Annotated in this window: 53 protein-coding genes (2 of these 53 only partly in view); 31 read left to right on the forward strand and 22 right to left on the reverse strand. The window is 55.6% G+C overall.

The features are described from left to right. From sfsA to panD, 8 genes are all read left to right on the forward strand, one after another. Positions 1-543: the 3' portion of a DNA/RNA nuclease SfsA gene (gene sfsA, locus IBT54_RS13245; RefSeq protein WP_095706178.1), read on the forward strand. The gene continues 162 nt to the left of window position 1, outside the view; only the last 543 of its 705 coding nucleotides appear in the window; its start codon lies beyond the left edge, outside the window; its stop codon occupies positions 541-543. Between the two features lie 247 nt (positions 544-790). Continuing rightward, positions 791-1246, forward strand: a complete 456-nt coding sequence (dksA, locus tag IBT54_RS13250) for an RNA polymerase-binding protein DksA (RefSeq protein WP_008925615.1) — start codon at positions 791-793, stop codon at positions 1244-1246. A gap of 73 nt (positions 1247-1319) precedes the next feature. Further along, positions 1320-2198: a tRNA glutamyl-Q(34) synthetase GluQRS gene (gene gluQRS / locus IBT54_RS13255; RefSeq protein ID WP_201252278.1), complete on the forward strand. Its 879-nt coding sequence runs from the start codon at positions 1320-1322 to the stop codon at positions 2196-2198. Positions 2199-2284: 86 nt separating this feature from the next. Further along, the gene (gene pcnB / locus IBT54_RS13260; protein WP_218832235.1) at positions 2285-3703 is read left to right on the forward strand and encodes a polynucleotide adenylyltransferase PcnB; all 1419 of its coding nucleotides are present in this window, start codon (positions 2285-2287) and stop codon (positions 3701-3703) included. Continuing rightward, positions 3700-4185 carry a 2-amino-4-hydroxy-6-hydroxymethyldihydropteridine diphosphokinase gene (gene folK, locus IBT54_RS13265; protein ID WP_013356818.1) on the forward strand — a complete coding sequence of 162 codons (486 nt, stop codon included), beginning with the start codon at positions 3700-3702 and terminating at the stop codon, positions 4183-4185. The genes pcnB and folK overlap by 4 nt, the downstream gene beginning before the upstream one ends. Positions 4186-4268: 83 nt before the next feature. Then, on the forward strand, positions 4269-5063 hold the full coding sequence (gene panB, locus IBT54_RS13270; RefSeq protein ID WP_201252279.1) for a 3-methyl-2-oxobutanoate hydroxymethyltransferase: 795 nt from the start codon (positions 4269-4271) through the stop codon (positions 5061-5063). Positions 5064-5078: 15 nt separating this feature from the next. Further along, positions 5079-5933: a pantoate--beta-alanine ligase gene (gene panC, locus IBT54_RS13275; protein ID WP_013356816.1), complete on the forward strand. Its 855-nt coding sequence runs from the start codon at positions 5079-5081 to the stop codon at positions 5931-5933. Positions 5934-5980: 47 nt separating this feature from the next. Then, positions 5981-6361, forward strand: a complete 381-nt coding sequence (gene panD / locus IBT54_RS13280; RefSeq protein ID WP_013356815.1) for an aspartate 1-decarboxylase — start codon at positions 5981-5983, stop codon at positions 6359-6361. 69 nt (positions 6362-6430) lie between these two features. Here panD and IBT54_RS13285 read toward each other — a convergent pair whose 3' ends face one another. The 3 genes from IBT54_RS13285 to IBT54_RS13295 all read right to left on the reverse strand — a co-directional run bounded on the left by IBT54_RS13285 (position 6431) and on the right by IBT54_RS13295 (position 9565). Next, on the reverse strand, positions 6431-7444 hold the full coding sequence (locus IBT54_RS13285; protein WP_013356814.1) for an acyltransferase family protein: 1014 nt from the start codon (positions 7442-7444) through the stop codon (positions 6431-6433). A gap of 424 nt (positions 7445-7868) precedes the next feature. Continuing rightward, entirely contained in the window at positions 7869-8639 is a 771-nt protein-coding gene (locus tag IBT54_RS13290; protein WP_013356813.1) for an ABC transporter permease, read from the reverse strand. Beyond that, positions 8636-9565, reverse strand: a complete 930-nt coding sequence (locus tag IBT54_RS13295; RefSeq protein WP_033781901.1) for an ABC transporter ATP-binding protein — start codon at positions 9563-9565, stop codon at positions 8636-8638. Before IBT54_RS13295 ends, IBT54_RS13290 begins: the two co-directional genes overlap by 4 nt. Positions 9566-9673: 108 nt before the next feature. On the opposite strand from IBT54_RS13295, the gene can reads away from it, so the two are divergent. Next, positions 9674-10330, forward strand: coding sequence for a carbonate dehydratase (gene can, locus IBT54_RS13300; protein WP_033784496.1), 657 nt, complete (start codon positions 9674-9676; stop codon positions 10328-10330). Between the two features lie 81 nt (positions 10331-10411). On the opposite strand, the gene hpt is transcribed toward can, so the two are convergent. Beyond that, complete coding sequence (gene hpt, locus IBT54_RS13305) at positions 10412-10948, reverse strand: hypoxanthine phosphoribosyltransferase (protein ID WP_013356810.1); 537 nt, start codon at positions 10946-10948, stop codon at positions 10412-10414. A 235-nt stretch (positions 10949-11183) separates the two neighbouring features. Here hpt and IBT54_RS13310 point away from each other — a divergent pair, with 235 nt between their 5' ends. Beyond that, on the forward strand, positions 11184-12467 hold the full coding sequence (locus tag IBT54_RS13310; RefSeq protein ID WP_201252280.1) for a cystathionine gamma-synthase family protein: 1284 nt from the start codon (positions 11184-11186) through the stop codon (positions 12465-12467). On the opposite strand, the gene cueO is transcribed toward IBT54_RS13310, so the two are convergent. Continuing rightward, positions 12468-14063, reverse strand: a complete 1596-nt coding sequence (gene cueO / locus IBT54_RS13315) for a multicopper oxidase CueO (protein WP_095706182.1) — start codon at positions 14061-14063, stop codon at positions 12468-12470. It abuts the gene before it with no gap. Between the two features lie 181 nt (positions 14064-14244). On the opposite strand from cueO, the gene IBT54_RS13320 reads away from it, so the two are divergent. The 4 genes from IBT54_RS13320 (at position 14245) to IBT54_RS13335 (ending at position 17862) form a co-directional block, all read left to right on the forward strand. Beyond that, a complete protein-coding gene (locus IBT54_RS13320) occupies positions 14245-14592 on the forward strand; it encodes a YacC family pilotin-like protein (protein WP_003854673.1) in 348 nt (115 codons plus the stop codon). A gap of 102 nt (positions 14593-14694) precedes the next feature. Continuing rightward, the gene (speE, locus tag IBT54_RS13325) at positions 14695-15558 is read left to right on the forward strand and encodes a polyamine aminopropyltransferase (RefSeq protein ID WP_201252281.1); all 864 of its coding nucleotides are present in this window, start codon (positions 14695-14697) and stop codon (positions 15556-15558) included. A gap of 28 nt (positions 15559-15586) precedes the next feature. Beyond that, positions 15587-16396 carry an adenosylmethionine decarboxylase gene (speD, locus tag IBT54_RS13330; RefSeq protein WP_003854677.1) on the forward strand — a complete coding sequence of 270 codons (810 nt, stop codon included), beginning with the start codon at positions 15587-15589 and terminating at the stop codon, positions 16394-16396. 173 nt (positions 16397-16569) lie between these two features. Then, positions 16570-17862: a glycoside hydrolase family 28 protein gene (locus IBT54_RS13335; protein ID WP_201252282.1), complete on the forward strand. Its 1293-nt coding sequence runs from the start codon at positions 16570-16572 to the stop codon at positions 17860-17862. A gap of 80 nt (positions 17863-17942) precedes the next feature. Here IBT54_RS13335 and IBT54_RS13340 read toward each other — a convergent pair whose 3' ends face one another. From IBT54_RS13340 to IBT54_RS13350, 3 genes are read right to left on the reverse strand one after another with little or no spacing between them, the layout of a single operon-like run. Beyond that, positions 17943-18707 (reverse strand): DeoR/GlpR family DNA-binding transcription regulator, encoded by a 765-nt coding sequence (locus tag IBT54_RS13340; protein WP_003854682.1) that lies wholly within the window; start codon positions 18705-18707, stop codon positions 17943-17945. A 6-nt stretch (positions 18708-18713) separates the two neighbouring features. Further along, on the reverse strand, positions 18714-19694 hold the full coding sequence (locus tag IBT54_RS13345; protein ID WP_003854687.1) for a D-threonate 4-phosphate dehydrogenase: 981 nt from the start codon (positions 19692-19694) through the stop codon (positions 18714-18716). Further along, on the reverse strand, positions 19687-20955 hold the full coding sequence (locus IBT54_RS13350) for a four-carbon acid sugar kinase family protein (protein ID WP_008925601.1): 1269 nt from the start codon (positions 20953-20955) through the stop codon (positions 19687-19689). The genes IBT54_RS13345 and IBT54_RS13350 overlap by 8 nt, the downstream gene beginning before the upstream one ends. Before the next feature lie 187 nt (positions 20956-21142). On the opposite strand from IBT54_RS13350, the gene IBT54_RS13355 reads away from it, so the two are divergent. From IBT54_RS13355 to IBT54_RS13375, 5 genes are all read left to right on the forward strand, one after another. Beyond that, a complete protein-coding gene (locus IBT54_RS13355) occupies positions 21143-22291 on the forward strand; it encodes an iron-containing alcohol dehydrogenase (RefSeq protein WP_201252283.1) in 1149 nt (382 codons plus the stop codon). An 11-nt stretch (positions 22292-22302) separates the two neighbouring features. Continuing rightward, on the forward strand, positions 22303-23187 hold the full coding sequence (locus tag IBT54_RS13360; RefSeq protein ID WP_201252284.1) for a dihydrodipicolinate synthase family protein: 885 nt from the start codon (positions 22303-22305) through the stop codon (positions 23185-23187). A gap of 79 nt (positions 23188-23266) precedes the next feature. Continuing rightward, positions 23267-24682 carry a sodium:solute symporter family protein gene (locus tag IBT54_RS13365; RefSeq protein ID WP_013356800.1) on the forward strand — a complete coding sequence of 472 codons (1416 nt, stop codon included), beginning with the start codon at positions 23267-23269 and terminating at the stop codon, positions 24680-24682. A 1-nt stretch (position 24683) separates the two neighbouring features. Next, a complete protein-coding gene (locus IBT54_RS13370) occupies positions 24684-25880 on the forward strand; it encodes an exo-alpha-sialidase (protein ID WP_201252285.1) in 1197 nt (398 codons plus the stop codon). 8 nt (positions 25881-25888) lie between these two features. Continuing rightward, entirely contained in the window at positions 25889-26560 is a 672-nt protein-coding gene (locus IBT54_RS13375; protein WP_201252316.1) for an SDR family NAD(P)-dependent oxidoreductase, read from the forward strand. 48 nt (positions 26561-26608) lie between these two features. Here the strand turns inward: IBT54_RS13375 and yacL are convergent, their stop codons facing one another. The 4 genes from yacL to IBT54_RS13395 form a co-directional block, all read right to left on the reverse strand. Then, positions 26609-26986, reverse strand: a complete 378-nt coding sequence (gene yacL, locus IBT54_RS13380) for a protein YacL (RefSeq protein ID WP_013356797.1) — start codon at positions 26984-26986, stop codon at positions 26609-26611. Between the two features lie 189 nt (positions 26987-27175). Then, the gene (gene acnB, locus IBT54_RS13385; protein WP_095706188.1) at positions 27176-29773 is read right to left on the reverse strand and encodes a bifunctional aconitate hydratase 2/2-methylisocitrate dehydratase; all 2598 of its coding nucleotides are present in this window, start codon (positions 29771-29773) and stop codon (positions 27176-27178) included. A 425-nt stretch (positions 29774-30198) separates the two neighbouring features. Beyond that, positions 30199-31056 carry an MBL fold metallo-hydrolase gene (locus IBT54_RS13390; RefSeq protein WP_095706189.1) on the reverse strand — a complete coding sequence of 286 codons (858 nt, stop codon included), beginning with the start codon at positions 31054-31056 and terminating at the stop codon, positions 30199-30201. Positions 31057-31142: 86 nt separating this feature from the next. After that, a complete protein-coding gene (locus IBT54_RS13395) occupies positions 31143-31652 on the reverse strand; it encodes a phenolic acid decarboxylase (protein ID WP_010253965.1) in 510 nt (169 codons plus the stop codon). Positions 31653-31757: 105 nt separating this feature from the next. Between IBT54_RS13395 and IBT54_RS13400 the strand changes: the two genes are divergently transcribed. Next, positions 31758-32657 (forward strand): LysR family transcriptional regulator, encoded by a 900-nt coding sequence (locus IBT54_RS13400; protein ID WP_201252286.1) that lies wholly within the window; start codon positions 31758-31760, stop codon positions 32655-32657. A gap of 142 nt (positions 32658-32799) precedes the next feature. Then, a complete protein-coding gene (locus IBT54_RS13405) occupies positions 32800-33435 on the forward strand; it encodes a hypothetical protein (protein WP_201252287.1) in 636 nt (211 codons plus the stop codon). Positions 33436-33698: 263 nt separating this feature from the next. On the opposite strand, the gene lpdA is transcribed toward IBT54_RS13405, so the two are convergent. From lpdA to pdhR, 4 genes are all read right to left on the reverse strand, one after another. Next, the gene (lpdA, locus tag IBT54_RS13410) at positions 33699-35123 is read right to left on the reverse strand and encodes a dihydrolipoyl dehydrogenase (RefSeq protein ID WP_010253950.1); all 1425 of its coding nucleotides are present in this window, start codon (positions 35121-35123) and stop codon (positions 33699-33701) included. Between the two features lie 160 nt (positions 35124-35283). Next, a complete protein-coding gene (gene aceF / locus IBT54_RS13415; protein WP_201252288.1) occupies positions 35284-37188 on the reverse strand; it encodes a pyruvate dehydrogenase complex dihydrolipoyllysine-residue acetyltransferase in 1905 nt (634 codons plus the stop codon). Positions 37189-37202: 14 nt separating this feature from the next. Next, positions 37203-39875 carry a pyruvate dehydrogenase (acetyl-transferring), homodimeric type gene (gene aceE / locus IBT54_RS13420; RefSeq protein ID WP_201252289.1) on the reverse strand — a complete coding sequence of 891 codons (2673 nt, stop codon included), beginning with the start codon at positions 39873-39875 and terminating at the stop codon, positions 37203-37205. Positions 39876-39976: 101 nt separating this feature from the next. Next, a complete protein-coding gene (pdhR, locus tag IBT54_RS13425) occupies positions 39977-40741 on the reverse strand; it encodes a pyruvate dehydrogenase complex transcriptional repressor PdhR (RefSeq protein WP_033781878.1) in 765 nt (254 codons plus the stop codon). 516 nt (positions 40742-41257) lie between these two features. On the opposite strand from pdhR, the gene aroP reads away from it, so the two are divergent. The 3 genes from aroP (at position 41258) to IBT54_RS13440 (ending at position 45180) form a co-directional block, all read left to right on the forward strand. Further along, on the forward strand, positions 41258-42613 hold the full coding sequence (aroP, locus tag IBT54_RS13430; protein ID WP_013356787.1) for an aromatic amino acid transporter AroP: 1356 nt from the start codon (positions 41258-41260) through the stop codon (positions 42611-42613). 198 nt (positions 42614-42811) lie between these two features. Then, complete coding sequence (locus tag IBT54_RS13435) at positions 42812-44224, forward strand: glycoside-pentoside-hexuronide (GPH):cation symporter (protein WP_033781877.1); 1413 nt, start codon at positions 42812-42814, stop codon at positions 44222-44224. After that, complete coding sequence (locus IBT54_RS13440) at positions 44221-45180, forward strand: family 43 glycosylhydrolase (RefSeq protein ID WP_201252290.1); 960 nt, start codon at positions 44221-44223, stop codon at positions 45178-45180. The genes IBT54_RS13435 and IBT54_RS13440 overlap by 4 nt, the downstream gene beginning before the upstream one ends. Here IBT54_RS13440 and ampE read toward each other — a convergent pair. Together ampE and ampD are read right to left on the reverse strand one after the other, a co-directional pair. Continuing rightward, positions 45162-46016, reverse strand: coding sequence for a beta-lactamase regulator AmpE (ampE, locus tag IBT54_RS13445; protein WP_061061612.1), 855 nt, complete (start codon positions 46014-46016; stop codon positions 45162-45164). The two genes, IBT54_RS13440 and ampE, sit on opposite strands and share 19 nt — an antisense overlap. Positions 46017-46032: 16 nt before the next feature. Then, on the reverse strand, positions 46033-46584 hold the full coding sequence (gene ampD / locus IBT54_RS13450; RefSeq protein ID WP_013356783.1) for a 1,6-anhydro-N-acetylmuramyl-L-alanine amidase AmpD: 552 nt from the start codon (positions 46582-46584) through the stop codon (positions 46033-46035). 197 nt (positions 46585-46781) lie between these two features. On the opposite strand from ampD, the gene nadC reads away from it, so the two are divergent. From nadC to hofC, 4 genes are all read left to right on the forward strand, one after another. Continuing rightward, on the forward strand, positions 46782-47678 hold the full coding sequence (nadC, locus tag IBT54_RS13455; protein WP_033781873.1) for a carboxylating nicotinate-nucleotide diphosphorylase: 897 nt from the start codon (positions 46782-46784) through the stop codon (positions 47676-47678). 175 nt (positions 47679-47853) lie between these two features. Next, positions 47854-48309 carry a prepilin peptidase-dependent pilin gene (gene ppdD / locus IBT54_RS13460; protein WP_201252291.1) on the forward strand — a complete coding sequence of 152 codons (456 nt, stop codon included), beginning with the start codon at positions 47854-47856 and terminating at the stop codon, positions 48307-48309. After that, a complete protein-coding gene (gene gspE, locus IBT54_RS13465; RefSeq protein WP_013356780.1) occupies positions 48296-49681 on the forward strand; it encodes a type II secretion system protein GspE in 1386 nt (461 codons plus the stop codon). Before ppdD ends, gspE begins: the two co-directional genes overlap by 14 nt. After that, entirely contained in the window at positions 49674-50873 is a 1200-nt protein-coding gene (gene hofC / locus IBT54_RS13470) for a protein transport protein HofC (RefSeq protein ID WP_201252292.1), read from the forward strand. Before gspE ends, hofC begins: the two co-directional genes overlap by 8 nt. 26 nt (positions 50874-50899) lie before the next feature. Here hofC and IBT54_RS13475 read toward each other — a convergent pair whose 3' ends face one another. Beyond that, positions 50900-51940, reverse strand: coding sequence for a GMP reductase (locus IBT54_RS13475; protein WP_201252293.1), 1041 nt, complete (start codon positions 51938-51940; stop codon positions 50900-50902). Positions 51941-52174: 234 nt separating this feature from the next. Between IBT54_RS13475 and coaE the strand changes: the two genes are divergently transcribed. From coaE to yacG, 3 genes are read left to right on the forward strand one after another with little or no spacing between them, the layout of a single operon-like run. After that, complete coding sequence (gene coaE / locus IBT54_RS13480; protein ID WP_201252294.1) at positions 52175-52783, forward strand: dephospho-CoA kinase; 609 nt, start codon at positions 52175-52177, stop codon at positions 52781-52783. 4 nt (positions 52784-52787) lie between these two features. Beyond that, complete coding sequence (zapD, locus tag IBT54_RS13485; protein ID WP_201252295.1) at positions 52788-53531, forward strand: cell division protein ZapD; 744 nt, start codon at positions 52788-52790, stop codon at positions 53529-53531. An 8-nt stretch (positions 53532-53539) separates the two neighbouring features. After that, positions 53540-53740, forward strand: a complete 201-nt coding sequence (gene yacG / locus IBT54_RS13490) for a DNA gyrase inhibitor YacG (RefSeq protein ID WP_013356775.1) — start codon at positions 53540-53542, stop codon at positions 53738-53740. A gap of 27 nt (positions 53741-53767) precedes the next feature. On the opposite strand, the gene mutT is transcribed toward yacG, so the two are convergent. From mutT to secM, 3 genes are all read right to left on the reverse strand, one after another. Further along, complete coding sequence (gene mutT, locus IBT54_RS13495) at positions 53768-54163, reverse strand: 8-oxo-dGTP diphosphatase MutT (protein WP_095706198.1); 396 nt, start codon at positions 54161-54163, stop codon at positions 53768-53770. A gap of 154 nt (positions 54164-54317) precedes the next feature. Continuing rightward, complete coding sequence (secA, locus tag IBT54_RS13500) at positions 54318-57023, reverse strand: preprotein translocase subunit SecA (RefSeq protein WP_033731564.1); 2706 nt, start codon at positions 57021-57023, stop codon at positions 54318-54320. Between the two features lie 74 nt (positions 57024-57097). Beyond that, positions 57098-57211 carry the 3' portion of a secA translation cis-regulator SecM gene (secM, locus tag IBT54_RS13505; protein ID WP_370585076.1) on the reverse strand. 393 nt of this gene lie beyond the right edge of the window, so the window shows 114 of its 507 coding nt (coding positions 394-507); its start codon lies off the right edge, out of view — the gene reads right to left on this strand; the stop codon is at positions 57098-57100.

Below are 57211 nucleotides of genomic sequence, written 5' to 3' on the forward strand. Positions count from 1 at the left end.
ACGTCCGACAGCCTGACGCGTAAATACCCTCACAGCTGGGAGCTGACCGAAACGCAACAGGGCCACTGGATTTGCGTGAATACCCTGCGCGCGAACCAGCTGGTGGCTGAAGCGCTGGACCATCATCAGCTGCCATCGCTGGCCGGTTATTCGCATCGACAGGCGGAAGTGAAATATGGCAGTGAAAAAAGCAGAATTGATTTCCTGCTCAAAGCAGAGGCACGGCGCAACTGCTATATTGAGGTGAAATCCGTAACCCTTTTACATGAAGGTAAAGGCTATTTTCCGGATGCGGTGACGATTCGAGGACAGAAACACCTGCGCGAGCTGGCGACAGTGGCGGCAGAGGGTCATCGGGCCGTTTTATTGTTTGCCGTTTTGCACTCGGGGATTGAGGACGTTTCCCCGGCACGCCACATTGATGCGGCGTATGCAGAACAACTGGCTCAGGCGCAACGGGAAGGTGTAGAGGTTTTAGCGTATCAGGCAGACTTATCGGCAGAGGGAATGTTTCTTAAATCGCCAATCAATGTAACCTTGTAATATCTTTTGCAATTTTATGTGGTAAGAATGTTTTGAGCTAAGGGCTGATTACGCTGTTCCTCACAGGCTTGTCAAGGTGTGTTCATGAAGAATTGCCAACCCTGACTGCTTCTGTTATTTATAGCGGCCTGTTTTTTTCCCCAATGGGGGATCGATGTACCCCGCAGACGTCAGATGCAGGCCGGCAGTAACGCCCCTGCGGGACGTAAGTCAGAGGGTATAGTGCGTGTTATCCAGGAGAAGCAACATGCAAGAAGGTCAAAACCGTAAAACATCGTCCCTGAGTATTCTCGCTATCGCTGGCGTTGAGCCTTATCAGGTTAAGCCTGGCGAAGAGTATATGAACGACGCGCAGCTGACCCATTTTCGCAAGATTCTGGAAGCCTGGCGTAATCAATTGCGGGACGAAGTCGATCGTACCGTATCGCACATGCAGGATGAAGCCGCTAACTTCCCGGACCCGGTTGACCGTGCCGCGCAGGAAGAGGAATTCAGCCTGGAACTGCGTAACCGCGATCGCGAACGTAAACTGATTAAAAAGATCGAGAAGACGCTGAAGAAAGTCGAAGACGACGACTTCGGTTATTGCGATTCCTGTGGCGTTGAGATTGGTATCCGCCGTCTCGAAGCACGTCCTACTGCCGATCTCTGCATCGACTGTAAGACGTTAGCAGAAATTCGTGAGAAACAAATGGCCGGCTAATGTCGCGTCCAGCCTGTTACCACGCAGTGGAAAAACCGTTGTGTTGTCCGCTGCGTGGTCACTTCTGAACCCTATGTCACCTTCCTGCATTGGTCGCTTCGCCCCTTCTCCCTCTGGTGAACTTCATTTTGGCTCGCTGATTGCTGCCCTGGGCAGTTACCTGAGCGCGCGCGCGCGCAAAGGCATCTGGCGGGTGAGAATGGAAGATATCGATCCGCCACGGGAAGTGCCGGGTGCCGCCAGCCGCATTCTGCATCAGCTGGAACACTACGGTTTGACGTGGGATGGCGAGGTGCTGTGGCAGTCGCAACGTCATGAGGCCTACCGTGACGCACTGGCCTGGCTGCAGCAGCATCGTCAGAGCTATTTCTGCACCTGTCCCCGACGTCGCATTCAGGAGATTGGCGGTTTCTATGATGGTTACTGCCGTGAACGGCAACGCGGACCAGAGAATGCCGCGCTGCGTTTACGCCAGCATGCGCCGGTCTTTGCCTTTGACGATCGATTACGCGGGCGCGTAGAGGCGGACAGACGTCTGGCGCAGGAAGATTTTATTATTCACCGTCGCGATGGCCTGTTTGCCTACAACCTGGCGGTGGTCGTCGATGACCATTTTCAGGGCATTACCGAAGTGGTGCGCGGCGCAGATTTGATTGAGCCGACGGTACGGCAGATTGCGCTTTATCAGCAGTTTGGCTGGCCGGTGCCGGCCTGGCTGCACCTGCCGCTGGCGCTTAATCACGATGGCAATAAGTTATCGAAGCAGAATCATGCGCCTTCGCTGCCCGATGGCGATGCCAGACCCCTGCTGGTAGCGGCATTACGCTTCCTCGGACAGCCTGTTTCAGGCGGCTGGCAGGACTTAACGCAGGACAAACTGCTGTCTGACGCGGTGTCACAGTGGAATATCGCTTTGATGCCGCAACAGAACGCCCTGAAACCGGATGCATAGACAACAGCATTCTCAAACGGTTCTCAACAGGCTATGATTAGCCGCTGATTTTACCTACACCCTAATTGCCACTGTCGAGGTGTCCCATTTTTACCCGAGTAGCTAATTTTTGCCGGAAAGTCCTGAAGCGTGATGAAGAGGAAGCCCCAGCAGAGGTTGAACCAGAGCGTCTGATGACCATCATCCCTCGTGAAAGCCATACCATCTCACGTAAAGACATCAGCGAAAATGCCCTCAAAGTGCTCTATCGCCTGAACAAAGCCGGTTATGAAGCCTATCTGGTAGGCGGTGGCGTGCGCGATTTGCTACTGGGGCAAAAACCCAAAGATTTCGACGTGACCACTAACGCCACGCCTGAGCAGATGCGCAAGCTGTTCCGCAACTGTCGCCTGGTCGGTCGCCGTTTCCGGCTGGCACACGTGATGTTTGGCCCGGAAGTGATCGAAGTCGCCACCTTCCGTGGTCATCATCAGGTTGAAGAGATTGCGGAAGATCGCAACAGTTCGCAGCGCGCCCAGAGCGGCATGCTGCTGCGCGACAATATCTTCGGCTCTATCGAAGATGATGCCCAGCGTCGCGATCTCACCATCAACAGCCTCTACTACAGCGTGGCTGATTTCAGCGTACGCGACTATGTTGGCGGCATCAGCGATCTCGAACAGGGCATCATTCGCCTGATTGGCGATCCGGAAACCCGCTACCGCGAAGATCCGGTGCGCATGCTGCGCGTCGCGCGCTTTGCCGCCAAGCTCAATATGAGCATTGCGCCGGAAACCGCCGAGCCGATTCCCCGTCTGGCCTCGCTGCTGCGTGATATCCCGCCTGCGCGCCTGTTTGAAGAGTCCCTGAAGCTGTTGCAGGCGGGTTATGGCTACAGCACGTATCTGAAGCTGTGTGAATATCAGCTGTTCCAGCCGCTGTTCCCGACGCTGGCGCGCAACTTCACGGAAAACAGTGACAGCCACATGGAGCGGATGCTGGCACAGGTGCTGAAAAACACCGACAACCGCATTCATAACGACATGCGCGTGAATCCGGCGTTCCTGTTTGCAGCGATGTTCTGGTATCCGCAGCTTGAGGCGGCCGAACGCATTGCACAGGAGAGTGGCCTGACCTACTTCGAAGCCTTTGCGATGGCGATGAACGATACGCTGGACGAAGCCTGCCGTGCGCTGGCGATTCCAAAACGTATTACCTCGCTGATCCGCGATATCTGGTTGCTGCAGTTACGCATGTCACGCCGTCACGGTAAACGCGCCTGGAAACTGATGGAGCATCCGAAATTCCGCGCCGCATACGATCTGCTGGCGCTGCGCGCGGAAGTGGAAAACAACCCGGAACTGCTGCGTCTGAGCCAGTGGTGGGGTGAATTCCAGGTCGCTGCGCCGCCGCATCAGAAAAACATGCTGAATAATCTGGGTGACGATCCGGTGCCGCGCAATAAATCGCGCCGTCCGCGCCGCCGCTCTTCCGCGCCACGTCGTGACAATCAAAACGTGTCATGACACGGGTTTACCTCGCGTTAGGCAGTAATCTGGCCGATCCGCTGCATCAGGTTGATGCAGCGCTGACAGCACTGGATGCGTTGCCGCAGACGCAACGCATCGCGACCTCGCCGTTCTATCGCACGCCGCCTTATGGCCCGCCCGATCAGCCCGATTTTCTCAATGCCGCCGTGGCGCTGGAAACCGATCTCAGCGCTGAAGCCCTGCTTGACCATACCCAGCAGATTGAGCGGGATCATGGCCGGATACGCAAGGAAGAACGCTGGGGACCGCGCACGCTGGATATCGATCTCATGCTGTTTGGCGACGCAGTTATTAACACTGAGCGGCTGATTGTGCCGCACTACGACCTGCTGAATCGCGCCTTTATGCTGGTGCCCCTGCTGGCGATTGCGCCCGATGCCCGCCTGCCCGATGGCCGCGCACTCAGCACCGTTCTGGCCACCCTCGGCAGCAGCAACATCGTGCTGTGGCACGACTGATCAGACAAACGCACATCTCTGATTCCGCTCTTTCACGCTATCCAGTAAACTGCGCCCATCAGAATTCCTGAGTTGAGAGCGCCATGAAACCCACCACGATTTCACATCTGCGTCAGGCGAAAGCCAGCGGTAAAAAATTCGCGACGCTGACCGCCTACGATTTCAGTTTTGCCCGCCTGTTTGCCGATGAAGGCATTCAGGTGCTGCTGGTTGGTGATTCCTTAGGGATGACGGTGCAGGGGCACGACTCCACCCTGCCGGTTACGGTCAGCGACATCGCCTATCACACCGCCGCCGTGCGCCGTGGTGCGCCCCAGGCCCTGCTGCTCGCCGACCTGCCCTTTATGAGTTATGCCACACCAGAGCAGACCTTTGAGAGTGCCGCACAGCTGATGCGTGCCGGTGCCAATATGGTGAAACTGGAAGGCGGCAGCTGGCTGGCAGAGACCGTACAGATGCTGACCGAACGCGCCGTGCCGGTGTGCGGTCATCTTGGGCTGACCCCGCAGTCGGTGGATATTTTTGGCGGCTATAAAGTGCAGGGCCGTGATGAGGCCGGTGCCGATCAGCTGCTGGCCGATGCCCTGGCGCTGGAAGCGGCAGGCGCACAGCTGATGGTGCTGGAGTGCGTGCCGGTGTCGCTGGCGCAGCGGATCACCGGGGCGCTTACCATCCCGGTGATCGGCATCGGTGCCGGTAACGTGACCGATGGTCAGATTCTGGTGATGCATGACGCGCTGGGCGTAACCGGCGGTCATATTCCCAAATTTGCCAAAAATTTCCTGGCGGAGACCGGCGACGTTCGCGCGGCGATTCGCCACTATATCGCCGAAGTCGAGGCCGGAACCTATCCGGCGGCAGAGCACAGTTTCCAGTAATTCAGGAGAGTCACCGTGTTGATCATTGAAACGCTGCTGATGCTGCGCCAGGAAGTCCGTCGCTGGCGCCAGCAGGGTAAACGCATTGCGCTGGTGCCGACCATGGGCAACCTGCATGAAGGCCATCTGACGCTGGTGGATGAAGCCCGGGCGCGCGGCGACATCGTCATTGTCTCGATCTTTGTCAATCCGATGCAGTTCGATCGCGCCGATGATTTAGCGCGCTACCCGCGCACGCTGCAGGAAGATTGTGAAAAGCTGAACCGCCATCAGGTTGACGTGGTCTTTGCCCCGTCACCGGCTGAAGTCTATCCGCAAGGCGCGCAGAATCAGACCTTTGTTGAGGTGCCGGTGCTCTCTTCCCTGCTGGAAGGGGCAACGCGTCCAGGCCATTTTCGCGGCGTGGCAACCATCGTCAGCAAACTGTTTAATCTGGTGCAGCCCGATATTGCCTGTTTCGGTGAAAAGGATTTTCAGCAGCTGGCTATCATTCGTAAGATGGTGGCTGATATGGGCTTCGACATTGAGATTGTTGGCGTGCCAACCGTGCGGGCGAAAGATGGCCTGGCACTGAGTTCACGCAACGGCTACCTGACATCCGATGAGCGCAAACTGGCCCCGGTGCTGAGCCAGGTGATGCATCAGATGGCTCAGCGACTTGAGAACGGCGAGCGTCACATTGAAGAGATTATCGAGACAGCCAGCGAGGCGCTGCTGGCACAGGGATTGCGTCCTGATGGCCTGGCAATCTGTGATGCGGAAACGCTGCAGCCGCTGACGGTGGACAGCCAGCGTGCGGTGGTGCTGATGGCCGCCTGGCTGGGTAAAGCCCGACTGATTGATAATCAAACTGTTGACCTGACGCTGTAAGTACGCCCGCTGCAGGTTATTTTATTTCTCTGATAAGGTTTCTGGCTATGATTCGCACAGTTCTGCAAGGCAAATTGCACCGCGTAAAAGTGACGCAGGCGGACCTCAATTATGAAGGCTCCTGCGCTATCGATCAGGATTTCCTGGATGCTTCCGGCATTCTGCAATATGAAGCGATCGATATTTATAACGTCACTAACGGTCAGCGCTTTTCCACCTACGCTATCGCGGCTGAGCGTGGTTCGAAAATTATTTCGGTCAACGGTGCGGCTGCCCGCTGCGCCTGCGAAGGCGATATTTTAATTATCTGCTCCTATGTGCAGGTAGAGGATGCCGTCGCGCGTCAGTGGCAGCCTAAAGTCGCCTATTTTGAAGGTGACAACCAGATGAAGCGTCTGGCGAAAGCATTGCCGGTACAAATTGCCTGATTAATCGATCAGCTGATAAAAAAGGGCCGCCATTAACATGGGCGGCCCTTTTTGTTTCTGCTTCTGCAATTAAACCGCTTTGGTTGTCATCGGCTTCGATGACTTTTTCATCGTAAAGAGGAAATTAAACCAGCCGCGTTTTCTCATCAGACATATTGTCAATGGCAGCGCCAGCGCCACCAGAAACGCCGAAATGAATTTCAGGTCATTCACCCAGGCTGACGGACTTTCAAACTTCACAATCTTACTGAAGAACTGAATCGCCAGATAATGCGACAGGTAGAAGACGATAGAATTGACGCCAATGTAGTAGACCAGCTCAGATTTCAGCTTCAGCGCAATCCAGACAAAGAATGGCACCGATAAGAGTGCAAGCGGTGATAATAACGCCTGGGAATGACGCTCCAGAATAAAGATATTCAGGCAGGAGAGCAGCACAAAACTGATCGCTGAGATTAACAGCGTCGGGCCATGCTGTACTTTCTCTGCGATATCCACCTGCTTACGTACCACGTAATCGCCCAGGTAGAAAAAGACAAACAGATAAAGCGATTTGTTGATGTGCGTATTGTCGAAGCTGGCAAATACGCCATCCGGATCGATGGCCGGCAGCGCCCAGCTCAGCGCCATACAGATAGCAAACACCAGCAGGAATGGCAGGTGGCGGGCAAAGATAATCACGATAAAGAAGATAAATAGCGAGTGCAGGAACCAGGTCATATCCCCGCCGCCGGTCAGGTGGGAGAGAATAATATTCATCGGTGACTGCGGCGTATTTGCCATTGAGCTGAACAGGATCTTTAACCCGCCATAGACCGCCACCCAGACCACAAACGGATAGAGAATACTGCGTACTTTGTTATTAAAAAAAGGACCCAGGCCTTTTCTTAATCCGGCATCGACAAACAGCCCCGAAACAAAGAACATCAGCCCCAGTCTTACCGGTGCCAGCATCTCATTTAACAGGCTGCTGAAGGCGGTAAAATGTCCGGCATTATTATGTACGGCAATAGTGCTATGCAAAAAAATAATTGCGAGAATACTCAATCCCCGCAGATTATCGATCCACGTTATACGATTCATCTTTTCCTGCCTTTGATTAAAAACTGGCCCTGTTTAAGATGCCATTTTGCTTATTGAGAAGACTCTTAACCCACTCGTTCATCCCTGAGCAGAGGAATAACTTTATTCCGGCGGTATTTTGATAATTCATAATCAAATAAACAACAGCCAGCCTTTAAGCCTATTCTTAAAAAATATTTAACAGTTAAGAATCATTAAGATAGCGAAAGATGACTGATTATTATCAGATAATACTTAGGGTTACTTTTTGTGAAAAAGGATGAAAGCGAGGCCGTGAGCGGCTTCAGAGACAGAAAAGAAATCATCAGGCAGGTGTTAACGTCGTTTTTAAGGCCAGGGAGAACCGTAGTTCGGGTTGTTTTTCACTCACCCAAAAAAAAGCCACGCCCTTATTGCAGCGTGGCCCTTACCATTCAACGTATTGTCAGGTGCGCAGTCCGCGTCCGCGCTGAATCAGCGCATAGACCAGCCAGTAGAACACCAGAATAAAGGCCACCAGTACCGAGAGCGTAAAGACCAGCGGCACATCATTAATACCCAGGAAGCCATAACGGAATCCGCTAATCATATAAACGATTGGATTCAGTTTAGAGACAGCCTGCCAGATCGGCGGCAGCAGACTCAGCGAATAGAATACGCCGCCCAGATAGGTCAGTGGCGTCAGCACAAAGGTCGGGATCAGGCTGATATCGTCAAAGGTGCGCGCAAAGACGGCGTTGAGCAGACCGGCCAGTGAAAACAGAATCGCGGTCAGCAGCAGCGTGATCGCCACCATCGACCAGGAGTGCACATGAAACGGCACAAAGAACAGCGAGATGGCCGTCACCAGAATGCCGACGCAGACGCCACGCGCCACACCGCCGCCTACATAGCCAGCAATGATAATGTGGGTCGGCACGGGTGCAACGAGCAGCTCTTCAATGTTGCGCTGGAACTTGGCACTGAAGAACGATGATGCCACGTTGGCGTAGGCGTTGGTGATCACCGCCATCATGATCAATCCCGGCACAATAAACTGCATATAGCTGAAGCCGTGCATCTCACCAATGCGCGACCCGATCAGGTTGCCAAAGATGATGAAATAGAGCGTCATGGTGATGACCGGCGGCACCAGCGTCTGGATCCAGATACGGGCGAAACGGTTAACTTCTTTGGCCCAGATGCTTTTCAGCGCCACCCAGTACAAATGTGTCATGCTTTTGCTCCTGTTTTTCCCTGCGTCGTCAGGCCAACGAACAGCTCTTCCAGACGGTTGGCTTTATTGCGCATACTCAGCACCTGCACACCCTGCGCACTCAGCTGGCTGAAGACGCTGTTAAGGCCCTGCTCACGCAGCACTTCCACTTCCAGCGTTGAGGTATCGGTCAGCCGGTACTGGAAGCCCTCCAGTTTCGGCAGCGGACTGCGCGGTGCCAGATCCAGGATAAAGGTTTCCGATTTGAGCTTGGACAGCAGTTCTTTCATCGAGGTGTTTTCCACCAACTCACCGCTCTGGATGATGCCGATGTTACGGCACAGCATCTCAGCTTCTTCCAGATAGTGGGTGGTGAGAATGATGGTAGTGCCTTTAGCATTGAGATCTTTCAGGAACACCCACATTGAGCGACGCAGTTCGATATCCACGCCAGCCGTCGGCTCATCCAGAATCAGCAGTTTTGGCTCGTGCATCAGTGCTCGGGCGATCATCAGACGGCGCTTCATCCCGCCGGAGAGCATGCGCGCACGCTCAGTGCGTTTTCCCCACAGGTCGAGCTGCTTCAGATATTTTTCCGCACGCTCATTGGCTTCGCGACGCTCAACGCCGTAGTAACCCGCCTGATTCACGACGATCTGCATCACCGTCTCAAACGGGTTGAAGTTAAACTCCTGCGGCACCAGGCCGAGCTGGCGCTTGGCATTCACCACATCTTTTTCTAAATCGTAGCCAAACACCCGCACGCTACCTTCGGATTTATTGACCAGCGAACTGATAATCCCGATGGTGGTCGATTTACCGGCACCGTTTGGCCCCAGCAGTGCATAAAAGTCACCCGCTTCAACGTTAAGATCGATGCCCTTCAGCGCCTGCACGCCGCCGGGATAGGTCTTGGTCAGCCGGGAAAGTTCCAGTGCATAAGTCATTCTGCATCCATACCCTGTTTTGATGGCATTGCAATGCCGTTTAAATTTATCAGGCCCTGGCATATAGTACGCGCGCGCACTTTGCGCAGTAACCGGTCGCTCAACGCCATGACAGACATCAATACCCTGATCAGAAACAACCGCGAATGGTCAAAACTGCTGGTTGAAGAAGATCCCAGCTTTTTTGAGCGGCTCGCCCAGGCACAAAAACCGCGCTTCCTGTGGATTGGCTGCTCTGACAGCCGAGTCCCTGCCGAGCGCCTGACCGGACTGGAACCGGGCGAGCTCTTCGTTCACCGCAACGTTGCCAATCTGGTTATCCACACCGATCTGAACTGTCTGTCCGTGGTGCAGTACGCTATCGAAGTGCTGGAAGTGGAACACGTTATCGTATGCGGCCACTACGGCTGCGGCGGCGTGCAGGCGGCGATGGATAACCCGGAGCTGGGGTTAATCGACAACTGGCTGCTGCACATCCGCGACCTCTGGTACAAGCATAGCGTGTTGCTGGGGGAACTCCCGCCGGATAAGCGCCTGGACAAGCTGTGCGAAATCAACGTTATTGAACAAGTCTATAACCTGGGGCACTCGACCGTCCTGCAGTCAGCCTGGAAACGTGGCAAGGATGTCTCCCTGCACGGCTGGGTTTACGGCATTCAGGATGGCTGTCTGCGTAACCTGGATGTCACGGCAAACAGCCGGGAGATCCTTGAACAGCGCTACCGTCATGGCATTGCTAATCTGCAGATGAACGGCGAGGCCTGAGCCGATCGCGGCGTAAAGCGCGACATAGCCTACACCAGGCATCGGGTGCAGGCCTTGGAAGAATGTGCGGTCAGAGCAGTATCAGGATTCCAGCGGCACCACTTTGCCGATGTAAGGCAGATGGCGATAGTGCTGAGCGTAGTCGATACCAAAGCCCACCACGAACTCATCCGGAATGGCAAAGCCGACATACTCGACATTGACTTCAACTTCACGGCGCTCTGGCTTATCCAGCAGGGTACAGATCGCCAGTGATTTTGGCTGACGCAGTTGCAGAATCTCACGCACTTTGCTCAGGGTGTTGCCGGAGTCGATGATATCTTCGACGATCAGCACATCCTTGCCACGAATGTCTTCATCCAGATCTTTCAGGATTTTCACATCACGCGTGCTGGACATGCCGCTGCCGTAACTGGACGCCGTCATAAAGTCGACTTCATGCGGCACATCAATGGCGCGACAGAGATCAGCCATGAACATGAATGAGCCGCGCAGCAGCCCCACCAGCACCATATCGCTGCCGCTGTCGCGGTAGTGCTCGTTAATCTCTTTGCCCAGTTCAGCGATGCGCGTGGCGATTGCCTCTTCAGGGATCATCACTTCAACAGTGTGTTTCATTGCGTTCAGCCCGGTTACGTCAGAAAAGCCCCGAAGTCTACCACAGACGCAGCTATGAGGGCTCTGCCGGCTCCTGAGCAAACGATTACGTCGTGAAAATTATTCCCTGCTGCCAGCGGCTGGCTGAAATGCGCATTACCTTAGAACATTCTGGCATTTACCAGCATGATTCGCTGCGTGGTAGCCTTTATCCAACAGATCGTTACCCTACTCGCGCCGCTGGCCGGAGATCACAATGACTTCATCATCAAGCAAAAAGACGCATATCGGCGACAGGCCGCTGCACCCTGAAACCCAGATGCTGAACTATGGCTATGATCCCCGCCTCTCTGAAGGTGCGGTGAAGCCGCCGGTGTTTCTGACTTCAACCTTTGTTTTTAACAGCGCCGAAGAGGGACGGGACTTCTTTGATTATGTCTCAGGTCGTCGTGAGCCGCCGGAAGGTAAATCGGGTGGGCTGGTCTACTCCCGCTTTAACCATCCTAACAGCGAAATTGTTGAAGACCGGCTGGCGGTTTATGAGCAGGCGGAGAGCTGTTCGCTCTTCTCTTCCGGTATGGCCGCCATCTCCACGGCCCTGCTGACGTTTGCCCGTCCGGGCGAGGTGATCCTGCACTCGCAGCCCCTGTATGGCGGCACCGAAACGCTGCTCAGCAAAACGCTGCACAATCTGGATATTAAAGCGGTGGATTTCAGCGACGGGAATGATGAAGTCAAAGTGCGTGAAGCCGCTCAGCAGGCGATGGCCCAGGGCCGGGTGGCGGTGATCCTGATTGAAACACCCGCAAATCCCACCAACAGCCTGGTCAATATCCGCCTGATGGCGCGCATCGCCGATGAGATTGACCAGCAGCAGGGTTCACGACCAATTATCGCCTGTGATAACACCCTGCTCGGCCCGCTGTTCCAGCAGCCGCTGACGCTGGGCGCGGATCTCTCGCTCTACTCGCTGACCAAATATGTGGGCGGTCACTCTGACCTGATTGCGGGCGCGGCGATGGGCAGTAAGGCGCTGATGGCGAAAGTACGCGCCCTGCGCAGCGCCATCGGTACGCAGCTGGATCCGCACTCAAGCTGGATGCTCAGCCGCTCACTGGAAACATTATCGTTGCGGATGGAGAAAGCCTTTCACAATGCAGAAGCGGTCGCGGCGTTTCTGCGCGATCACCCGAAAGTGGCGAAGCTGCACTGGCTGCCCTATCTGGATGCGGAGAGCGCCGAAGGGAAAACGTATCGCGAACAGTGCAGCGGCGCAGGTTCGACCTTCTCGTTTGATATCGTCGGCGATCAGCCTGCTGCGTTCCGTTTTCTCAATGCGCTGTCGCTGTTTAAACAGGCGGTGAGCCTGGGCGGCACCGAGTCGCTGGCCAGCCATCCTGGCAGCACCACCCACTCCGGCGTGCCGCAGGCGGTGCGTCAGCGTATTGGTATCACGGACGCCACGGTGCGGCTGTCGATTGGCATCGAGAACGCCGGTGACCTGATTGAAGACATCAGGCTGGCGCTCGATCAGGCGTAATCAGCTCACTGTAAAGCCCAGCATCATGCCGGTGTCTTCATGCTCCAGCAGATGACAGTGGGCCATGTAAGCGTGTTCGGCGGCGGCGACATAGTTGAAGCGCACCAGCACTTCACTGCGCCAGCCGTCGACATTCACCATATCTTTCCAGCCCTGCCGATGCGGGGCGGGCGGTTTGCCGTTCTCGGAGAGAATGCGGAACTGGGTGCCGTGAATATGGAACGGATGCAGCATAGCGTCACCTTCCCCTGAAATCGTCCACTTCTCATAATCACCCAGCTTCACCGCAAATGACGGCTTCGTCATATCAAAGGCCTGGCCGTTAATCTTATTGCCGTTACGGAAATCGTAAACGGCGGGCTGCGCCATGCCGTGCATGCTGTGATCCATCCCTTCCATGTTTTCCATTGGCGGCATCGGCTCGTCAGCCGTTTTCTCCGGCATCGAATGATGACCGCCCTTGCCCATCGCTTTCTTGCCGTAGCGCTGCATTAATGCCTGCATTCCCTGCTGGTCCAGCTGCGGGTCCATCATCAGCTGCAGCCAGCGTGTCGTCAGTCCGTCGGTGGCGGGTAGCGCAGGCAGCGTTGCCAGCTTATCCGGCAGCGTGGCGCTGGCCATCACCTGCAGCGGCAGGATCTGTACCAGCGGCAGCGGCTGGTCAAACGGCGGCAGCGTCATGCCCATCTGATCCGTCGGCAGCGTCACCAGATCAAACGCTTTACCGTCAGAAGTATCGATCATCACCTCAAAACGCTCGCCCGGCAGGATCGGCAGTGCGTCGAGCTTCACCGGCTCAGCCAGCAGGCCACCGTCGCTGGCGATCACATAAAGAGGACGTTTATCACTGGCGGCAACGTGCAGCGAACGGGCATTACAGCCGTTCAGCAGACGCAGACGCAGCCAGCCACGCGGCACCGCATGCTGCGGATACTGCACGCCGTTGGTCAGCATCATGTCGCCAAACCAGCCCACGGCCGCGCGCATCACGTCGAGCTGATAATCGATAAGGCGCCCATCTTTGGTCAGCTGTTTATCCTGGAAAATCAGTGGCACATCATCCACGCCCCACTGCGTGGGCAGGCGCAGCGTGCCGCTCTCCTTATCTTCCAGCAGAATCAGTCCCGCGAGTCCCTGTGCGACCTGATGCCCGGTTTTGCCATGCAGATGCGGATGATACCAGCAGGTGGCAGCGGGCTGGTCAGGGGTAAAAGAGACCTGACGCGAAGCACCAGGCGCAATCACGGCCTGCGGACCGCCATCTACCGCGCCGGGGATTTCCAGCCCGTGCCAGTGCAGGGTAGTCGCTTCGCTGAGCCGGTTATGGATATTCACCGTCACCGGTTTGCCACTCTGCAACTTCAGCACCGGTCCCAGCAGGCTGCCGTTATAGCCCCAGGTCGGCACGGCTTTGCCGTTCCACTGCGTGGTGCCCTGCATCGCGGTAAGGCTGTAGCTGCCCCTGGCATCCGCTTCCAGCAGTGACGGAATCGGCAGCAGCGGACGGGTGGCTGCCATCAGCGAACGGCTCCAGAGCGGTAAGGCTCCGGCTGCACTCAGTGCGGCGGTGAGTTTCAGGAAGTGGCGACGTTGCATGGTGATCATCCTTGTGGCATCAGAGCGCACAGCCTAAACCCTGACCTTATGGGAAGGTCAAGTGTTAGCCGTGAGAATCTGATGAAAAAAGGCGGTGCAGCGGCTCACAGCGCCAAATTAATCGAAAACCTGAGAATAACTGTGCTAACGTCATGGGTAATATCCATTGAAGAGAACGACTATGAAGCAAAGTATCAGGATCCTGCTGCTGACGGGACTCCTTGGCTTCTCCTCCACCAGTTTTGCCCTGAGCGAATCCGAAGCGGAAGATCTGGCCGATCTCACGGCGGTTTTCGTTTATCTGAAAAATGATTGTGGCTATCAGGATTTACCGGACGCACAGATTCGCAAAGCGCTGGTCTTTTTTGCTCAGCAGAACCGCTGGGATTTAAGCAACTACAGCAACTACAACATGAAAGCGCTGGGTGAAGACAGCTATCGCGATCTCAGTGGCATCGCCATCACCAACGACAAAAAGTGCAAGTCACTGGCCCGCGATTCACTGAGCCTGCTGGCCTACGTCAGGTAATTACTCTGCCCTCTGCTGCCGGACATTGACCGTGCAACCACGGTCAGTGTTAGCTATCATGTGCCGCCCATCTTCATGGCGATGTCATCAGAGGAGAGCACCATGGCCCATAATGAAACGTGGTATGAAACCCTTCATGCCGGTTTTGGCCAGTATTTCACGGTCGATAAAGAACTGTACCGTGAAAAGACTGCGCATCAGGATTTAATCATTTTCGAAAATGCCGCGATGGGCCGCGTAATGGCGCTGGACGGCGTGGTGCAGACCACCGAACGCGACGAATTTATCTATCATGAAATGATGACCCACGTTCCGCTGCTGGCGCACGGCGCGGCGAAGAGCGTCCTGATCATCGGCGGTGGTGACGGCGCCATGCTGCGTGAAGTGTCACGTCATCCGGAAATCGAAAAGATTACCATGGTGGAAATCGATGCAGGCGTGGTGACCTTTTGTCGCCAGTATCTGCCGAACCATAGCGCAGGCGCCTATGACGATCCGCGCTTTACGCTGGTGATCGATGACGGGGTTAACTTCGTTAATCAGACGCAGGAAAAATTCGATGTCATCATCTCCGATTGCACCGATCCGATTGGTCCGGGCGAGAGTCTGTTTACCTCCGAATTTTATGCCGGCTGCAAAGCGGCCCTTAATGAAAATGGCATCTTCGTGGCGCAGAATGGCGTCTGCTTCCTGCAGCAGGATGAGGCCATCAACAGCCATCGCAAACTGGGCCATTACTTTGCGGATGTCAGTTTCTATCAGGCGGCGATTCCGACCTATTACGGCGGCATCATGACTTTTGCCTGGGCGAGCGATAATCCGGCGCTGCGCCAGCTCGATACCGCCACCCTGCAGGCGCGTTTCGGGGCTGCTGGCCTGACCTGCCGTTACTACACACCAGCGATCCATACCGGCAGCTTTGCCCTGCCACAATATCTGTTAAATGCGCTATCGGCCGCGTGCTGATAGGGCATTTTCAAGGGGGTGAACAAAATTGCAAAAGCTAAAACTACATGGCTTCAACAACCTGACGAAAAGCCTGAGTTTTTGTATTTACGATATCTGCTATGCGAATACTGAAGCTGAACGCGATGGTTATATCGCCTACATTGATGAACAATATAACGCCAACCGTCTGACGGAAATCCTGACCGAAACCTGCTCTATTATCGGGGCTAACGTGCTTAATATTGCGCGCCAGGATTATGAACCGCAGGGGGCCAGCGTCACGATTCTGGTCAGTGAAGAGCCGATCGATCCCAAAGATATCGATAACTCCGAACATCCTGGCCCGCTGCCCAACTCGGTGGTGGCGCATCTGGATAAAAGCCATATCTGCGTGCACACCTATCCGGAAAGCCATCCTGAAGGCGGGCTCTGCACCTTCCGTGCGGACATAGAAGTCTCAACCTGCGGCGTGATCTCACCGCTCAAGGCGCTGAACTACCTGATCCACCAGCTGGAATCAGACATCGTTACCGTCGATTACCGGGTGCGCGGTTTTACCCGTGATGTGAAAGGGATGAAGCACTTTATCGATCACGAGATCAATTCGATTCAGAACTTCATGTCTGACGATATGAAAGCGATGTATGACATGGTGGATGTGAATGTCTATCAGGAGAACATCTTCCATACCAAGATGTTGCTGAAAGAGTTCGACCTGAAACACTACCTGTTTAACACCCGCCCGGAAGATCTCAGCCCGCAGGAGCACAAGCGTATTACTGACCTGCTGTGGAAAGAGATGCGTGAGATCTACTACGGCAGAAATATCCCCTCAGTGGGCCTGAAGACCCTCTGATGATCCGGCGCGCAGCGTGACACCCCATAACCTGCGCGTCTCTTCCCGCCTCTCCCTCCGACTTTTCATCACGGCAACCGCCGTAATTCCCTGATCGCCAGCAACAATTTGCCTGCCAGAGCGTGCTACTTTCAGCGCTGAACGCTCATTTCTCAACCACTACAGGCAAAAAAATGGCAAGAATTAACATTATTGATTTCGCTGCCGTCCCGGACGCCACCTCACTTTCCACTCAGGCGATACAGCGCGCCATTGATAGCGCATCAGCAGGCGACACGGTACTGATCCCAGCGGGCCGCTTTCTGACCGGCGCGCTGTTTCTGAAAAGTGAGATGACGCTGGAGCTGGCGAAAGATGCCGTACTGCTCGGCAGCCAGCGGCTGGAGGACTACCCGGACATCCCTACGCGCGTGGCGGGCATTGATATGGTCTGGCCCGCGGCGATGCTTAACATCAATCACTGCCGCAACGTCACCGTCTGCGGCAGCGGCACGCTCGACGGACAGGGTGCCGTCTGGTGGCATAAATTCTGGGGCGACGACGAAAACAGCGGGATGCTGGCGGACTATACCCGTCGCGGCCTGCGCTGGGTGGTGGATTACGACTGCAGGCGTCCACGTAACGTAGTGGTTTACGAGAGCGAATGCGTGACGCTGAAGGACTTCACCTCACAGGATTCCGGCTTCTGGAACCTGCACGTCTGCTATTCGAAACAGGTGAATCTGCAGAGGCTACGTGTCATGAACGCCACCGGCCCCAGCACCGATGGAATTGATATTGATTCCAGCCAGTTAGTGCGTGTGGAGGGCTGTACGGTCTCCTGCAATGACGACAATATCTGCGTGAAATCGGGTCGCGGCGCGGAAGCACAGCAGCTCGGGAGAACCGCACGCGATATCATTATTCGCGACTGCACCCTGCTGAAAGGTTCGGGCATTACCCTGGGCAGCGAAACCTCTGGCGGTATTGAAAGCGTCATCATCGAACATAACCGCTTTTCTGGAACCGGCGTCGGCTTTCGCATCAAGTCCGCCCGGAATCGCGGCGGCTGGATCAAAAACATCGTGGTTCGCCATCTGAAGATGGAGGATGTCTGTTATCCGTTTATGCTGCAGCTGAACTGGTTCCCGCAGTACAGCTACAGCGAACAGCCCGCCGACACCAAACAGCCGCCACACTGGCGTAAGCTGGCATCAGGCGTCACGGGTGATGCTGGCCTGACGCGGGTTGAGAATATCAGTATCAGTCATATCAGCAGCAGCCTGACTCAGCCTGCGGCGTTTTCCCGCGCCTTTTTTGTTGAAGGCACGCCGGAAAACCCAATCGAACAGCTGAGTTTCAGCGATATTACGCTGCAGGCGCAGGAGTTTGGCAAAATAGCGGGCGTAACGAATCTGAGGTTTGAGCGGGTTACGGTAGACGCGCCGGCAATGACGCGCGAAGAGCATGACGCCTACGCGCGTTAACGGCGACTGCAGAAGATAAACGCGCAGTGCTGCTCTCACCCTGCTTTACGATGAGGTCAGAGAAGCACGGCGCGTTCAGTTCAGGCAGAGGTCAGCGCCAGCGTAATACCGCGCTCGCGCAGCGTGCGGCAGACATCCTCGTCTAACCGGCTGTCGGTCACTACATCGGTCAGATCATCCACCGGTGACGCGCAGAACAGCGACCAGGAGCCATATTTACTGCTGTCCGCCAGCAGAACCCGACGCGCCGCATTGGCCAGCAGGTCATGTTTCAGCCCCGCTTTCTCTTCAGTCGGCGTGGTAATACCGCGCTCAAGGCTCCAGGAGTTACAGCTGACAAACGCAATATCGGGATTGATGCTGCGCAGCAACCGCCGTCCATGTTCACCCACACAGGACTGACTGGAGTCGTCGATCCGGCCGCCAATAATCGTCACTTCGATCTGCTTAAACTCAGACAGAAACAGTGCAATGTGCAGGTCGGCCGTAATGACCCGCAGCGGCAGATGGGTGAGCTGTCGCGCCAGCTCCAGCATGGTGGTTCCTGCATCCAGCACCACCGCATCGCCCGCCCGGACAAAACTGGCGGCGCATGCGGCGATCGCCTGCTTCTCGGCCAGGTTTCGCTGCATCTTTTCCAGCGTGGTCGGCTGGGCAGGAATAAAACGATTCAGGGTAACGCCGCCATGACTGCGGCTGATCACGCCCTCTTTATCCAGCTTAATTAAATCACGTCGAATCGTGGCGGGTGAGGCGGAAATCGCACTGACCAGTTGCTCAACAGTCACCAGATTATGGCTTTTCAGGTAATCCATAATCTGGTCAAGACGGCTCTGTCCCTTCATATTTCCCTATGCGAGCTGCATCGCGAGTTTAATCGAGATCGCCATGCTGTCAGACTTCGCTTTACCTGTCCAGGCGATATCAAATGCCGTGCCGTGGTCAGCAGAGGTGCGGATAAACGGCAGGCCTGCGGTAATGTTCACGCCATCATAGAAGCCCAGCAGTTTAAGCGGGATGTGCCCCTGATCATGGTACATCGCCACCACCATGTCATAGCGTCCATCCTGGCACTGCAGAAACACCGTGTCCGGCGGGCAAGGCCCGGAGACATCAATCCCCTGCGCTTTCATCGCCTCAATCGCGGGGGCAACGGTGGTGATCTCCTCGTCGCCAAACAGCCCGTTCTCACCAGCGTGCGGATTAACACCCGCGACGGCGATACGCGGGGCGCTGTAGCCGACACGACGCAGGAAGGTGTCCGCCATACCAATCACGGTTTTAATGCGTGTCTGGTTGAGCGTGTCGAGGAACTTACGCAGCGCAATATGGGTTGTGACATGAATGACTTTCAGCTTATCGGTATAGAGCACCATAGCGTAATCTTTGGTGTCAGTCAGGTGCGCCAGCAGTTCGGTGTGCCCCGGATAGAGATGGCCCGCCGCATGCATCGCCTCTTTATTCAGCGGCGCGGTAGCAATGGCATGCACCTCACCGGCCAGCGCCAGTTCGGTGGCCCGCTTCACGCAGCGCCACGCCAGATCCCCGGCCTCTTTCTGTACCACGCCAGGTTTCAGCGCGTCCGGATCGGCCAGCGGCTCATCGATCACATTGATAATGCCGGGCGCAAACCGTGCATCCTGTACCCGATCCAGCACCCGCAGCTCGGCCTGCGGGGTGATGTTCATCGCCATAATGCGGCGCAGCGTACTGGCACAGCCAATCACCACGGCAGGAATGCCGTTCAGCTCACCTTCAGAGAGCGCTTTGATGATGATTTCCGGGCTGATGCCCGCCGGATCGCCCATGGTGATCGCAATAATTTTACTCACTCGACTTCTCCTCAATAAAACCAATGGCTGCTACCAGGGTATTTTCATCACCAAAGCCACCCGCTTTGGTCATCACCGGCAGAGTAAATTCACTGTTAAGCAGGACCCCGTGCGGCACACAGCCCGCCACCAGACCCTGAATTTTAAAGCCGCTGGCCCCCAGCGCCTGAGCAACGGCTATCGCCACGTCGCCACCCGACAGATAGAGCGCATGCGGCAGCTGTGCCCGGCACAGACTCAGGGTCATTTCGCCCAGCAGCTGACAGATCGCCTCACCCAGCTGCTGGCGCGTCACGCTGTGCTGCTGGCAGAGATCCTCGATCGCGTGTCGCTGGGATTCATGCTGGCAGGTACGGATCACCGTGTGGCGACCGGCACGCAGTGCGGCAGCCGCCTGTTCAATCCAGCTATCCCGGCCACACCAGGCGGGCTGCTGAAACAGCTGACGAATATCAACATCCACGATTTCCACTGCCTGCTGGTTAAGCAGCGTGGCGATCTGCTGCTCTGCCTGACGACTCATCGATCCCACCACCGCCAGCACAGGCCGCGAAGGACAAGAAGGACGAACTGAGAGCGCAGCACCCAGCGCATCGCTTAATCCGGCGGCCCCGACCAGCAGAGGCTTCTCTGCCAGCCGCGCCGCAGCGGTAATGAGTCGCGCCAGGTCGGCCTCCGTTTCGGCATCTACCACCACCACGCCCTGCGCAGCCGCCAGCACGGCATCCAGCCGATCGCTGCGCAGCGTGGCGAGATCGATCTCCATACCGTCGATCTGCATCTGATCGAGAATGCGGGCGCTGAGGATCGGGGTTTTGGGATCGCTGGCAAATTCGGTATCCGTCAGTAACCGCTGATTCACCCACACGCTGCCCTCACGTGTGGTGCGGCCCAGGCGCGGCACGGCCGGTGCCACCAGCGCCAGCCTTTTGCCGCTGGCGCGCAGTGCCGCCACCGTTTCAGCACCGACGTTGCCACGCAGCGTGGAGTCGATCTTTTTGAACAGCCAGCCCTGCTGAAACTGTGCCGCGTAATGCTGTACCACCTGCGTGACGTGCTCTGCCGCCTGACTGATGCTGACCGCCCGGCTGTCAGTACTGATTACCAGCACATCCGCCGCCTCGTCGGGCTGCGGCGCGGCGGTGCCGAACAGCACATGTACACGGGCACCGGCCTGTGCCAGTCCACTACCTGCATCGTTAGCACCGGTAAAGTCATCGGCGATGACCAGCACCGGGGTTTTCCATATTGATGAGCCCATCCTCACTCCTGTCAGGCTATTGCCGCTGCATTTGATTATATTCAATCATGATTGATTATATGTGAGCAAGTTCAAATTAATCGAAATCGATATGCCTTATAAAATTAGCCACAGAGAGTGACTGACTTCGCATTGCGCTGAGCAAAATTAATCATCTGCTCAGTCATGACAGAAAAAAGGGTATGAAATGAATATTAACAGCACGGTGATTAGCGGTTATCAGGCGTTAAACGACATGCGCTATCTGCTGAGTGGCGTAACGACAGCGATAGTGGTGACAGACCGGAACATTGAAGCGATTCCGGCGGTTCAGGCGCTGATGGGGCAACTCCGGGATCAGATTCCGCGTATCAGCGTGGTCAACAGCGTGCCGCCCGAGCCGAGCCAGCATGATGTGGCCGCTATTATAGAAACGCTCTCGCAGCGCCAGGCCGACATGGTGATTGGCATCGGCGGTGGCAGCGTACTGGATGTGGCGAAGCTGCTCTCGGTGCTGTGCATCGACGGAGCACCGTCGCTGGACGCCCTGCTGGCAGGCGAAAAACCGCAGCGTCGCACCCGTTCAATGCTCATCCCGACCACTGCTGGCACCGGTTCTGAAGCGACGCCGAATGCGATTCTGGCGATCCCGGAGAAAGAGACCAAAGTCGGCATTATTTCACCAGTGATGCTGCCCGATGTGGTAGCGCTGGTGCCGGAACTCACCACCAGCATGCCGCCGCACATCGCCTCGTCTACCGGCATTGATGCCCTGTGTCACCTGATTGAGTGCTTCACCGCCAACGTGGCTAACCCGGTCAGCGACAACTATGCGCTGATTGGGATGAAAAAGCTGTTCGCGAATCTCGAAACCACGCTGCGCGAGCCGGAGAATCTGCAGGCACGGCTGGAGATGCTCTGGGCCTCTTATTATGGCGGCGCATCGATTGCCCATGCCGGGACGCATCTGGTGCATGCGATGTCCTATCCGCTTGGCGGCAAATATCACCTGCCACACGGCGTTGCCAACGCCATTCTGCTGGCCCCCTGCATGCGCTTTGTCCGTCCGGCCGCGGTGAGCAAATTCGCTCAGGCCTATGACCTGCTGCCCGACGCCGACGTCCGTTTAAGCGATGAAGAGAAATCACACGCGCTGGTCGACTACTTCACCGCGCTGGTTGCGCGGCTGCAGTTGCCTGCCAGCCTGGAAGCACTGGGCATCGGCCCGGATCACCTGCCTTATTTAGTGGAAGCGGCACTCGACGTGCAGCGCCTGATGAAAAACGTGCCGATGGCGGTCACCGTCGACGATGTGCGCGCCGTCTACCTGACGCTGTTCCCTTCCTGCCAGGCGTAATGAGGATTGTCATGAATAAGAAAATCAACGGCGTACTGACCGCCATCGTCACCACCTTTGACCGTGAAGGTGCCTTTGATCCGATGAAACAGCGTGAGCAGGTCAGACGCCAGATCAACGCCGGTAACGGAATCTTCTGTGGCGGCACCAACGGCGAATTCTTTGTGCTGAACGAGCAGGAGAAGATTGCCGTCACCACCACCTGCGTCGATGAAGTCAACGGTCGGGCACCTGTGGTGGCACACATCGGCGAGATTTCGACCCGTGAAACGATCCGGCTCGGCAAACAGATTGCCCGCCTGGGTGTGGATGCCGTCTCGGCGATCACCCCATGGTTTGTGCCGCTGAAACAGCAGGAGCTGATCGACCACTATCAGCGCGTAGCGGACGCGCTGACGGTGCCGCTGTTCCTCTACAACATTCCGGCGCGTACCGGCAATACCCTGCAGCCGGAGACCGTTCGTGCGCTGGCCGCGCACCCGAACATCATCGGCATTAAAGACTCCGCAGGCAGCTATGAAAGTCTGAGCGGATTTCTGCAGGCCACCGCCGACTGTGAGGGCTTTGATGTGCTGAACGGCCCGGACTCGCTGATTCATCAGGGATTCGTTGATGGCTGCTCCGCCTCTATTTCCGGGCTGGCAAACGTGGCACCGGAGGCGATTAACGCCATCTGGGCGCGCTTCAGTACCGGTGACATTGCCGGTTCGCATCAGGCACAGGAGAACGTCACCGGCCTGCGCACCGCGCTGTACAGCATCGGTTTCTCACCGGCCGCCGTGAAAAAAGCGGTCAGCCTGCAGGGCTTTGAGGTGGGTGAAAGCCGCTATGCGGTGCAGTTCAGCGCCGACGAGCAGCAGCAGATCCGTCAAATCGTGAACCACTACCTGCAATAACGTCCATCGCCTTTGTACCCTATCGGTCAGATGAGAACGAACCTGATGGTCGCCATCTGCCAGAACAATCGAGGTCATGATGAAAGCATTTTCAACTGAGAGCACCTTACTGATCGTCGGCATGGTGGTCGCCTATATCCTGTTCACAACCTGGTTGACCTGGCGGCTGCGCAGTAAAACCAGCGGCGACTTCATGGAAGGCTCCCGCGCCATGCCCGCCTTTATCGTTGGCATTATGCTGATGTCAGAGTATATCGGGGCAAAATCGACCATTGGCACGGCGCAGGCAGCCTTTGAGGATGGCTTCGCCGCCTCCTGGTCGGTGATTGGCGCGGCGATTGGGTTCCCGCTGTTTGGCCTGATTCTGGTCAAACGCATCTACAACACCGGAAAAATCACGATCTCCGGTGCCATCGCCGAGAAATATGGCAGCTCGACTAAGAACATTATCTCGCTGATTATGATCTATGCGCTGCTGCTGGTGAACGTCGGGAACTACATCAGCGGTGCGGCGGCGATCTCCACCGTGCTGAAGATCGACCTGACGCAGGCGGCCTTTATCACCGCGGTGGTCAGTACCTTCTACTTTGCGTTTGGCGGCATGAAAGGCGTCGCCTGGGTTACGCTGCTGCACAGCGCCATCAAGTACATCGGGATTCTGATTATTCTCTATGTGGCACTGAAGATGACCGGCGGCGTGGCCCCGATGATCGAGAAAATGCCGGCGTTCTACTGGACGTGGGACGGTCACGTCGGGGCCAGTACCATTGTGGCCTGGCTGATCGGGACCGTGGGATCGATCTTCTGTACGCAGTTTGTGATCCAGGCGATCTCCTCCACCAAAGATGTGAAGTCCGCGAAGCGCGCTACCTGGGTCGCCTTCATCTTCTGCCTGCCGATCGGTCTGGCGATGGCGCTGATTGGCGTGGCGGCGAAGTTTGCGCATCCCGATATCAAGAGCCTCTATGCGCTGCCAGTGTTTCTGCAGGATATGTCACCGTGGCTGGCGGGTATCGTCACCACCTCGCTGGTGGCCTCGATTTTCGTCAGCGTCGGCACCGTTGCGCTGGCCATCGCCTCGCTGGTGGTGAAAGATTTTTACGTGCCTTATCGTAATCCGACGCCGGAGCGCGAATTTAAAGTGACGCGCTGGATCTCGATTGGCATCGGCTTCTTCCCGCTGCTGTTTGTCCTGTTCTTCCCGGAAGTGCTGAAGCTCTCGTTCTTTACCCGCGCGATTCGCCTGTCGATCACCGTGGTGGCGATCATGGCGTTCTATCTGCCGTGGTTTAAGAGCACGCGCGGTGCCAACGCCGGTCTGATTGGTGCCTGCGTGGTCACGTCCGTCTGGTTCCTGATGGGTAATCCGTTCGGTATCGACAATATGTATGTGGCGCTGATTACGCCGGCCATCATTATGGTGATTGACCGCTGTATCCCGTCACGCCAGTCTCAGCCTCAACCGCAACACAATGCACAAAATAGTGGAGCCTAATATGACTCAGGAAACCGTCACCGCAGAACGCACCGGCCTGGTTGCGCCGCACCCGCAGGATAGCGCCCAGCAGATTGCGATGCTGCCCTCCTCCTGCCCGCAAAACCATGCGGCTAACCTGCTGCCGCTGCCCGATGGCGATCTGCTTTGCGTCTGGTTTGGTGGCACGCAGGAAGGGATTGCCGATATCTCAGTCTGGTGTTCCCGGCTGACAAAAGGCAGCGATCACTGGAGTGACGCGCAGAAGCTTTCTGACGATCCGGGTCGCTCAGAACAGAATCCGGTGCTGTTTCTCGATCCGGACCAGGTGCTGTGGCTGCTGTGGACAGCGCAGAAATCGGGCAATCAGGACACCGCGATCGTGCGCTATCGCCAGTCTCACGATATGGGCAAAAGCTGGGGCGAGATCAAAACCCTGCTGGATAAGCCCGGCACCTTTATTCGTCAGCCGATTGTCGTGCTGCCTAACGGCAACTGGCTGCTGCCGGTGTTCTACTGCCTGACGCAGCCCGGCGAAAAGTGGGTCGGCAGCTATGACGTCAGCGCGGTAAAAATTTCAGAAGATAAAGGCCAGAGCTGGCGCGACGTCAGCGTGCCTGACAGCACCGGCTGCGTTCACATGAACGTCACCCTGCTGGATGATGGCTCGCTGCTGGCGCTTTACCGCAGTCGCTGGGCCGACCATATCTACCAGAGCCGCTCGTTTGATCAGGGTGAAAGCTGGAGTGCGCCCGAACCGCTGTCGCTGCCCAACAATAACTCCTCCATTCAGGTCACGACGCTGCGCAACGGTCATCTGGCGCTGGTGTTCAATGCAATGAGCGCCGAAGGGGCCAGCGAGCGCCGGTTGTCGCTGTATGACGAAATTGAAGATGATGAAGAAGACGGTGACGTTGCGGTTGCCGCCGAGCCGGTGGTGCACAGCGGGCGCACCGCCTTCTGGGGCGCGCCACGTGCGCCAATGACGCTGGCGATCTCAACGGATGGCGGAAAAAGCTGGCCGCTGCAGCGCAATCTGGACGAGGGTGACGGCTACTGCATGACCAATAACTCTCAGCAGAAGTTAAACCGTGAGTTCTCTTATCCCAGCATCAAACAGGGCGTGAATGGCGAACTGCATATCGCCTACACCTGGTATCGCCAGGCGATCAAGTATGTGCGGGTCGGGGAGTCCTGGGTGCAGGGAGGTGACGCGTGATTGAAAAGATGGCGCTGGTGACCGGCGCAAGTTCCGGCATCGGTCAGGCGATTGTGGATCGCCTGCTGGATGAGGGCTGGCAGGTGATTGGCCTGAGCCGATCGGCGATAAACCGGTCAGACGCGGGCTGGCAGAGCCATCAGATCGATATCAGCGACAGTGCGGCATTGCAGGCTTTACTGGACAAACTGCCGGTGCCGCAGGCGGTGATCCATGCAGCGGGAATGATGCAGGCCGCGCCGCTCGGGGAGCTGGATCTGAACGCCAGCACACGCCTGTGGCAACTGCATGTTGCCGCCGCAGAACAGCTGGCCAACCATTTTGCGCCCCGGATGAACGCGGGCGGCAGAATCGTGCTGCTGGGTAGTCGCACGTCAGGCGGTGCGGCGTGCCGCAGTCAGTATGTGGCCACTAAATCGGCGATGATCGGCATGGTGCGCAGCTGGGCGGCAGAGCTGGCACCGCGCGGCATTACAGCCAATATCGTGGCGCCAGGTGCCACCGAAACGCCGATGCTACAACAGCCGGGCCGGGCCAGTTCCCCGCCGCGCTTGCCACCGATAGGCCGCTATATTCAGCCGCAGGAAGTCGCCGGACTGGTCGGGTTCCTGCTTTCGCCTCCGGCCGCGACAATCACCGGTCAGCAGCTGGTGATGTGCGGCGGTGCGTCGCTGAGTTAATGAACAGGCCGGGCGATTCGGGTAGCCCGGCCTGTATCAGCGTAAAAATTACCGTACGGGTTTACCGTACTGGTTCACAAACTGGCGATAGGCGGCGATCACCAGCTGAAAATCTTCAATGCCGCAGAAGGAGAGGCTCTCTTCGTCGTAGTAGTTCATCCCCTCTTCCATTCCGTCATCTTCCAGTGCCAGCAGATTGGCGCGAATCATTACCTCTTCCTCATCCAGCAGGATGGTGTACTCGCTGCCGATGCGCTGCCACTGACGCACGCTGCCTTTGACGTCTTCGATTGCGGCTTCCACTTCATCCAGCAATCCTGGATCGTTTTTCACCTCTTCGTTGAACCAGTGGCCGACCGCTTCATGATCCATCGACATACGAACCTTAATCTGTCCGGTCACATCGCGTAAAAATTCATATTCCATCGCCCGTTCCTCTTAACGTCATCGCGTCACTAAATGAGTGTCAGCGCTGCCTACGCGGCATAGTGTGACACGTCGCGCATTATTACAGGCTGTCTGGCGAAATCCAGCTTTTGATCGAACCGCCCTCAATGCACAGACGTAAAAAAGGGGCGAATCATCGCCCCTTAGTCATGACTGCCAGGTGAAGAATCAGACCGCGGTCTGGAAAATCACGCCGTCAGCTTTATCGGTGTACTGCGCCAGTTGGTCGAAGTTGAGATAGCGATAGGTGTCGCTGGCCGTTTTATCGACCTGCGCCATAAATTGCTGATACTCATCCGGCGTTGGCAGACGGCCTAACAGTGAAGCCACTGCCGCCAGCTCTGCAGATGCCAGGTAGACGTTAGCGCCGGTACCCAGACGGTTCGGGAAGTTACGGGTCGAGGTAGAAACCACCGTCGAACCATCAGCCACACGTGCCTGGTTACCCATGCAGAGTGAACAGCCCGGGATCTCAATACGCGCACCGCTTTTACCGAATACGCTGTAGTAGCCCTCTTCGGTCAGCTGTGCCGCATCCATCTTGGTTGGCGGAGCCACCCACAGACGGGTTGGCAGTTGGCCTTTGTGGCTATCCAGCAGTTTACCGGCGGCACGGAAGTGACCAATGTTGGTCATGCACGAGCCGATAAACACTTCGTCGATCTTCTCGCCCTGAACGTCAGAGAGCAGACGGGCATCGTCCGGATCGTTTGGCGCACACAGGATCGGCTCTTTAATGTCAGCCAGATCGATTTCGATCACGGCGGCATATTCAGCATCCGCATCCGGCTCAAGCAGCTGAGGATCGGCCAGCCATTTCTCCATGCTTTCAACGCGACGCTCCAGCGTACGACGATCGCCGTAGCCTTCTGCGATCATCCACTTCAGCAGCACGATGTTGGAGTTCAGGTATTCGATAATCGGCGCTTTATCCAGCTTGATGGTACAGCCCGCAGCGGAACGCTCGGCTGACGCATCGGACAGTTCAAACGCCTGCTCGACTTTCAGATCCGGCAGACCTTCAATCTCAAGGATGCGGCCAGAGAAGATGTTTTTCTTACCTTTCTTCTCAACGGTCAGCAGACCCTGTTTGATGGCATACAGCGGAATGGCGTGAACCAGATCGCGCAGGGTAATGCCTGGCTCCATCTTACCTTTGAAGCGCACCAGCACTGATTCCGGCATGTCGAGCGGCATGACGCCCGTCGCTGCCGCAAACGCCACCAGGCCTGAACCCGCCGGGAAAGAGATGCCGATAGGGAAACGGGTATGCGAGTCACCACCGGTGCCCACGGTATCCGGCAGCAGCATACGGTTCAGCCAGCTGTGGATAATGCCGTCGCCCGGACGCAGTGAGACACCGCCACGGTTCATGATGAAGTCAGGCAGCGTATGGTGCGTGTTCACATCCACTGGCTTAGGGTACGCAGCGGTGTGACAGAAGGACTGCATCACCAGATCGGTCGAGAAGCCCAGACAAGCCAGATCTTTCAGCTCATCACGGGTCATCGGACCGGTCGTATCCTGCGAGCCAACCGAGGTCATCTTCGGTTCACAATAGGCACCCGGACGAATACCGGCGACGCCACAGGCACGGCCAACCATTTTCTGCGCCAGTGAGAAACCACGGGTGCTCTCCGCGACATCTTTCGCCTGACGGAATACGGTGCTGTGCGGCAGACCCAGCGATTCGCGCGCTTTAGTGGTCAGGCCGCGACCGATGATCAGCGGAATACGGCCACCGGCGCGGACTTCGTCAATCAGCACTTCGGTTTTGAGTTCGAAGCTGGCCAGCAGGTCGTTGGTTTCGTGGTTGCGGACTTCGCCTTTGAACGGATAGATGTCGATGACATCGCCCATGTTCAGGTCGTTGACGTCCACTTCAATCGGCAGTGCGCCCGCATCTTCCATGGTGTTGAAGAAGATGGGTGCAATTTTGCTGCCCAGCACCACGCCGCCGCCTTTTTTATTCGGCACGTTCGGGATGTCGTCGCCCATAAACCACAGCACCGAGTTGGTGGCGGATTTACGTGAAGAACCGGTTCCGACAACGTCACCGACATACGCCAGCGGGAAGCCTTTGGTCTTCAGTGCTTCGATCTGTTTGATCGGGCCGATATTGCCCGCTTCATCCGGCTCAATACCTTCACGGGCATTTTTCAGCATCGCCAGGGCGTGCAGCGGGATGTCAGGACGTGACCAGGCATCCGGGGCCGGAGAGAGGTCGTCGGTGTTGGTTTCGCCAGTGACTTTGAACACCGTAACGGTGATTTTCTCAGCCAGCTCAGGACGTGCCAGATACCATTCCGCATCTGCCCAGGACTGCATCACCTGTTTCGCGTATTCATTACCCGCTTTCGCTTTCTCTTCGACATCATAGAAGTTGTCGAACATCAGCAGCGTGTGTGAAAGGGCTTTCGCCGCGATGGGCGCCAGTTTGCTATCGTCCAGCGCGTCAATCAGCGGATGAATATTGTAACCGCCCTGCATGGTGCCGAGCAGTTCAACCGCTTTTTCAGGAGATATCAGAGGAGAGGTTGCTTCGCCTTTGGCGACAGCCGCCAGGAAACCGGCTTTGACATACGCCGCTTCATCGACGCCAGGTGGGACTCGGTTGACCAATAAATCGGTCAGAAATTCTTCTTCACCCGCAGGTGGATTTTTCAGCAGTTCAACCAGCGCGGCCATCTGGGAAGCCTCTAAAGGCTTAGGTACAATTCCCTGGGCAGCACGCTCGGCAACGTGCTTACGGTATTCTTCTAGCACGACGTTATCCTCGCTCTCATTATGTAGGGCTTTCCGACCACCTTGCTCACTTATGGAGAACACACTTCCCTTTCTCGTCCAGGTTGAGGTGCCCGGTTTCGCGGAGGGCAGAATAGCAGGATTTCGTCTGTTTGTTAATCTGTTTACAAAAATACAACATAATCCACTGTGTCCGTTCTGCCCGCTTATACTCCCGCATCAGCCAGCTAAGCTGGCTAATCGGGTCACTCCGCAGCGTACCGCATCTCAGAGTAAAAACGGCAGGATTATGTCAGCGTTGGCGCAGTTTTAGTGAGGTGATTCAGGGGAATAGATAACTGGCAGGAATAGAAGTGAACGGTCCTCCGGGTTACCGCAGAGGCGAATGCAGGCGGATAGCAACACCAGGCCGGAGATAAGCCTGGTGTCATTGGCGCCTGAGACGATTACAGCGTGGTTTTCATTTCCCGCAGTGATACCGGCCAGTCACCCGGCCAGACGTAGTGATCTTTCAGAATCCGCGCGCTGTAGTCGAGACAGATTTTCACCGGCAGGTTGGGATAGATTCGCTCCATCTCCTGTACCAGCTCTTCGCTGTTTTTGACCTTGTGCAGCGTCTTAATGAAATCGTTGATATAGGTGCGGGTAAAGCCTATTGCTGAGGGGCTGAGCGATGGCGTCGTTCGCGAATGGCCAGGGATCAGGACTTTCGGCGCCAGCGCTTCGAGTTTATCCAGACTTTCCATCCATTTCGCCATGCGTTCCGGCGTGCGCATATCGGCAATCCATACATGTGCATCCGCGAAGACCACATCGGAGGCGATCAATGTTTTCGTCGAGGGGATCCAGAGCGGTGTCACCCGGATGCAATCGCCACTGAGATCGCTCAGGATTTTAATCTCCTGCCCTTCCAGCCAGATCGTATCCTCTTCCAGTTCGGTGATCGCAAACTTAGTGCGGGCACCGTTCTCTTTTAAAACCTGCTTGCCCCAGTAATCAATTTTGAAGTCAAAGGCGTCATTAACATCTTCGGCGACCTGCTTATAAGAGAGAATGTCAGCAGCCGGAAAGACCGATTTAATCACTTCAAGTCCCAGAAAATGATCGGGATGCAGATGGGTAATAAAGATGCGTTTCAGGTCGAGACCGGTTTCGATAATCTCAGCGACTAACCGATGCGCATTCGCCAGCGTGAACTGGGCATCGACTAACATCGCCTCTTTCTCACCCATGATAATGGTGGAACTGACACCGAAGCCGTCGTGCTGGTCACTGCTGATAAAAACCTTCGTCGATAAATCCATTTTTCGTCCTCATACGTTACACATCAGAAGCTACACGTCAGAAACAACTAAGCAGAAGAGGTCATGATGACCTCTTCTGTTCACTCTTAATTTTTCAGGTTTTCCGGAAAATTGGCGGGCAGCTGATCAGGCGGGCAGTCAATCACGCTTTCGTTGTTTTCACCCACATCACGAATCACGGTCAGCGTCGCGAACTCATCAATCACTTCAGTTGGATAAGCCGGACCCGCTTCGCGGAATTTCGCCATCTCTTCCAGGTGATCATTCTGGAAGCAGACGGTTTTTTCCGGATTGTTCATAACCCAGCGTGGGAAGAAGATGGTGCCGTGGAAAATTTTATCCGCCAGATTAACGGCCAGGCTGACATCAGTGCCGGTTGGTTCAGTCCAGGAGACTTTATAGACATCCTGCGCCAGGCGAACCACATAAACATGCTGATTTTTAACCCAGCGATTGCCGACCATACCACTGTGAATGCGATAGTCGATGGTGCTGGCATTTTTAATGTAGAGCTCGTAGTTCCAGCCGTTGTCATAGGTATAAACCAGATGTTTGCCAACGATGCCAGACAGATCATGTTTATCAAAAGTGCTCATGATTAATTCCTCATTTGTTTTCCCTGATGTGATTATTGCGCGTTACAAAAGCGATGAATAACGCTATTTTTAGCACTAAATCATTCATTTTTTAGATGGGTTATCATGTACAAAACAACGCTGGAACAGTGGTGTCTGCTCGACGCCGTCGTAAAGGAAGGGAGTTTTGCGCTGGCAGCGGAGAAGAATAATCGCAGCCAGTCCTCATTGAGCTATCAGTTGAGTCTGCTTCAACAACGGCTCGACATGGAACTGCTGGAGCAGGTGGGACGCCGTGCCGTCCTGAGTGCTGAAGGACATCAGTTACTTGCGCAGGTGCGTCCACTGCTGGAAGGATTTAGCGCGCTTGAAGCTAAGGCCAGTGCCCTGCGACGAGGTGAACGTTCGCGTATTGATTTAATGGTAGATGCTACCTTTCCAAAACCTCTGCTGTTTGATGTGCTTAATATATTTCAGCAACGCTATCCACATGTGCGCATCTGGTTCAGCGAAATTGTCCGCAGCGAAACCCCAGACAGGCTGGCTGAACAACAGGCCGATCTCTGGCTGGTGGCGCAATACGGTGATACCCCTTTAGCGGGCGAAAGCCTGATGAGTGTCGATTTCGTCGCCGTTGCCCATCGCGATCACCCGCTGCACAGTGAACCTGCCCCGCTTAATGCTGCCACACTGGCGCGCTGGCCCTGCATTACCATTCTGGATCGCCAGCAACAGCAGCAGTCAGAGGTGAGTGGCAATCAGGCAGAAAACTGGTCATTCACTACCCTGTCGGCAGCGATTGAAGCGGTCCAGCACCAGCTAGGCTATGGCTGGCTGCCGGAACAGAATATCGCCAGCCTCTTAAAGAGCGGTGAACTCCGTCCCCTGCCGCTGCTTCAGGGCCGCCGACGCAGTAGTACGCTGGTGATGTACATCAATGAAGAGAGACTGCCCGGCAATAGCGCCATTGCTGAACTGGCGCAGATGTTTATGGAACGGGTGGCAGCGTGGGAGGTGCGCCGCTGAACGTAAATGTAAAGGCACGCACACAGCAGCTCTTTCTGGCCGCTCGCTCCTTATAACCCCGCTATTTCGCTAGCTCTCATCATTTCCTTTCGCTAAACTGCGGGGCTGGATTCCTCCCAGCATAAATTGCGCAGAGTAACCCATGACCCGCAAATTCAAGCCTTTCACCTCCCTTTCCCGCCGCCACCGTCGCACGCGTGTTCAGCACATCAAAAATCTTATCCATCGCGAGCGTGAGCGCTGCGGTGGTTTACATTACGATGATTGTGATTCTGAAAACGCAGAGGCTATTGCGGCGGGCTGGGTCTGGACCTGGAGTGATGTTCTTTTCCTGGATGATCAAGATCCCACCATCTACTGGAACGCCGAGATCGTTACTGCTGATGTCGCTCGCATGGATATCATCGAAAACCGGGTACTCAATGAAGCCACTGCAATGCTTGACCAGACCCAACTGGAGGATGAATTCCGTTTAGAGACAGTGTCCAACTATGACGCGAAAGGAAAGATTGTCAGCTATAAGCAGGTAAAACGCACCCGCGTTGCTTATCCCCAGTTCGGCGGGATGACATATCATGATTACATTAACAAGCGCGTGGCAGATATTCTCCGCAACACCCCACCCGTAATCACCCCTGGTTATCGCATCCAGCATGGCTATCGTAGTGGTATTGGTCTGCAAATTATCGTCGCAGAGTCAGAGCTGACGCGTGAAGTCATCGATAATGCCATCCGCACATTTCTGGCAGGTAACATGCCTTCTCTTAAATCTATATAGCCGTTCTGATGCCCCACCTCCCCTGCCGGGCTTTTTGACACACCGCCTCGCACGTCAGGGGTTAACGGCTTACTGTCATTGCTAGTCCAGCAGCACAAAGGCTGAATATCAGTAATATTGAAGTGCGATTCCGGGCGATTTTCCCTCGGCCTAACGTGTCTGTCAGAGGAATGAATGGCAGAATCTACTGACGCTTATGATCAAAATGACAGACCAAAAAAAAGCCCCCATAGCGGGAGCTTTCTCTTTGCAGCAGCAGAAACTTACTTCTTCTTCGCTTTCGCGTTAGGCAGATCGGTGATGCTGCCTTCGAAGATTTCTGCAGCCAGACCCACTGACTCATGCAGGGTCGGGTGAGCGTGTATGGTCAGCGCAATATCTTCCGCATCACAACCCATCTCAATGGCCAGACCGATTTCGCCTAACAGCTCGCCGCCGTTAGTACCGACAATCGCGCCACCGATAATACGGTGCGTCTCTTTGTCGAAAATCAGCTTGGTCATGCCGTCTGCACAATCAGAAGCGATAGCACGGCCTGAGGCAGCCCACGGGAAGGTGGAGGTCTCGTAGCTGATGCCCTTCTCTTTCGCTTCTTTCTCGGTCAGACCGACCCAGGCAACTTCTGGCTCAGTATAGGCAATTGAAGGGATCACTTTCGGATCGAAGTAGTGCTTCAGACCAGAGATCACTTCAGCCGCTACGTGGCCTTCATGCACGCCTTTGTGCGCCAGCATTGGCTGACCGACGATGTCGCCGATAGCATAGATGTGTGGCACGTTGGTACGCATCTGTTTGTCGACGCGGATGAAGCCGCGATCGTCCACTTCCACGCCCGCTTTACCGGCATCCAGACCTTTACCGTTCGGCACACGACCGATAGCAACCAGCACCGCGTCATAACGCTGCGCTTCGCCTGGTGCTTTTTTACCTTCCATTGAAACGTAAATGCCATCGTCTTTTGCTTCAACGGCGGTCACTTTGGTTTCCAGCATCAGGTTAAATTTCTTGCTAATTTTTTTGGTAAAGACTTTCACCACGTCTTTATCCGCAGCCGGGATAACCTGGTCGAACATCTCAACCACATCGATCTCTGAACCCAGCGCGTGATATACCGTCGCCATTTCCAGACCGATGATGCCGCCGCCCATGACCAGCAGACGCTTCGGAACTTCTTTCAGTTCCAGCGCATCGGTAGAGTCCCAGACGCGTGGATCTTCATGTGGAATGAATGGCAGTTCGATTGGGCGTGAACCCGCAGCGATGATGGCATTATCGAAGTTGATGGTGGTCGCGCCGCCTTCTCCTTCAACCACCAGGGTGTTAGCACCGGTGAATTTGCCCAGGCCATTCACCACGGTGACTTTACGACCTTTTGCCATACCTGACAGGCCGCCAGTCAACTGGTTGATAACCTTCTCTTTCCAGCTGCGAATCTTGTTGATATCAGTAGATGGCTGGCCAAACACAATGCCGTGCTCTTCAAGGGCTTTCGCCTCTTCAATCACTTTAGCAACGTGCAGCAGCGCTTTAGATGGGATACAACCGACGTTCAGACAAACACCACCGAGGGTGCTGTAACGCTCTACCAGTACGGTTTCCAGACCTAAATCCGCACAACGGAAGGCTGCAGAGTAACCTGCAGGACCTGCCCCAAGTACCACGACCTGGGTTTTAATCTCTGTACTCATCATGACCTCTTAATTGATATCCGGCGGGTCAGACGTTCTTATAATGCCCTTGTTCCACCGGGACTTTCACCGCAAGAGTTTACAGAATTGTTAACAAACTGCCAACAGCGGCGCGACGAATCGTTAAAGGAAGGCCGGCATCCGCCGGCCTTCTTCACATTTACATAACTAAACGACGAATGTCAGACAACATATTGCCGATAATGGTGATGAATCGCGCACCATCAGCACCGTCGATCACGCGGTGGTCGAAGGAGAGAGAAATCGGCATCATCAGACGCGGCGTAAACTCTTTACCATTCCACACCGGCTCCATCGCCGATTTAGAGACACCCAGGATAGCCACTTCCGGCGCGTTAACGATCGGCGCGAAGTGTGTGGTGCCCAAGCCGCCCAGGCTGGAGATGGTGAAACATCCGCCCTGCATGTCGCCCGCTGTCAGCTTACCGTCACGCGCTTTCTTCGAAATCGCCATCAGTTCACGCGACAGCTCGGTGATGCCCTTCTTGTTCACGTCTTTGAAGACCGGAACGACCAGGCCATTTGGCGTATCAACCGCCACACCGATGTTGATATATTTCTTCAGCGTCAGTTTCTGCGCATCTTCAGACAGCGAGCTGTTGAAGCGTGGCATCTGCTCAAGCGCCGCCGCGACCGCTTTCATGATGAACACGACAGGCGTGTACTTCACATCCAGCTTACGCTTCTCTGCTTCAGCATTCTGCTGCTTACGGAACGCTTCCAGATCGGTGATATCGGTTTTGTCGAAATGCGTAACGTGCGGGATCATCACCCAGTTACGGCTCAGGTTCGCGCCAGAAATTTTCTGGATACGACCCAGTTCGACTTCTTCGATTTCGCCAAACTTACTGAAATCAACTTTCGGCCATGGCAGCATGCCCGGCAGACCACCGCCGCTTGCCGCAGCAGGTGCTGCTTCAGCGCGTTTCACGGCGTCTTTCACGTAAGTCTGCACGTCTTCTTTCAGAATGCGACCTTTACGGCCGGTGCCTTTGACTTTCGCCAGGTTAACACCGAACTCGCGCGCCAGGCGACGGATCACCGGAGTTGCGTGAACGTAAGCGTCGTTCTCTGCGAACTCACCTTTGCTGTCGGCTTTGGCTGCTGGCGCCGCGGCGGCTGGCTTAGCATCAGATTTCGCAGCAGGCGCCGGAGCAGCTTCCTGTTTCGCAGCCGCAGGGGCGGCCGGAGCTGCACCTTCGACTTCGAACACCATGATCAGTGAGCCGGTGCTGACTTTATCGCCCGTTGCGACTTTCAGCTCTTTGACCGTACCTGCAAACGGCGCAGGGACTTCCATTGAGGCTTTGTCGCCTTCAACCACGATCAGTGACTGCTCAGCTTCAACTTTGTCGCCAACTTTGACCAGGATCTCGGTGACTTCGACTTCATCACCGCCGATATCCGGAACGTTGACCTCTTTTGCACCTGCAACAGCAGCGGGTGCCGATGCTGCTTCTTCTTTCACTGCTGGCTTCGCATCAGAGGCCGGTGCTGCGCCTTCTGCTTCAAAGACCATGATGGCTGATCCGGTGCTGACTTTGTCGCCAGTCGCAATGGTGATCTCTTTGACCACACCCGCGAACGGAGCCGGAACTTCCATTGAGGCTTTATCACCTTCCACCACAATCAGTGACTGCTCGGCTTCGACTTTGTCGCCAACCTTAACCAGAATCTCAGTGACTTCGACTTCGTCACCGCCGATATCCGGAACCGCCACTTCTTTGCTGGCAGTGGCCGCAGCAGCGGCTGGCGCTGGCGCCGCGTCCGCTTTTTTCTCTGCGGCCGGTGCTGGTGCTGCTTCAGCAGCACCTTCAGCATCAAACACCATGATCAGTGAGCCGGTCTCAACTTTGTCACCGGTAGAGATCTTAATCTCTTTCACTACGCCAGCTTGTGGCGACGGCACTTCCATTGAGGCTTTGTCGCCTTCCACGGTGATCAGCGACTGCTCGGCTTCCACCTTGTCGCCAACTTTCACCAGAATCTCGGTGACTTCAACTTCGTCAGACCCGATATCCGGTACCTTAATTTCGATAGCCATTACTCTATTACCTCTTAAGCCAGACGCGGGTTAACTTTATCGGCATCGATATTGAATTTGGTGATCGCATCGGCCACCACTTTCTTCTCGATCTCGCCGCGTTTAGCCAGCTCACCCAGCGCGGCAACCACCACATAAGATGCATCAACTTCGAAGTGATGACGCAGATTCTCACGGCTGTCAGAGCGACCAAAGCCATCAGTACCCAGTACGCGATAATCGCTGGCCGGGACATAGCTACGAACCTGTTCAGCAAACAGTTTCATATAGTCGGTTGAAGCAACAGCAGGTGCGTCGTTCATCACCTGAGCGATGTAAGGTACACGCGCTTCTTCAGTCGGATGCAGCATGTTCCAGCGCTCACAATCCTGGCCATCACGCGCCAGCTCGGTGAACGAGGTCACGCTGTAGACATCAGAGCCGATACCGTAATCTTTCGCCAGGATCTGCGCGGCTTCACGCACGTGACGCAGGATAGAACCTGAGCCCAGCAGCTGCACTTTACCTTTGCTGCCTTCTACCGTTTCCAGCTTGTAGATACCCTTACGGATACCTTCTTCCACGCCCTGCGGCATGGCTGGCATATGGTAGTTTTCGTTCAGCGTGGTGATGTAGTAGTAAACGTTCTCCTGCGCTTCGCCATACATACGCACCAGACCGTCATGCATGATGACAGCCACTTCATAAGCGTATGAAGGATCGTAAGAGATACAGTTCGGGATAGTCAGCGACTGAATGTGGCTGTGACCATCTTCATGCTGCAGACCTTCGCCGTTCAGCGTCGTACGACCCGAGGTGCCGCCGACCAGGAAGCCGCGTGCCTGCTGGTCGCCCGCCAGCCACATCAGATCGCCGATACGCTGGAAGCCGAACATGGAGTAATAGATGTAGAACGGAATCATCGGCAGGTTGTTGGTGCTGTAAGAGGTCGCCGCAGCCAGCCAGGATGAACCTGCGCCCAGCTCGTTGATCCCTTCCTGCAGAATCTGGCCTTTCTCGTCTTCTTTATAGTAAGCAACCTGCTCGCGGTCCTGCGGGGTGTACTGCTGACCGTTCGGGCTGTAGATACCAATCTGACGGAACAGACCTTCCATACCAAAGGTACGCGCTTCATCGGCGAGGATCGGAACCAGACGATCTTTGATCGACTTGTTCTTCAGCATCACGTTCAGGGCACGCACAAAGGCGATGGTGGTCGAGATCTCTTTGTTCTGCTCATCCAGCAGCGCACTGAACTCTTCGAGTGCTGGCATTTCCAGCTTCTCAGTGAACTTCGGCTGACGCGTTGGCAGGTAGCCGCCTAATTTCTCGCGCTGACCGTGCAGATAAGCATGCTCTTCTGAGCCTTTCTCGAAGGTGACGTACGGCAGTTCTTCGATTTTATCGTCAGCAACCGGCACGTTGAAGCGATCACGGATATAGCGTACGCCATCCATGTTCATCTTCTTCACCTGGTGGGCAATGTTTTTGCCTTCCGCGGTGTCGCCCATACCATAACCTTTGATGGTATGCGCCAGGATCAGTACTGGCTTGCCTTTAGTGTCCTGCGCTTTTTTCAGTGCCGCATAGATTTTCTTCGGATCGTGGCCGCCACGGTTCAATGCCCAGATTTCATCATCGGACATATCTTTAACCAGCGCCGCGGTTTCCGGATACTTGCCGAAGAAGTGCTCACGCACATAGGCACCATCACGGGATTTGAAGGTCTGGTAGTCACCGTCAACGGTTTCGTTCATCAGCTGAATCAGCTTGCCGCTGGTATCTTTGCGCAGCAGCTCATCCCAGCGTCCGCCCCAGATGACCTTAATCACTTCCCAGCCAGCACCGGCAAAGATGCCTTCCAGCTCGTTGATGATCTTGCCATTACCGGTTACCGGACCATCCAGACGCTGCAGGTTGCAGTTGATGATGAAGACCAGGTTATCCAGTTTTTCACGGGTGGCGATGGTGATCGCACCTTTAGATTCCGGCTCATCCATCTCGCCGTCACCCAGGAAGGCATAAACGGTCTGAGCAGAGGTGTCTTTCAGGCCACGGTGTTCCAGATACTTCAGGAACTTCGCCTGATAGATCGCTGACAATGGACCCAGACCCATTGATACGGTCGGGAACTGCCAGAATTCCGGCATTAATTTCGGGTGCGGATAAGAAGAGAGGCCTTTACCGTCAACTTCCTGACGGAAGTTGTTCATCTGATCTTCAGTCAGGCGACCTTCAAGGAACGCACGGGCATAGATGCCTGGAGAGATGTGGCCCTGGAAATAGACCAGATCGCCGCCATCCTTGTCACTGCGGGCGCGGAAGAAGTGGTTGAAGCACACTTCATAAATCGTCGCAGAAGACTGGAAGGAGGACATGTGACCACCGAGCTCCAGATCTTTCTTCGACGCGCGCAGCACCGACATGATGGCGTTCCAGCGGATTGCGGAACGGATACGACGTTCAAGAGAGGTGTTGCCCGGATAATCGGGTTCATCTTCAACGGCAATAGAGTTGATGTAGTTGCTGATTGCAGACGAACCTGAACCTGCAGCCACTTTTACGCCGCCTTTGCGGGCTGCACCCAGTACCTGATCAATCAGATACTGTGCACGTTCAACACCTTCTTCACGGATGACCGATTCGATCGCCTGTAGCCAGTCACGAGTTTCAATCGGATCCACGTCATTGTGTAAACGTTCTGACATGGGTGTGTTCCTTATCTGTGTCTAATACGTTGAATAATCGGGAGCCTGTTAAAGCAGATGCAGGCAGCCTCGTCTGATGTCCGTACGATCTTTGTCGCACGTTATTCCTTACGTTGCTGTAAACGACGCAGGGAGCGTTCTCGACGGCTCTGCTCCCGACTTCTGTCCAGCAAGATTTCCTCTATGAACGCCAGGTGACGGTGTGAAGCCTCGCGCGCTTTTTCTGGCTCACGAGCCACAATCGCCTCAAAGATTCTGGCGCGGTGACCGCTCACTTTTGCCAGCATTTCCCGGCGCGAGTAGAGCAATTCGAAATTCTGACGAACGTTTTGTTCCAGCATAGGGCCCATTGAGCGTAGCAAATGTAAAAGCACAACATTATGGGCCGCTTCTGTGACAGCGATCTGATACTGCATCACTGCGTCCGCTTCGGCGTCTAAGTCGCCGCTGTCCTGCGCCTGCTGGATGTGCACATGGCAGTCGCGAATGCGCAGCAGGTCTTCTTCCGTGCCGCGCAGAGCTGCGTAATAGGCCGCGATGCCTTCTAAGGCATGACGTGTTTCCAGCAGATCAAACTGTGATTCCGGATGGTCGGCGAGAAGCTCAACGAGTGGATCGCTCATGCTTTGCCAGAGATGCTCCTGTACGAATGTTCCGCCACCCTGTCGGCGCAGCAATAATCCTTTGGCTTCTAAGCGCTGGATCGCTTCGCGGAGAGATGGACGTGAGACATCGAATTGTTTAGCGAGTTCGCGCTCAGGGAGCAGCTTCTCTCCCGGACGCAGGGTCCCTTCCATAATCAGGGATTCGAGCTGTTGCTCGATAGCGTCGGAGAGCTTGGGTTGGCGAATCTTACTGTAAGCCATCATCCCTTCTTATTAAGCCAATCGTCCGGAGTAAATTGGTAATACCAATTGCAAAGAGGTGCCGGTAAAGTAACAAAGTATTCACCTTGTGTCTATATGGTGTCTGCGACATTCACCTCCCCCGCAAGCCTGTGCTGACGCTAACTCGCGGTTAAAAAAATGAAAAATCCCCGTTCCTGTAAATGTTAAATAAATGCACTTTTACCAAACCTTACACCCGCTCAGGGCCTGAGCGCAGCAGTAACCATAAGTGAAAGCTATTCGTCATTAACGGCATTTCATGGCAGAAGTTTGCGGGGTACAGACGTGACCGGGACGGCGTTTTTTCAGTCAACTCTCAGCACGAAAGGCGAAAGCAGGTGCAAAGCGATTCGCTTATCACTATTCTTGTCGCCAGGGTAGCAGATGGCAGCATTCAGCACGCCAGATACCGTAAAATAATCAATACGTTATTGTAACTACTTCATTACAGCGGACTGCGCTGCGAACGAAGAATAAAAACATCACGAGGTTTGTATGGAACAACAGCAAGGCGAAGCGCTGAAACGTGGTCTTAAGAACCGCCATATTCAGCTCATCGCGCTGGGTGGTGCAGTGGGAACCGGGCTGTTTCTGGGCAGTGCATCGGTCATTGAATCCGCCGGACCGGCCGTTATTCTGGGCTATGCGATTGCCGGTTTTATTGCCTTTTTAATCATGCGTCAGCTGGGTGAAATGGTGGTGGAAGAGCCGGTCGCCGGCAGCTTCAGCCACTTCGCGTATAAATACTGGGGCAACTTTGCCGGCTTCGCCTCGGGCTGGAACTACTGGGTCCTTTACGTACTTGTTGCCATGGCGGAACTTACCGCCGTCGGTAAATATATCCAGTTCTGGTGGCCAGACTTTCCGACCTGGGCCTCAGCCGCCATCTTCTTCGTGATGATCAACGCCATCAACCTGACCAACGTGAAAGTGTTTGGTGAGATGGAGTTCTGGTTCGCCATTATTAAAGTGGTCGCGGTCATCGGCATGATCCTGTTTGGTGGCTGGCTGCTGTTCAGCGGTCACGCGGGTCCGCAGGCGACCGTGCGCAACCTGTGGGAACAGGGCGGCTTTTTCCCGCACGGCATCGGCGGTCTGGTCGCGGTCATGGCAATTATCATGTTCTCGTTCGGCGGACTGGAGCTGGTGGGTATCACCGCTGCAGAGGCTGACAACCCGGAAGTGAGCATTCCAAAAGCAACTAACCAGGTGCTGTGGCGTATCCTGATTTTCTACATTGGTTCACTGGCGGTGCTGCTGTCTCTGATGCCGTGGAGCCGTGTCACGTCAGAAGTCAGCCCGTTCGTCTTTATTTTCCACGAGCTGGGCGATGCCATGGTAGCGAATGCGCTGAACGTGGTGATCCTGACGGCGGCCCTGTCGGTCTATAACAGCTGTGTTTACTGCAACAGCCGCATGCTGTTTGGTCTGGCACAGCAGGGCAATGCGCCGAAAGCGCTGCTGAAAGTCGATCGTCGCGGTGTGCCGGTCTTAACGATTCTGGTCTCGGCTGTCGCCACTGCGCTGTGCGTGCTGATCAACTACCTGATGCCGGGTGAAGCATTTGGCCTGCTGATGTCGCTGGTCGTCTCCGCGCTGGTGATTAACTGGGCGATGATCAGCCTGGCGCACCTCAAGTTCCGTCGTAAGAAAGATCAGCAGGGCGTCACCACCCGCTTCAAAGCGCTGCTCTATCCGGCGGGTAACTGGATTTGCCTGGTCTTCCTGGCGGCGATTCTGGTGCTGATGGCGACCACGCCGGGCATGGCGATCTCTGTCTGGCTGATCCCCGTCTGGCTGGTCATTCTGGGTATTGGTTACTTTATCAAGAACCAGACGCAAAAGGCCTGATGCCTTACCGCGTACTGCAACCTCCTGTGGGAGGTTGCAGTACGTCACCCGCGTTCCCCTGCCCCTCTTCAGCCCCGATCCAGTTCACACTTCTCTTCCCGCACCTGTTTTGTCCATCTTCATGACGAATTACTCCCGTTCATCTCGCTGATTTGATGACAATAATTCCTGTTCACACTGGATGCGCAGGAGAAAACCATGAAAGGTGCAGCCCTCTCGTTTCGGGAAAAACTGGGTTATGGCATGGGCGATGCCGGATGCAACATGATTGGCGGTGCCATCATGCTGTTCCTGAACTACTTCTATACCGATGTTTTCGGGCTGGCTCCGGCGCTGGTCGGGACCCTGCTGCTTTCGGTCCGGGTGCTGGATGCGGTCACCGACCCGATTATGGGTGCCATCGCCGATCGCACCCAGAGTCGCTGGGGCCGTTTTCGTCCCTGGCTGCTGTGGGTTTCCGTGCCCTATGTGGTCTTCAGCGTTCTCATGTTCACCACGCCAGACTGGACTTATCACAATAAGGTGATCTGGGCCTTCGTCACCTACTTCCTGATGTCGCTGACCTACACCGCGATTAACATTCCTTACTGTTCGCTGGGCGGCGTGATTACCAACGATCCCGGTGAGCGTGTCTCCTGTCAGTCATACCGTTTTGTCATGGTCGGCATCGCCACGCTGATACTGTCGCTGTCGCTGCTGCCGATGGCGGAGTGGTTTGGCGGTGAAGACAAAGCACGTGGCTATCAGATGGCGATGGCGGTACTGGCCACCATTGGTCTGGCGATGTTTCTGTTCTGCTTTGCCACGGTACGGGAACGTATTCGCCCGGCCGTGCCGAGCAATGATGACCTGAAGAAAGATCTGCGTGACGTCTGGAAGAATGACCAGTGGGTGCGCATTCTGCTGCTGACCTTCTGCAACGTCTGTCCTGGCTTTATCCGCATGGCGGCCACCATGTATTACGTGACCTGGGTCATGGGCCAGTCAACGCACTTTGCCACGCTGTTTATCAGCCTGGGGGTGATTGGCATGATGTTCGGCAGCACGCTGGCAAAACTGCTCACCGATCGCTGGTGCAAACTCAAAGTCTTCTTCTGGACCAATATCGTACTGGCTCTCTTCTCCAGCGCCTTCTACTGGATCGATCCCCACGCTACCGTGATGGTTGTGGTTGCCTATTTTGTGCTGAATATTCTGCATCAGATCCCCTCTCCGCTGCACTGGTCACTGATGGCCGATGTGGATGACTATGGCGAATGGAAAACCGGCAAACGCATTACCGGTATCAGCTTTTCCGGCAACCTGTTCTTCCTTAAGGTGGGGCTGGCGGTCGCCGGTGCGATGGTCGGCTTTCTGCTGTCGATCTACGGCTACAATGCAGGCGCTAAACAGCAGTCACCGGAAGCGATTAACGGCATCATGCTGCTGTTCACCGTTATTCCGGGCGTCGGCTATCTGATTACTGCAGGTGTGGTGCGGCTGATGAAAGTTGACCGCAAAATGATGATTACCATCCAGCAGGATCTCGCGCTGCGCCGCGAAAACTTCCATGAGTTACACACTGTTCGCCTGCGTAACGGTGTTGTCACGCCAACCGGAGATGTTAAATGACCGCAATCCTGCCGAATCCTTTTATTGAGCAGCGCGCCGATCCCTTTATCCTGCGCCATGAACATCACTACTATTTTGTGGCCTCGGTACCGGAGTATGACCGGCTGGAGATCCGGCGCGCTACCACGCTGGCTGGCCTGCGCAGCGCCGAACCGGTTGTGGTCTGGCGCAAGCCCGCGAGTGGTTCCTGCAGCGAATTAATCTGGGCACCTGAGCTGCACTACATTGACGGTCAATGGGTCATCTATTTCGCGGCAGCCCCGACGCGGGAGATCAAAGAAGGACTGTTTCAGCACCGGATGTATGCGCTGGTGTGTGAGGCGGCAGATCCGTTGCAGGGCGAATGGCAGCCCTGCCGCCGCGTCTTCAGTCAGTTCGACAGCTTCTCACTGGATGCTACCCACTTCGTGCATCAGGGCAAAAACTGGTATCTCTGGGCGCAGAAAGATCCCCTGATTCCCGGCAACTCTAACCTCTACCTGGCTGAGCTGCTGAATCCCTGGACGCTGAAAGGCACGCCGGTGATGCTAAGCCGGCCGGAATATGAGTGGGAGTGTGCAGGGTTCAGCGTTAATGAAGGTCCGGCGGTCATCCGTCACGGCGATCGGCTGTTTGTGACCTACTCCGCCAGCGCCACCGATGAGAATTACTGTCTGGGGCTCCTGTCGATTGCCGCAGATGCCAACCCGCTTGATGCCGCGGCCTGGCAGAAATCAGCGCGACCAGTGTTTGTGTCCAGCTGGGACAACCACCAGTACGGGCCGGGTCACAATAGCTTTACTCAGGATGAGGCAGGACGCGACGTGCTGGTTTACCACGCTCGTAATTACACTGAAATTGAGGGCGATCCGCTCTGGGATCCGAACCGCCATACCCGACTGAAATATTTCAGCTGGCGGGAAGATGGCACGCCCGATTTCGGCGTGCCACCTGCTGATTACACCAGCGTGCCGTAAATCGTCAGCAACGCGACGGCAACAACCAGCACCAGCGAAGTCCGTTTTGCTAACGCCACGGCCACCCGTGGCGTTTCAACTTTATCGGTGTGCGGATCGCGCGACAGTGAGAACTGCGCCAGCATCGTCAGCACGTGATACTGAGAACGGTGACGATCGGTCAGCGAGGCAAACCAGGCGGGCAGCGCTTTTTCGCCGTGGCCCAGCAGCGCGTAAGCGACACCCGCCAGCCGCACCGGTATCCAGTCGAGCAGATGCAGAATCGCATCCACGCCCGATTGTGCACGCGCCATCGGTGTACCGTGCTTTGCCAGCCAGCCCTGCCAGGCACGCAGAAACGCGTAACCCACCAGCAGCACAGGTCCCCACGGCCCACCCACCACCAGCCAGAACATCGGGGCGAGATAGAAACGGAAGTTTATCCAGATCAGCGCATTCTGCAGCTCGCGCAGGAACTCACGTTCGCTGCACTCCACCGGCACACCATGGATTAGCGTCAGCTCAGCCGCCATCGCCTGATGTGCCGCGTCGTCGTCATGGCTGGCCGCTTTCAGGTAGCTATGGTAGTGCTGACGTACTGAGCCGGCACCGATGCAGAGCAGTCCGGCAACGATCCAGAACAGCAACTGCAGCACGCCAAACAGCAATCCTTTCAGACTCCAGACCACCAGCGCGGTCAGCGCCATCGCCAGTACGGTCATCAGCAGGGTTCGCATCATGGAGTAATGGCGGCGATGGCGAAAAATCGGCTCCAGCCGGTGTTCGAGCTGCCAGTGCTCGCCCAGTTTGAACAGGCGCTCCCAGCCTAAAACCAACAACAAGGTAAACAACGTCATACTGACTCCGCAAAAATCACGATTTTTGCTGCGTTAACAGCTGTTTGTAGTAGTCCCAGTCAAAAGCAGGTCCGGGATCGGTTTTGCGTACCGGCGCGATGTCGCTGTGCCCCGTGATACGTGAAGGCGTTACCGGATAGTGTTGCAGCAGTAACTGCGTGACCTGCTGCAAGGCCCGATACTGCGCCTCGCTATACGGCTCGCTGTCAGTTCCTTCCAGCTCAATACCGATGGAGAAGTCGTTGCAGTTTTCACGTCCTTCAAACTGCGAAATGCCTGCATGCCAGGCGCGTTTGTCAAAGGGGACATACTGCACGATCTCCCCGTCACGACGAATCAGGCAATGTGCTGCCACTTTCAGGGCGGCAATATCCGCAAAATAGGGATGAGCATCCGGCGGTAATGTGCCGGTAAACAGTCTGTCGATCCAGGGGCCGCCAAATTCACCAGGTGGCAGGCTGATATTGTGGATCACCAGCAGTGAAGGCGCCTCATTGTCAGGGCGTTCATTACAATGCGTTGACGGCACGTGACGCACACCGGTCAGCCAGCCCTGTTTGATTTTCATACCGCTTTTCCTTATATCGCCAGGCTGAGAATAGCATGAATAATAAAGGATTCTTGCCTCTTAGTGTGTCGGTCCGGTGACATTAAATTGCCCTTTGTTAAGGATACTAAACAAAATGTTATCCGTTGCTGGAACCTGATGCCGGTTCAGGCTATTGTGACCGCCTCTGTCCTTCCTGTTTCTGGAGTAAAATGCCTATGTCATCCCGTGGTTATGATCCCGACAGCCGCCGTCAGGCCCTGATTAAACGCATTGAAAGTGACATCCCGGATGCCGTTGCGCTGGCGTTAAAAGAGGATCTCGGTGGTGAAATCGACGCTGATCGCGACATTACCGCGCAGCTGTTACCTGCTGAAACGCAGGCCCATGCGCAGGTCATCACCCGTGAAGCCGGTGTTTTCTGTGGTAAACGCTGGGTTGAAGAGGTGTTCATTCAGCTTGGCTCGCATGTGACTCTGAACTGGCATGTTGAAGATGGTGATCGAATCGAAGCAGATCAGTTGCTGTTTGAAATTGAGGGGCCTGCCCGCCTGCTGCTGACCGCCGAGCGCACGGCGCTTAATTTTGTACAGACGCTCTCGGGCGTTGCCACTGAAGTCAGCCGCTATGTTGCGCTGCTGGCGGGAAGCCAGACGCAACTGCTGGATACGCGCAAAACTCTGCCAGGACTGCGGACTGCGCTGAAATATGCCGTGCTGTGCGGCGGAGGCAGCAATCATCGCCTCGGCCTCTCTGACGCCTATCTGATCAAAGAAAACCATATTATTGCCAGCGGATCGATTGCTCAGGCAGTCGAACGCGCGCAGTGGCTGCAGCCCGATGTGCCGGTTGAGGTAGAGGTGGAATCCTTAGAAGAGTTACGTCAGGCGCTGGAAGCGGAAGCCGACATTGTGATGCTGGACAACTTCAGTCTGGAAGCGATGCGTGAAGCCGTCGAACTCAACCAGGGGCGGACGCTGCTGGAGGTCTCCGGCAACGTGACCGAAACCACCCTGCCACAGATCGCCCTGACCGGTGTGGACTACGTCTCGGTTGGCGCGCTGACCAAGCATGTGCGGGCGCTGGATCTCTCAATGCGTTTTAAACAAAAATAGCCTGTCCCGCCGTAACCTGACACGGCGATTTTGCGACCCCGCTTCCGGCGCAGTTTCGACTGCGCTGCAATTCTGAAATCTCTTCACATTACGCTTTCCAGTTCGCCGATCTCTGACTGTCTTTCACTGCCCCCGATTTTTACCCTGTCGCCTTCTTAACTCAGGAGACGATGTGATGAATTATCAACGTGGATTTACGCTGGTTGAACTGATGATTGTGGTGGGTATTGTGGCGATCTTAAGTGCCATTGGCCTGCCCGCTTATCAAAACTATCTGCAGCGTGCGGCCCTCACCGACATGCTGCAAACGATGGTGCCCTATAAAACCGCGGTAGAGCTTTGCGCCATGGAGCGCGGTGGCCCCACACAATGTCAGGCCGGAGAATCAGGCATTCCGGCAGCCAGAGGATCGCGCTATGTCTCAACACTGAGCGTGACCAACGGGGTAATTACGCTGACTGGTCAGGAGAGTCTGAATGGTCTGAGCGTTGAAATGCTGCCGATCTGGGACAGCACAGAGGGCGGCATCAGCTGGCAACGCAGCTGCACCAGCAGTAACACCAGCCTGCAGGACAACTGCCGGGAACAATTCCGCTTTGCGGATAAAGGAGCCAGCGATGAGCAAGCCTGATGAGACGATTGCGGCATTATGCCAGCGCTATCGTGCTCTGGTTTTGCATCATGATGCCAGTCTGCTGCGCGTTGCCGTCGCGGAGAGCGTGCCGCCCGGACTGGCTGAAGCGCTCAACTTTGCCAGCCAGTGTCAGATTGAGATCGAATGCTGGCCACAGGCCCGGCTTGACCAGCTCCAGCACGCTGATAAACCGCTGGTAGCGCGCGAAGAGACACCTACCGAGTCAGCAATTGAAGCGACACAGCTTATCCTGCGTCAGGCACTGGAGCGACGAGCCTCCGATGTGCATATCGAACCCTGCCGCGAGGGTCTGCGTGTGCGACTGCGCATTGATGGCGTACTGCATCCGCTCTCTTCACTGCCTTCCACTCAGCCTGCGGCGTTGCTGGCACGACTGAAGATCCTTGGCGGTCTGGATATCGCCGAACGCCGCTTACCGCAGGATGGTCAGTTCAGCATGGAGATTGCCGGTAAACCCGCCTCTTTCCGCCTGGCGACCTTACCCATCTATGGCGGCGAGAAAGCAGTGGTCCGGCTGTTGCAGAGTGAAAGCGCGGCGCTGTCTCTGGATAAGCTCGGCTTACCCGCTGCCCAGTTGCGTCTGTTCTGTGCCGCACTGGCCCAGCCACAGGGACTGATCCTGGTCACCGGCCCCACCGGCAGTGGCAAGACGTTTACGCTTTATAGCGGACTCAGTGCCCTGAATAAACCGGAAAAAAATCTGTGCAGCGTTGAAGATCCTATTGAGATCCCACTGCCCGGCATTAACCAGACGCAGATTCACACCAAAAACGGTCTCGATTTTAACCGTGTGCTGCGGGCGCTGCTGAGGCAGGATCCGGATGTGATCATGGTGGGCGAGATCCGCGATGCCGAAACAGCGGAGATTGCGGTGAAAGCGGCGCAGACCGGGCATCTGGTGCTATCGACGCTGCACACCAACTCCACCGCCGAAACGCTAACCCGGCTGCGGCAGATGGGGATTCCCGGTTATCTGCTGGGGTCAGCGCTGAAACTGATCGTTGCGCAGCGTCTGGTCCGACGCCTCTGCCCCCATTGCCGTCAGCCCGCTGAGGCGGTGGCGCACTATCCTGCGGAACTCTGGCCCGGCACTCTGCAGACCTGGCGGGCCCCCGGCTGTGACCACTGCTTCTCCGGCTATTTTGGCCGGCTGGCGCTGTTTGAGCTGCTGCCGATCAATGCCAGGCTGCAGAATGCGATTGCAGCCGAGATGCCGCTGGAGAATCTGCTCAGTCTGGCCAAACAGCAGGGATTGCGCACTTTACTGGTTTCCGGCCTGGAAGCGGTAAGCCGGGGCGATACCTCGCTGGAAGAGATGCAACGGGTGATTGGGCTGGACGATGGCTAACGCAGCTTTATTCAGCTGGCAGGCAGTCGATAGCCAGGGGCAGTTACTCAGTGGTCAGCTACTGGCTATCGACACTGACAACCTGCTGCAGATGCTGGCACAGCGCGATCTTCTGCCGGTGAGCTGGAAGCGGGAAAAAATCTGGCGTCAGAGGGAGTGGACGTGGCAGCACAAAACCGATCTGATTCGTCAGCTGGCTACCCTGCTCAAAGCGGGCCTGCCACTGGCTGAGAGTCTGGCTTTGCTGGCTGAGGGGCATCCGCATGCAGGCTGGCGGGCTCTGATGCTCGCCCTGCATCATCGGGTACTCAGCGGTGCCCCTTTTTCACAGGCTTTGCGTGAATGGCCGCAGATTTTTCCGCCGCTCTACCCGCCTCTGATGGAAGTGGGCGAACTGACGGGGCAGCTGGATGTCTGCTGCAGTGAGCTGGCTCAGCAGCAGATCCGCCAGCAGCAGCTATGGCATCAGGTGGCAAAGGCGTTACGCTATCCGCTGTTCATTCTGCTGGTGGCGATAGCGGTCACCTGCGGCATGCTGCTGTTCGTGCTGCCAGAGTTTGTTGCGGTGTATGACTCCTTTGACGCGCCCCTGCCCGCGTTTACAGCCGCGGTTATGCAGTTATCTGCCGCGCTTCAGGAATGGGGCGGTGTGCTGGCCTTTGGTATTTCGCTGATGCTGGCTGGATGGCATCAGCTGCGACGACGCTCTCCAGGCTGGCAACGTCGTGAACAGACGCTTTTCCTGCGCATCCCGCTGCTTTCCGGGTTGTGGCGTGGCACGCAGCTGACGCAGATCTATACCATCCTGAATCTCACGCAGCGCGCCGGGTTAACCCTGTTACAGGGGCTGGCCGCCGTGGAAGTCACGCTCTCTTCATTACTCTGGCGGGAAGCGATGGCCGGACTGCAGCAGCATATTGCGCAGGGGAGTCCTCTGCATCAGGCGCTGATGCAGCATCCGCTATTCACGCCCTTATGTGGTCAGTTGATTCGGGTGGGTGAAGAGGCGGGCGCACTGGATTTGATGCTGGCCCGCCTGGCGGAATGGCACGAGGCAGAAACGCGAGAGCGCGCTGACACACTGGCGGCGTCACTGGAACCAATTATGATGGTGGTGATTGGCGGGATTGTCGGCACGCTGGTGATTGCGATGTATCTGCCGGTGTTCGGGCTGGGTGATGCGATGCATTAAGGGGGCGCAAAGTGCGCCCCGAAAGACTATCGATTGAAAACGCGGTTTTCCTGCTCGTTAACCCGGATAAAGGTCGTACGCTTGGTCAGCTCTTTAAGGCGCTCAGCCCCGACGTACGTACAGGCGGAACGCAGTCCACCCAGGATATCACGCGCGGTGTCAGCCACCGGACCGCGCAATGGCAGCTTCACGGTTTTACCTTCTGCGGCACGGTATTGCGCGACACCGCCGACATGACGCTTCATTGCCGATTCGGAACTCATGCCGTAAAAGAGCATGAAGCTTTCACCATTCTCTTCGACGACCTGCCCTTCACACTCATCATGTGCCGCCAGCATACCGCCCAGCATCACAAAATCAGCGCCGCCGCCAAAGGCTTTTGCAATATCGCCCGGCACGGAACAGCCGCCATCACTGACAATCTGTCCGCTTAAGCCATGCGCCGCATCGGCACACTCAATGACTGCAGAAAGCTGCGGATAGCCCACGCCGGTTTTCACCCGTGTAGTACAGACCGAACCCGGGCCAATACCGACTTTGACGATATCCGCGCCGGAGAGGATGAGCTCCTCCACCATTTCGCCCGTGACCACGTTACCGGCACAGATGGTTTTAGCCGGAAACATTTCACGCGCGCGCTGCAGGAAATCGACAAAATGCTGCGAGTAGCCGTTAGCCACGTCAATGCAGATAAACTGCAGATCGTCAGACAGCGCCATAATCGCGACCAGTTTAGTCAGGTCGGCTTCTGAGGTGCCGGTTGAAACCATCACATGGTTCAGGGCTGTCGCAGGCACGCGCTGAATAAACGCCCGCCAGTCGTCTGCGCTGTAATGCTTGTGGACGGCAGTGAGGATATTGAAGCTGGCCAGCGCCTCGGCCATCGAAAATGTGCCGACGGTATCCATGTTGGCGGCGATGATCGGTACGCCGCTCCAGCTCAGGCCTGAATGTCTGAAGGTAAAGCTGCGCTCAAGCTCAACCTGTGAGCGACTTTGCAGCGTTGAACGTTTGGGGCGGATCAAGACATCTTTAAAGCCCAGTTTCAAATCTTCTTCAATACGCATAAACAGTGTCCTGGTAAGTGGCAATGAATCGTCGTTCACGAAGTAAGCACAGCTCCAGTGACGTTATGATACGCGCCTCTCGCTGCGCGACAAGACTGCGAATTTCACTTTATTTACGCTACAATCCGTTAAATTTAGTTGTGCTTTATCGGTGTGATCTGCCGCGCATTTTTGCCTTTTTTAGCCAGATCATTACCCTGTACCTATGTCGGATTATGAAGTCAGGTGAGAAACATGCCCTATATCGTCGCGCTTACAGGGGGAATCGGCAGTGGAAAGAGTACGATTGCCCAGGCATTCGCCGCGTCTGGCGTGGACATTATTGATGCTGACCTGATCGCCCGCGAAGTTGTTGAACCTGGCACGCCCGCTTTGCAGGCCATTCAGGCACGCTATGGCGCGTCAATCGTGACGGAACAGGGAATGCTTGATCGTAAACAGCTTCGCGACATTATTTTTCAGCAGCCTGACGAGAAAAGCTGGTTAAACGCCCTGCTGCATCCGCAGATTAACGCCCGGACACGAGAACTGATCGCCCAGGCCACCTCACCTTATGTGCTCTGGGTGGTGCCATTACTGGTGGAAAATCAGTTACAGCACCAGGCTGATCGGGTACTGGTGGTAGACATTGATGAGGCAACGCAGTTAAAGCGCACCCAGCAGCGTGACCATCTTTCCGTCGAACAGGCGAAACGTATTATTGCCGCACAGGCCACGCGCCAGCAGCGCCTCGCCTGTGCCGATGACATTATTGATAACAGTGGTGAGCCCGACGACGCCTTGCCACAGGTTGCCGAACTCCATCAGCGCTATCTCAGGCTGGCGGCAACGAAACAGGATTAATACCATGAGCACACCCGTTCTGTTTGAACACCCACTGAATGAAAAAATGCGAACCTGGTTACGGGTTGAGTTTTTGATTAATCAGTTAGATGAAACGACCCCACTGGATAAAACCGTTAATGCGCTGACCTTTTTTCGCCTGACTGGCGAGTTGCTCGATATTTTTGAGCGCGGCGATATGCGGACAGAACTGTTGAAAGAGCTTGATCGCCAGCAGCAAAAATTACGGGCGTGGGCTGACGTGCCTGGCGTCGATATGACGCTGGTGGATGCTCTGCGCGATAAACTCAAAATTCAGTCAACGCTGTTGATGAATGCACCGCGTATGGGCCAGCAACTGCGCGAGGATCGTCTGATTGCCCTGGTGCGTCAGCGACTGAGCATCCCAGGCGGATGCTGCAGCTTTGATTTGCCGGGCCTGCACATCTGGCTCCATCTGCCGCAGGAAACGCGCGATGCGCAGGTCGAGGCCTGGATGCAGACGCTGGAGCCGCTGCATCATGCGCTGGCGATGGTATTGGATCTAATCCGCCAGTCCGGCGCGTTCCATATGCAGACCAGTCTTAATGGTTTTTATCAGGATAATGCCGAGGGTGCCGATCTGCTGCGACTGCAGTTGTCGCTGGACGATGCGCTCTATCCCCAGGTGTCCGGACATAAAAGCCGCTACGCCATTCGTTTTATGCCACTTGATAGTGAGCGCGGTGAAGTTCCGGCCCGCCTTAACTTCCAGCTGGCCTGTTGTTAGAGGTAAATATGCAGCAAGAAGTGATGACCGTTTCCTGTCCGCAGTGCGGCAAAGATGTGATCTGGGATGAGCTCAGCCCGTGGCGCCCTTTTTGCAGTAAGCGCTGCCAGCTCATCGATTTAGGAGAATGGGCCGCAGAAGAAAAACGCATTCCCAGCAGCAACGACATGAACGACAGTGACAACTGGAGCGAAGAAGAAGATCGCTGATGAGATGGGGCGCACTGCCCCATCCAGTCAGAGTTCGCCCGCGACCAGACGCGCAATCAGCTGGTGATTCGCGGGTGGAAACTCCTCCGCCACCAGCGCATGCTGATCAACCCAACGCTGTGGCTGACCCTCTTTGCCCCACGGCTCGCCTTTCCACCCTTCAACCAGAAAGAAATGCAGCGTTACGCGCAGATCGTCATAGCTGTGGTCTGCATGACCAATCGGGCGCGCCTCAGTGACGTCAATCCCGGTCTCTTCGTGTAGCTCCCTGACCAGCCCCTGTTCGGCGCTTTCGTTCGCTTCAATCTTACCGCCAGGAAACTCCCACTTGTTCGCCATGTAAGAGCTTGCCGCGCGCTGGGCAAGGAAAATCTGTTTATTGGCATTGCGAATGATGCCAACTGCAACCTGCAGGTGCTTCATGGAAACTATCCGGTCGTCATAAGTGAATGAAGGCTGATTCTAGAGCATGCCGGAGCGGAAGTTAACCGCTTTAGCTCCGAGCTGGCGCACTCGCTGCGCTGGCACAGACCATAAAAAAAGGAGCCAGCGGCTCCTTTTTTATCAGCATTCAGTTTCAGGCGATACGGCCATGACACTGCTTGTACTTTTTACCGGAACCACATGGGCAGGGATCGTTGCGGCCAACTTTGCGTTCGCCGCTCTGCTCCGCCACAGGCTCGGCTGCCAGCAGATCTTCTTCTACATGGCTTAGCTGCTGTTGCTGCGCCAGACGTTCAGCTTCTTCACGACGCTGTTGCTCCATCGCTTCAACTTCTTCTGGCATGCGCACCTGCACTTTGCTCAGCGTACTGATCACTTCATACTTCAGTGATTCAAGCATTGCGGCAAACATAGCGAAGGACTCACGCTTGTACTCCTGCTTCGGATCTTTCTGCGCATAGCCGCGCAGATGGATACCCTGACGCAGATAGTCCATTGCAGCCAGATGCTCTTTCCACAATGAATCCAGCGTCTGCAACATCACGCCTTTTTCGAAGTTGCGCATCATCTCTGCACCAACGATCTGCTCTTTCTCTGCGTAGCTTTCCGTGGCGTGGGTCATGATGCGCTCACGCAGCACTTCTTCGTGCAGATCAGGCTCTTTATCCAGCCATTCTGCAATCGGCAGATTCAGATCGAAGTCAGCACGCAGACGCTCTTCCAGACCCGGCACGTCCCACATCTCTTCCAGCGACTGCGGCGGAATATAGGTGTCGATGGTGGCTTTATAGACATCGTGGCGAATGCTGTTGATGGTTTCGCTAACGTCCGAGACATCCAGCAGCTCATTACGCTGACTGTAAATCGCGCGACGCTGGTCATTTGCCACATCATCATATTCCAGCAGCTGCTTACGAATATCGAAGTTGCGGCTTTCAACTTTACGCTGTGCGTTGGCAATCGCTTTGGTAACCCACGGATGCTCAATCGCTTCGCCTGGCTTCATGCCCAGTTTACGCATCATGTTGGAGACGCGGTCTGAGGCGAAAATACGCATCAGCGCATCTTCCATCGACAGGTAGAAGCGTGAAGAACCGGCGTCACCCTGACGGCCGGCACGACCACGCAGCTGGTTATCGATACGACGCGATTCGTGACGTTCGGTACCGACAATGTGCAGACCACCTGACGCCAGAACCGCATCATGACGAATCTGCCATGCCGCTTTAATCTCCTGGATTTGCGCTTCAGTTGGCTCTTCCAGTTCTTCCACTTCAGCGTGCCAGCTACCGCCCAGCATAATATCCGTACCACGTCCGGCCATGTTGGTGGCGATAGTGACCGCACCCGGCTGACCAGCCTGCGCCACGATGTCCGCTTCGCGGGCGTGGAATTTGGCGTTCAGGACGTTATGTTTGATACCGGCACGGGTCAGTTCGTTAGAAACCACTTCTGATTTTTCAATCGAGATGGTTCCCACCAGCACCGGCTGACCGTTGGCTGTGCGCTCACGGATATCTTCGATAATGGCATCGATCTTCTCTTTCTCGGTCATGTAGACCAGGTCGGCCAGATCTTTACGCACCATCGGACGGTTGGTCGGCACCACAATGGTGTCGAGCTTGTAAATAGAGCTGAATTCGAACGCTTCGGTATCAGCAGTACCGGTCATACCGGCCAGCTTCTCGTAAATACGGAAGTAGTTCTGGAAGGTGATCGAGGCCAGCGTCTGGTTCTCGTTCTGAATCTCAACGCCTTCTTTCGCTTCAATCGCCTGATGCAGACCATCGGACCAGCGACGGCCCTGCATGGTACGGCCGGTGTGTTCATCAACAATCACCACTTCGCCATCTTTCACGATGTAATCAACATCGCGGGTAAAGAGTGCGTGCGCACGCAGCGCCGCAGTGACGTGATGCATCAGCATGATATTGGTCGGTGAGTAGAGAGACTCGCCCGCTTCCATGATGCCCTGGCTGACCAGCAGCTCTTCCACTTTCACCAGACCACGCTCAGACATGTGAGCCTGACGCGCTTTCTCATCGACCCAGAAGTCACCTTCACCCTGATGGGTCTCGGTATCTTCTTTATCCTGGCGAACCAGATGAGGGATGATCTTGTTCACTTTGGTGTAAAGCTCAGAACTGTCTTCTGCCGGACCAGAGATAATCAGCGGCGTACGCGCTTCATCGATCAGGATGGAGTCGACCTCATCCACCAGCGCATAGTGCAGTTTACGCTGTACGCGCTCTTCCGGGCTGAAAGCCATGTTGTCGCGCAGATAGTCAAAGCCATATTCATTGTTGGTGCCGTAGGTAATATCAGCAGCATAAGCTTCACGCTTCGCCACCGCCGGCAGGCCTGACATGTTGATACCGATGCTTAAACCCAGGAACTCGAACAGTGGACGGTTATTTTCCGCATCACGCTGTGCCAGATAGTCGTTGACGGTCACCACGTGAACGCCTTTGCCGGACAGCGCATTCAGATAGGCTGGCAGCGTTGCGGTCAGGGTTTTACCTTCACCGGTACGCATTTCAGCGATGCAGCGGTCGTTCAGCACCATGCCGCCGATCAGCTGCACGTCGAAGTGACGCATGCCGAACACACGTTTACTCGCTTCACGCACGGTCGCGAACGCTTCCGGGATAAGGCTTTCCAGAGATTCACCTTTTTTCAGGCGCTCGCGGAACTCGTCGGTTTTCGCTTTCAGTTCATCGTCAGAGAGCTTCTCAAAATCGGGCTCCATCTTATTGATGACGTCCACCACTTTGCGCATACGGCGCAGCGTACGATCGTTACTGCTACCAAAAACCTTGGTCAATATTTTGCTTAACATAGTAAATATATTCTCAATTCAGCCGGCGCATTCCGGACTGCAAAATCTAAACAGCATGAATAAAACCAAAAATATTAGCAGAACAATCGGGCGGGTCCGGCGCGAATGCCATGCACGCTGGCATGCCATTCTACCCATGAGCGGGTAGTGGCCGTGAAAAGAGGCGGTACAGATATCTGCTGCGGTGC

The organism is Pantoea sp. S62 (assembly GCF_016658625.1).
Lineage (GTDB): Bacteria > Pseudomonadota > Gammaproteobacteria > Enterobacterales > Enterobacteriaceae > Pantoea > Pantoea vagans.

Excerpts from the sequence above, each read along its gene's own strand:
- hpt (WP_013356810.1), bottom strand. The coding sequence starts at position 10,948 with ATGAAACACACTGTTGAAGTGATGATCCCTGAAGAGGCAATCGCCACG.
- gluQRS (WP_201252278.1), top strand. The coding sequence starts at position 1,320 with ATGTCACCTTCCTGCATTGGTCGCTTCGCCCCTTCTCCCTCTGGTGAA.
- folK (WP_013356818.1), top strand. The coding sequence starts at position 3,700 with ATGACACGGGTTTACCTCGCGTTAGGCAGTAATCTGGCCGATCCGCTG.
- IBT54_RS13365 (WP_013356800.1), top strand. The coding sequence starts at position 23,267 with ATGAAAGCATTTTCAACTGAGAGCACCTTACTGATCGTCGGCATGGTG.
- IBT54_RS13360 (WP_201252284.1), top strand. The coding sequence starts at position 22,303 with ATGAATAAGAAAATCAACGGCGTACTGACCGCCATCGTCACCACCTTT.
- yacL (WP_013356797.1), bottom strand. The coding sequence starts at position 26,986 with ATGGAATATGAATTTTTACGCGATGTGACCGGACAGATTAAGGTTCGT.
- IBT54_RS13390 (WP_095706189.1), bottom strand. The coding sequence starts at position 31,056 with ATGGATTTATCGACGAAGGTTTTTATCAGCAGTGACCAGCACGACGGC.
- IBT54_RS13355 (WP_201252283.1), top strand. The coding sequence starts at position 21,143 with ATGAATATTAACAGCACGGTGATTAGCGGTTATCAGGCGTTAAACGAC.
- panB (WP_201252279.1), top strand. The coding sequence starts at position 4,269 with ATGAAACCCACCACGATTTCACATCTGCGTCAGGCGAAAGCCAGCGGT.
- IBT54_RS13320 (WP_003854673.1), top strand. The coding sequence starts at position 14,245 with ATGAAGCAAAGTATCAGGATCCTGCTGCTGACGGGACTCCTTGGCTTC.
- mutT (WP_095706198.1), bottom strand. The coding sequence starts at position 54,163 with ATGAAGCACCTGCAGGTTGCAGTTGGCATCATTCGCAATGCCAATAAA.
- IBT54_RS13335 (WP_201252282.1), top strand. The coding sequence starts at position 16,570 with ATGGCAAGAATTAACATTATTGATTTCGCTGCCGTCCCGGACGCCACC.
- IBT54_RS13290 (WP_013356813.1), bottom strand. The coding sequence starts at position 8,639 with ATGACACATTTGTACTGGGTGGCGCTGAAAAGCATCTGGGCCAAAGAA.
- lpdA (WP_010253950.1), bottom strand. The coding sequence starts at position 35,123 with ATGAGTACAGAGATTAAAACCCAGGTCGTGGTACTTGGGGCAGGTCCT.
- aceE (WP_201252289.1), bottom strand. The coding sequence starts at position 39,875 with ATGTCAGAACGTTTACACAATGACGTGGATCCGATTGAAACTCGTGAC.
- secA (WP_033731564.1), bottom strand. The coding sequence starts at position 57,023 with ATGTTAAGCAAAATATTGACCAAGGTTTTTGGTAGCAGTAACGATCGT.
- nadC (WP_033781873.1), top strand. The coding sequence starts at position 46,782 with ATGTCATCCCGTGGTTATGATCCCGACAGCCGCCGTCAGGCCCTGATT.
- IBT54_RS13475 (WP_201252293.1), bottom strand. The coding sequence starts at position 51,940 with ATGCGTATTGAAGAAGATTTGAAACTGGGCTTTAAAGATGTCTTGATC.
- IBT54_RS13400 (WP_201252286.1), top strand. The coding sequence starts at position 31,758 with ATGTACAAAACAACGCTGGAACAGTGGTGTCTGCTCGACGCCGTCGTA.
- IBT54_RS13440 (WP_201252290.1), top strand. The coding sequence starts at position 44,221 with ATGACCGCAATCCTGCCGAATCCTTTTATTGAGCAGCGCGCCGATCCC.
- IBT54_RS13375 (WP_201252316.1), top strand. The coding sequence starts at position 25,889 with ATGGCGCTGGTGACCGGCGCAAGTTCCGGCATCGGTCAGGCGATTGTG.
- IBT54_RS13395 (WP_010253965.1), bottom strand. The coding sequence starts at position 31,652 with ATGAGCACTTTTGATAAACATGATCTGTCTGGCATCGTTGGCAAACAT.
- ampE (WP_061061612.1), bottom strand. The coding sequence starts at position 46,016 with ATGACGTTGTTTACCTTGTTGTTGGTTTTAGGCTGGGAGCGCCTGTTC.
- ppdD (WP_201252291.1), top strand. The coding sequence starts at position 47,854 with ATGAATTATCAACGTGGATTTACGCTGGTTGAACTGATGATTGTGGTG.
- dksA (WP_008925615.1), top strand. The coding sequence starts at position 791 with ATGCAAGAAGGTCAAAACCGTAAAACATCGTCCCTGAGTATTCTCGCT.
- gspE (WP_013356780.1), top strand. The coding sequence starts at position 48,296 with ATGAGCAAGCCTGATGAGACGATTGCGGCATTATGCCAGCGCTATCGT.
- IBT54_RS13405 (WP_201252287.1), top strand. The coding sequence starts at position 32,800 with ATGACCCGCAAATTCAAGCCTTTCACCTCCCTTTCCCGCCGCCACCGT.
- coaE (WP_201252294.1), top strand. The coding sequence starts at position 52,175 with ATGCCCTATATCGTCGCGCTTACAGGGGGAATCGGCAGTGGAAAGAGT.
- IBT54_RS13340 (WP_003854682.1), bottom strand. The coding sequence starts at position 18,707 with ATGAAGGGACAGAGCCGTCTTGACCAGATTATGGATTACCTGAAAAGC.
- yacG (WP_013356775.1), top strand. The coding sequence starts at position 53,540 with ATGCAGCAAGAAGTGATGACCGTTTCCTGTCCGCAGTGCGGCAAAGAT.
- IBT54_RS13285 (WP_013356814.1), bottom strand. The coding sequence starts at position 7,444 with ATGAATCGTATAACGTGGATCGATAATCTGCGGGGATTGAGTATTCTC.
- speE (WP_201252281.1), top strand. The coding sequence starts at position 14,695 with ATGGCCCATAATGAAACGTGGTATGAAACCCTTCATGCCGGTTTTGGC.
- ampD (WP_013356783.1), bottom strand. The coding sequence starts at position 46,584 with ATGAAAATCAAACAGGGCTGGCTGACCGGTGTGCGTCACGTGCCGTCA.
- zapD (WP_201252295.1), top strand. The coding sequence starts at position 52,788 with ATGAGCACACCCGTTCTGTTTGAACACCCACTGAATGAAAAAATGCGA.
- cueO (WP_095706182.1), bottom strand. The coding sequence starts at position 14,063 with ATGCAACGTCGCCACTTCCTGAAACTCACCGCCGCACTGAGTGCAGCC.
- pdhR (WP_033781878.1), bottom strand. The coding sequence starts at position 40,741 with ATGGCTTACAGTAAGATTCGCCAACCCAAGCTCTCCGACGCTATCGAG.
- can (WP_033784496.1), top strand. The coding sequence starts at position 9,674 with ATGACAGACATCAATACCCTGATCAGAAACAACCGCGAATGGTCAAAA.
- IBT54_RS13370 (WP_201252285.1), top strand. The coding sequence starts at position 24,684 with ATGACTCAGGAAACCGTCACCGCAGAACGCACCGGCCTGGTTGCGCCG.
- hofC (WP_201252292.1), top strand. The coding sequence starts at position 49,674 with ATGGCTAACGCAGCTTTATTCAGCTGGCAGGCAGTCGATAGCCAGGGG.
- IBT54_RS13295 (WP_033781901.1), bottom strand. The coding sequence starts at position 9,565 with ATGACTTATGCACTGGAACTTTCCCGGCTGACCAAGACCTATCCCGGC.
- IBT54_RS13350 (WP_008925601.1), bottom strand. The coding sequence starts at position 20,955 with ATGGGCTCATCAATATGGAAAACCCCGGTGCTGGTCATCGCCGATGAC.
- panD (WP_013356815.1), top strand. The coding sequence starts at position 5,981 with ATGATTCGCACAGTTCTGCAAGGCAAATTGCACCGCGTAAAAGTGACG.
- aroP (WP_013356787.1), top strand. The coding sequence starts at position 41,258 with ATGGAACAACAGCAAGGCGAAGCGCTGAAACGTGGTCTTAAGAACCGC.
- IBT54_RS13435 (WP_033781877.1), top strand. The coding sequence starts at position 42,812 with ATGAAAGGTGCAGCCCTCTCGTTTCGGGAAAAACTGGGTTATGGCATG.
- aceF (WP_201252288.1), bottom strand. The coding sequence starts at position 37,188 with ATGGCTATCGAAATTAAGGTACCGGATATCGGGTCTGACGAAGTTGAA.
- IBT54_RS13310 (WP_201252280.1), top strand. The coding sequence starts at position 11,184 with ATGACTTCATCATCAAGCAAAAAGACGCATATCGGCGACAGGCCGCTG.